This window comes from Algibacter lectus (assembly GCF_004368925.1).
Classification (GTDB): Bacteria; Bacteroidota; Bacteroidia; order Flavobacteriales; family Flavobacteriaceae; genus Algibacter; species Algibacter lectus.
Genome location: NZ_SORL01000010.1, coordinates 221,205 through 278,875 on the forward strand (window position 1 = coordinate 221,205; position 57,671 = coordinate 278,875).

Below are 57,671 nucleotides of genomic sequence, written 5' to 3' on the forward strand. Positions count from 1 at the left end.
TTGCTTTTTTCTCTTCTCTAATTTCTTTTAATCTTTCGATTAAAGCACCTCCAACCCAATAAGGAATTACAAAGGTTACTAAGAAAATCATTAACCAAAATCCTAAAGTTAATATACCTAAAAATGCTAAAAAGCCTAAATATTGATCAAAATCAAACATAATTGTTGGTGTCTTTTATAAATGTGCCACAAATATAATATAAACCATTTTGTTTTCCAATAACAATGTTAAGATTTATCAACAGGTTATTCACTAATCTAAATTAGGTTGCGGCGTCATACGTAAATAAGGCTTCACTTCCTTAAATCCTTTTGGAAAAATTGCAGGAATATCGGCCGTTGCAATTGCTGGTACTACCACACAATCATCTCCATTTTGCCAGTTTGCAGGTGTTGCTACTTTATGGTAAGCTGTTAATTGTAGAGAATCTACAACACGTAATAACTCATCAAAATTTCTACCTGTAGAAGCAGGATAAGTAATCATTAATTTCACCTTCTTATTATTATCAATTACAAAAACAGAACGCACGGTAAGCTTGCTATCTGCATTTGGGTGAATCATATCATAAAGTTCAGAAACCTTTCCATCTTCATCTGCAATAATTGGGAAGTTTACTGTGGTATTCTGTGTTTCGTTAATATCTTTTATCCAACCGTGGTGAGATTCTACACCATCTACACTCAATGCTACAACTTTTACGTTACGTTTTTTAAACTCATCGGTATATCTAGCTACCGTTCCTAACTCTGTAGTACAAACTGGCGTATAATCTGCTGGGTGTGAAAATAGTATTCCCCAACTATCACCTAACCATTCGTGAAAGTTAATTGTTCCTTCAGATGTTTCTGCTGTAAAATTCGGAGCTTCATCTCCTAATCTAATTGTTGCCATTTTTATATTTAGTTTAAAATTAATTATTATTTAAATTCATTATAAAGATAATTCATTTTTAACAGGGCAAATAATTTTTAATCTTATGAATTTGTTAAAAAATTTACGAGAAAAACTACGACATTCCTCATAATAAAACAGACTAAAACGATTAACTTTGTAACTTATAATTAAACCATTAATGCCATGAGTTACAGAATAGAAAAAGATACTATGGGTGAGGTAAAAGTACCTGCCGATAAACTTTGGGGCGCACAAACAGAGCGTTCAAGAAATAACTTTAAAATAGGATCCGTTGCATCTATGCCGTTAGAAATTATCTACGGTTTTGCTTACTTAAAAAAAGCTGCTGCTTACACAAACTGCGAATTAGGTGTTTTAGATATTGAAAAAAGAGATTTAATTGCACAAGTTTGTGATGAAATTTTAGAAGGTAAACACGACGACCAATTTCCGTTAGTAATCTGGCAAACAGGTTCTGGTACGCAAAGTAACATGAACGTTAACGAAGTGGTTGCTAATAGAGCACACCAATTAGCAGGAAAAGTGGTTGGTGAAGGCGAAAAAACAATTCAGCCAAATGATGATGTAAACAAATCGCAATCATCAAACGACACCTTCCCTACCGGAATGCATATTGCAGCGTATAAAAAAATAGTTGAAACCACAATTCCTGGTGTAAAACAACTTAGAGAAACATTAAAGAAAAAATCTGAAGCTTTTAAAAATGTTGTAAAAATTGGACGTACACACTTAATGGATGCTACGCCTTTAACTTTAGGACAAGAAATTTCGGGTTATGTAGCACAATTAGATCATGGCTTAAAAGCTTTAGACAACACTTTGGCTCACTTAAGCGAATTAGCTTTAGGTGGTACAGCTGTTGGAACAGGTTTAAATACACCTAAAGGCTACAGCAAACGTGTTGCAGAATATATCGCAGAATTTACAGGATTACCATTTGTAACTGCTCCTAATAAGTTTGAAGCACTAGCTGCTCACGATGCTTTGGTAGAAACACATGGTGCATTAAAACAACTTGCTGTTTCATTAAATAAAATAGCTAATGATATTAGAATGATGGCCTCTGGACCACGTTCGGGTATTGGAGAAATTATAATTCCAGCAAACGAGCCAGGAAGTTCTATTATGCCAGGCAAAGTTAACCCAACACAGTGTGAGGCTTTAACTATGGTTTGCGCTCAAGTTATGGGTAATGATGTTGCTGTATCCGTTGGAGGTATGCAAGGACATTACGAACTAAACGTATTTAAACCAGTTATGGCTGCCAATGTTTTACAATCGGCTCAACTTATAGGTGATGCATGTGCTAGTTTCGAAGAAAATTGTGCTGTTGGTATTGAACCAAACCAAGAAGTAATTACAAAGCTACTTAACAACTCGTTAATGCTTGTAACAGCTTTAAATACAAAAATTGGTTACTATAAAGCTGCTGAAATTGCAAATACAGCACATGAAAACGGAACAACTTTAAAAGAAGAAGCAGTACGTTTAGGATATGTTACCGCAGAAGATTACGATGCTTGGGTAAAACCAGAAGATATGGTTGGTGCTTTAAAATAGTCAACAACCTTTTATATATTATAAAAGCCGATAACGTTTGTTATCGGCTTTTTTGTTACCGTAAATCTAAGGCTAGTTTAAATTGTACAACTAAGTTCTTTTAGACTCACTTTAAAGCGTTTAATAGCTCTTTCTTATCGCTTAAAACAAGTGTTCTTAACATTGTACTATAACAACATTAGGGATTTTACAACTGAAGTATTATAATGCTTCTACTTTAATAATAATGCATAAAAAAAGCTCCTCATTTCTGAGGAGCTTTTAATTTTATAAATAGATTTCTGTTTTTACAGAAATTGAAAACTCATAATAAATTATGCTTTTCCGTCCATTTTATCTTTAAGCGCTTGTAAAGCATCATTGGCATCACCTAAAGTAGGTTTTGATTCTGCTGCTTGTGATTCAGCTTTTCTTACTGCTTGCTTAACCATTTTAGCTTCTTCTGCTCTAAATACAGCAGTGTGAGATGCTACAACTCTTTTGAATTCTTTATTGAATTCAATGATTTTAAATTCTGCAGCTTCACCTTTCTTAAGCTTAGTTCCATCTTCTTTCTCTAAGTGACGAGATGGTACAAATGCAACGATATCTTCGTTAAACTCAATAGTAGCTCCTTTATCAACAATTTCAGTAATTGCTGCGTTATGAACTGTTTCTAAAGCAAACTCAGTTTCGTATTTATCCCAAGGGTTAACAGTTGTTTGTTTGTGTCCTAAAGATAATTTACGACCTTCAACATCTAACTCTAATACAACCACATCTAATTTATCTCCTACAGCGCAGAATTCAGATGGGTGCTTAATTTTCTTAGTCCAAGATAAATCAGAGATATAAATTAATCCGTCAATTCCTTCTTCTAATTCAACAAAAACACCAAAGTTTGTAAAGTTACGTACAATACCTGTATGCTTAGAAGCTAATGGGTATTTAGACGTAATATCTGTCCATGGATCTGCAGATAATTGCTTGATACCAAGAGACATTTTACGATCTTCTCTATCTAAAGTTAAGATTACTGCTTCAACCTCATCTCCTACAGAAACGAAATCTTGAGCAGAACGTAAATGTGTAGACCAAGACATTTCAGAAACGTGAATTAATCCTTCAACACCATCAGCAACTTCGATAAATGCACCGTAATCAGCGATTACAACAACTTTACCTTTTACTTTATCACCAACTTTCACCTCTTCTGCAAGAGCTTCCCATGGGTGTTTAGATAATTGTTTAAGACCTAATTGGATTCTAGATTTGTTTTCATCAAAGTCAAGAATTACAACATTTAATTTTTGATCTAACTCAACAATCTCATTTGGATGGTTGATTCTAGACCAAGATAAATCTGTAATATGAACTAATCCGTCAACACCACCAAGATCGATGAATACACCGTAAGAAGTAATGTTTTTAACAACACCTTCTAATACTTGACCTTTTTCTAATTGACCAATAATTTCTTTCTTTTGGATTTCAATATCAGCTTCAATAAGAGCTTTATGAGATACCACTACGTTTTTAAACTCATGGTTGATTTTCACAACTTTGAATTCCATAGTTTTGTTTACATACTGATCGTAATCTCTAATTGGTTTAACATCAATTTGAGATCCTGGTAAGAATGCTTCAATTCCGAAAACATCTACAATCATACCACCTTTAGTTCTGCATTTTACAAAACCGTTAACGATTTCTCCAGTTTCGTGTGCTTTATTTACACGATCCCATGCTTGGATTACACGAGCTTTTCTGTGAGATAATACTAATTGACCAGTTGCATCTTCACGCACATCAATTAATACTTCAACTTTATCTCCTACAGATAAACCTGGGTTGTAACGAAATTCGTTTAAAGAAATAACACCTTCAGATTTTGCGTTAATGTCAATAATAGCATCTCTATCAGAAATGTGTACTACTGTACCTTCAACAACCTCATCGTTTAATGTGTCAACGAAATTTTCAGCTACTAGTTTTTCAAATTCTTCTAATTGTTGGCTATCAACTTCATCAATTCCTTCTTCGTAATTGTGCCAGTTAAAATCCGCTAAGAATTTTTCAGGGTTTGCTTTTGCTTCAGATACAACTGGAGCTCCAACATTGTTTGCTTCAGTTGCTTCAACTTCAGCTGGGTTTGCGTTTTCCGCCATTTAATTAAATTTAATAATGTGTTTTAAATACATCGCTTTCGCGGAAATAAAACATCATTATGTTTTTGTATTCTATATGTTTTGGAAGATTTAAGCGAGTAACACACAGAAGTGTTATTTTTATATAAATTTTCATTCCTTTTATCTGTTCCAATAAATCGCTAAAAGGAGTGCAAAAATACATATTTTCAATCAATTAGACTAATTTTAATAAAAAATTTTAAAGCACTGATTACTAGCAAAATAATAAAATTGAGAAAAATCTTCAAAATTGGCATCGGTTTTGCTATATTGAACCTGTTAAACAAAATTAAAATCTACACTTATGACAATGAAAGCAAAGTACCAACCTGTATTAGATCTAGGCGAAGCTTTAAACATCCAAAATGGTGATGTAAAAGAAGAAAACGGACAGTTAAAAGTTACAGGAACAGCTAATACACCTTACGAAAAGAACCTAATTTGGGATAAAATAAAAGAAATCGGTGGTGAAAACCCTTCTGATATTATGGCTGATATTAAAGTAGCCGATGAAACTGTTTTCCATAGACACACCGTAAAAAGCGGAGAAACTCTTGGTAAAATAGCGATTCAGTACTACGGAAAAGCTGCTAAATACCAAGATATTTTTAAAGCTAACTCTGATATTTTAAAGAATCCAGATGTAATTCACCCTGATCAAGAATTAATTATTCCTAATCTATAAGGTGTAAATCATATTTATAAAAAAAACGAACGTCTATTTATTTAGGCGTTCGTTTTTTTTATGTTTTATTCTAAAGTTAAGCACTAAGTCCTGCTTACTGAATATTCATTATTTACTGGATACTATTTTACTGCCAACCGAAAACTTATTCGCAATCTTCAATTGTCATTTTGGCAAGACGTAAAATTTTATCAAATTGTTCATCTAATGTCATGTCTGAATTATCAATTTCGATAGCATCAGCAGCTTTAACTAAAGGTGAATCTTCGCGAGTAGAATCTATATGGTCGCGTTCTTGAACGTTTTTCAAAACATCTTCATACAAAACTTGATCGCCACGTTCAATAAGTTCATCGAAACGACGGACAGCCCTTTTTTCCGCGGAAGCGATCATGTATAATTTAAGTTCAGCATCTTTAAAAACTACGGTCCCAATATCTCTACCGTCCATTACCACACCTTTATCTTGCCCCATTTTTTGCTGTTGCTCAACTAGTTTTTGTCTCACCTCCGAAATGGCAGCCACTTTACTTACAAAGCTAGAAACCTCTAAAGTTCTAATGGCTCTTTCTATATTCTCGTTATTTAAATATACTTCGGCAAAACCTAATTTCTCATTAAATTTAAAAGTAATATTAATATTATCGAGCTGATAAATTAAAGCTTCCACATTAAAATCATCTTTAGAAATTAATCCGTTTTGCATAGCATAATAAGTCACCGCACGATACATGGCGCCAGAATCGACATAAACGTAACCCAAATATTTTGCTAACTGCTTGGCTACGGTACTTTTTCCGGTTGAAGAAAATCCGTCGATGGCTATGGTAATTTTGTTCATGTATTTTTAAAGTTGAAACGTGACTATTATAATGTACTCTGTATGACTTCTATTTTGAATTTTCAAAAATACTTAAAGAAATATAAAGCAAAAAGTAAAACGGTTTAAATTAAATGGAAAGTGAATGGCTATTGCAAATCTATTTGTAAACCAAAAAAGTTAGCATTTGCAGCACTAGTGTATTTGGCGTGGGTATAACTGAAACGCATTTTATTCATTTTAATAGAGATACCTGCCGAAATACCAGAGAAATTACGTTGATCTACAATTCTTAACTCCTCACCTCTTCTAAAATTATATCCTAATCTAATATTGAATCCGCTTTCTGGGAAAAGCTCGGCACCTAGAATGGTATGCCTAATAACCTGACCGACAAATCCTATTTTTTCTGAAGAACTTGCCCCACTTAAATCACTTGTTTCTCTTGCCGGATTAGGTCTGCTAATAGGCCACTCTTGCAAGTTTTCAAAAGTAACATGCCAACGTATAGGCACATGTTCTAACCTTTGAGATAAACCTAAACTAACCTCGAAAGGCAACGACTCTTTTAAACCTGCGTAGGTTGTAATTTGTGTTCCAAAATTACGGACTACCAAAGCAGCATTGAAATCTAAATCTTCATTAATATAAATTAATCCTAAATCTACAGCTGCACCAAAAGAACTGTATTGTTCTAATTTTGAAGTAATTAATTTTAGATTTGCCCCAAAATAAAAATCTGAATATCCAATTTGTGTAGCATAACCTACGGATAATGCGGTTTCGCTTCCGCTGAAAGTTCCTGTGGAATTTCCATCTTCATCATAACCATCAAACTGTCCGTAATTTACATAGGTAATTCCTGCATGTACGGTTTGCGTGCGCCTATCTATGGTATAAGCATAAGACGCCGTTCCGTAACCTATACCGCCTAAATAACTCACATAATTTAAGGCTAATTGATTATCCATTTCTACATTAATAGCAGCCGGATTATAAAGCCCTTGCGTAACATCGTAATCTACATTAGTTAGAACTTTACCTCCCAGTGCAGCTTGGCGAGGTGACGATATTAAATTCAAAAATTGATATGTAGACTCACCTCCTACTTGCGCAGTTGCAAGTAAGCCAAATGAAAAACAAAAAAATGTTGCTATTTTTTTAAACATAGTTCCGGCTGCAAAGAAAATAAATCTATCTTAAAACGAACACATGTATTTTTTATTTTAATTTAAAAAGTATTCCTTGTGCTTTTCATCTTGTTTTATAGATTAAATCGGAAAGCGCAAAAAAAATCCCCGAACATGTCGAGGATTTTTCTATAACTTATATATCAATTATAACACTTTCGCATTTTTAACTTTTTCGTCGGTAATGGCGTATTTAATAACATCGCTCATTTCTGTAACATAATGAAACGTTAACCCTTTTAAATATTCAGGTTTAATATCTTCAATATCACGACGATTTTCTTCACACAATAAAATTTCTTTAATTCTAGCACGTTTTGCTGCTAAAATTTTCTCTTTAATTCCTCCTACAGGTAAAACCTTTCCACGTAATGTAATTTCACCCGTCATTGCTAAACTTTTCTTTACCTTTCTCTGGGTAAATAAAGACACTAAAGAGGTTAACATCGTTACACCAGCACTTGGCCCATCTTTTGGCGTTGCTCCTTCTGGCACGTGAATATGTACATTATACTTATCGAAAACCGTAGGATCTATTCCAAACTCTTCGGCATAAGATTTTATGTATTCCATAGCAATGGTAGACGATTCTTTCATAACCTTACCAAGGTTTCCAGTAATCGTCATAGCGCCTTTTCCTTTAGAAATAATAGACTCTATAAATAGAATATCTCCACCAACACTTGTCCACGCTAAACCAGTTACTACACCAGCAACATTATTGTTTTCGTATTTATCACGTTCCATTTTAGCACCGCCTAATACTTCAATGATATCTTCGTTAGAAACTTTTACATTATACTCCTCTTCCATGGCAATGTTTTTGGCTGCATAACGAACCATTTTTGCCACTTGCTTATCTAAACCACGTACACCCGATTCGCGTGTATAACCTTCAACTATTTTTTCTAACTGAGGCTTTCCAATTTTTAAATTATCAGAAGTTAATCCGTGTTCTTTTAATTGCTTCGGAAGTAAATGTCGCTTACCAATTTCTACCTTTTCTTCAATAGTATAACCTGTAACGTTTATAATTTCCATACGGTCGCGCAAGGCAGGTTGTATAGTGTTTAAACTGTTTGAAGTTGCAATAAACATAACTTTAGAAAGATCGTAACCCATTTCTAAAAAGTTATCGTGAAACTCACTATTTTGTTCAGGATCTAAAACTTCTAGCATAGCTGAAGATGGATCGCCTTGATTGGAATTTGATAACTTATCAATTTCATCTAAAACAAAAACAGGATTCGATGTTCCAGCCTTTTTTAAACTCTGAATAATACGGCCTGGCATAGCACCAATATAGGTTTTACGATGTCCACGAATTTCAGCTTCATCTCTTAAACCTCCAAGCGAAATACGCACATACTCGCGCCCTAAGGCTTCAGCAATAGATTTCCCTAAAGAGGTTTTACCAACTCCCGGAGGTCCGTATAAACATAAAATAGGCGATTTCATATCGTTACGAAGTTTCAAAACGGCTAAATATTCTATAATTCGGCGTTTTACATCTTCTAAACCAAAATGGTCACGATCTAAAATTTTCATGGCACGTTTTAGGTCGAATTTATCTTTACTAAACTCATTCCATGGTAAATCTAAAAACAACTCTAAATAGTTACGCTGTATAGAATACTCGGCTACTTGAGGATTCATACGTTGCATTTTGGCTAATTCTTTATCAAAATGCTTTCCTATTTTTTTATCCCATTTTTTAGTTTTAGCCTTCACTTTCATTTCCTCAATTTCCTCATCATGACTTACGCCACCCAATTCTTCTTGGATCGTTTTCATTTGTTGATGAAGGAAATATTCACGTTGCTGTTGGCTCATATCCATCTGAACTTTAGACTGAATATCATTCTTAAGTTCTAATTTTTGAAACTCAACATTCATGAATTTCAAAGTTGCCAATGCACGAGATTTAAGATCGTCCATTTCTAAAAGCGACTGCTTTTCGGCCACAGAAAGATTCATGTTAGACGATACAAAATTGATTAAAAACGAATTGCTTTCAATATTTTTTATAGCGAAAGACGCCTCACTTGGTATATTTGGGCTTTCTTTTATAATTTCTAGAGCTAACTCTTTTATAGATTCTATAATTGCAGAAAACTCCTTGTTTTTTACTGCAGGTTTAGCCTCTGCCATGTCGCGAATAGTAGCGTTCATGTATGGCTCCTCTGTTAAAACTTCGGCTACTTTAAAACGTTTTTTACCTTGAATAATAACCGTTACGTTACCATCAGGCATTTTTAAAACACGTAAAATACGAGCTACAGTACCTGTTTCGTGAATTTCACTTGCCGATGGATTCTCTACCGACTCGTCTTTTTGAGCCACTACACCAATAACTTTTCCGCCTTTATTAGCATCATTTATCAGTTTTATCGATTTATCTCGCCCTGCAGTAATTGGAATTACTACACCAGGAAACAAAACGGTGTTTCTCAATGACAGAATAGGCAGTGTTTCTGGCAATTCTTCATTATTTATAGCTTCTTCATCTTCAGGCGTCATTAAAGGAATTAATTCTGAGTTCTCATCAAATTCCTGTAATGACAAACTGTCAAGAGTTGTAAATTTTGATTTTTTCATATATAATTTTGAGTCAATCTGTCATAAAAACACATTGAACTTTAAGTTTAACAATTTACACAAAACATTAAGTAACTAAAAATCAAGTGTTTAAAACTAAACCTTTAGACTCAACTCTTCTATAAATTCAATAGCTATGCCAACAATGGTTTTAGCAATTATTAGATTTTACCCATTTTTTTCATCACAAATAATAAAACGATAGGTAATGCCAGTAAAACAACCATTAGTAAATTAGTCTGAAATATAGCAGGAACTAACATTAAAGTAATAACATACCCACCAATAGCACCACCAAAATGGGCGTCGTGACCAATGTTTCCAATTCTATTTTTCATACCATAAATGGAATATAGTAAATAGCCAATACCGAAAAGATAAGCCGGAATTGGAATAGGAATCATAAACATATAAAGGCTCATATCTGGACGAAATAAAATAGCAGAGTAAATAATACCACTTACTGCTCCACTTGCACCAACCGCACTATAATGATATTCATTTTTATGAAAATAAAGCGACAATAAATTACCAAACATAAGACTACCAATATAAACCGCTAAAAATCCTACAACACCTAAAGCACTAGCTACACTACCTGCAAAAAAGTAAAGCGATACCATATTAAATAATAAATGTTGCATATCTACATGCAAAAATCCGGCACTAAAAAATCGAATTTTCTCGCCACGCTGTATACCACCAACATTGAATTTGTACTTTTCAAAAAAAGCATAATCATTAAATCCTTTATAGGAGATAATTACATTGGCAGCAATAATAACTATAGTTATTAAATCTAATTTTCCCATACTCACTTTAATGTTTAAAATTGATTAACATATATTTGCAAATCTAAAATTATTTCATGCAATTAATAGCTTATATTATTCTTTATCCGTTTTTATGGTTAATTTCTATTTTGCCATTTAAATTGCTTTACATGGTTTCCGATGCTGTTTATGTTCTAATTTATTACATTATTGGCTACAGAAAAAAAGTTGTAACTAGTAATTTAAAGCTCGCATTCCCTGAAAAATCTGCAAATGAAATTGCTTTAATTCAAAAGAAATTCTACCATCATTTATGCGATATGATTTTAGAGGCAGTTAAGTCGATAACCATCTCTGAAGCTGAAATAAAAAGGCGCTATATTTTCACTAATGTGGAAGAAGTACATAAACTCGAAAAAGAAAACAAAAGCATTGTACTCTTAATGGGGCATTACGCTAGCTGGGAATGGATTTTTATTCTACAAGCTCATGTAAACCATAAAGGGTATGCTGTTTATAAACAACTTAGCAATAAATATTTTGATGCCCTAGTAAAACGCATCCGAGCAAAATATAATAGCCATTTAATTACCACAAAAGAAACTGTACCAACCCTTTTAAGAGCTAAAGTAAATAAAGAGCTAACTCTTAATGGTTTTGTTTTTGACCAATCGCCAAAAGCACACAAAGCTTTACATTGGCAAAATTTTATGGGTGTAAAAGTACCTGTGCATGTTGGCGCAGAAGTTCTCGCCAAACGTTTAGGTATGGCTACTGTATTTTTAAAAGTAAAAAAAACAAAACGAGGTTATTATGAAGCCACGTTTATGGATATTATTAAAGATACTAGCGGTATTGAAAATTATCAAATTACAGATCTGGCTTTAAAACGTGTTGAAGAACAAATTTACGAAGCACCAGAATATTACTTATGGACTCATAAACGTTGGAAGCATATGGATAAAGTTCCTGATTCATTTTTGTAGATAAAAATGAATTATTTCAAATTATAGTAACAAAAAAACGAGTTAGATATCTAACTCGTTTTTTTTTATAAATAGAAACAGTTTAACTCAAAGCCTATAGTTTTGCAATAGCCCCTATTTCTTCAATAAACTTATCAGCTAAAGTATCGGCCTCGTTTTGCGATTTTGCTTCAGTGTAAATTCTAATTATTGGCTCAGTATTACTTTTACGTAAATGTGCCCAACTTTCTGCAAAGTCGATTTTTACACCATCAATAGTTGTTAATTGCTCGTTTTGGTAACGTGTTTCAATTTCCTTTAAAATACCATCAACATCTAAACCTGGTGTTAATTGAATTTTCTTTTTACTCATAAAATAATCAGGATACGTTGCTCTAAGTGCACTAACAGACATTTGTCTTTCTGCTAATAAACTTAAAAATAACGCGACACCAACAAGTGCATCACGACCGTAGTGAGAATCTGGGTAGATAATACCTCCGTTACCTTCACCACCAATAACTACTTTATTTTTCTTCATTAAGTTAACCACGTTCACCTCGCCTACTGCACTAGCTTCGTAAGTTCCTCCATACTTTTCAGTAACATCACGTAAGGCACGAGTAGAACTCATATTGCTTACTGTGTTTCCTGGAGTTTTACTTAACACATAATCTGCACAAGCTACTAATGTATACTCTTCGCCAAACATATTACCGTTTTCGTCCATAAAAGCTAAACGATCTACATCTGGATCTACAACAATTCCAAAATCGGCATTATGCTTTTTAACCTCTTCAGATAAATCTGTTAAATGCTCTTTTAATGGTTCTGGATTATGTGGAAATTCACCATTTGGCTCACAATAAAGTTTTACAACCTCAACTCCTAAACGTTCTAAAAGCAAAGGAATAGCAATACCACCAGTAGAATTAACACCATCTACAACCACTTTAAATTTACCTTCTTCAATACTATTTACATTTACTAAATCTAAATCTAGTACTTCAATAATATGTAAATCTATGTAAGCTTTATTTTTTGTAATTTTTCCTAAATCGTCTACTTCAGCAAAATTCATGGTATCGCTTTCAGCAATATTCAATATTTTCTCACCTTCAATAGCATCTAAAAACTCACCTTTTTCATTAAGTAATTTTAAGGCGTTCCATTGTTTTGGATTATGGCTTGCTGTTAGAATAATACCTCCATCGGCATGCTCTAAGGTTACAGCAACCTCAACGGTTGGTGTTGTAGAAAGACCTAAATCAACTACATCAATACCTAAACCAATTAGTGTATTCATAACTAAGTTTTGCATCATTTTGCCCGAAATACGAGCATCACGACCAACAACCACTTTATAGTTTTCTTTTTTTCGGTTTTCTTTAAGCCAAACGCCATATGCCGATGCAAATTTAACGGCATCAATAGGTGTTAAATTATCACCTACTTGCCCGCCAATGGTCCCGCGAATTCCTGAAATTGATTTTATTAGTGTCATAGTTTTGTTTAATTTTAAAGGACAAATATAGTATTTCAAATTCGGAATTCGTAAATTTCCCCCATGAACTATTTAGCACATATTTATCTTTCAGGGGATAATGATTTAGTAACTGTCGGAAATTTTATTGCCGATGGTATTAAAGGAAAAAATTATAAAAATTACCCGAGAGACATTCAAATTGGTATTTTATTACACCGAAATATAGATACTTACACAGATGCTCATAAAACAGTTAGATCAAGTACTAAAAGGCTTCACGAAAATTACGGTCATTATTCTGGAGTGATTGTCGATATACTTTACGATCATTTTTTGGCTAAAAACTGGAGCACTTATTCTAGTGTCCCTTTAGCTAAATATGTCGATACTTTTTACGATTCTCTAGAAGATAATTACGGTGCACTCCCTTCCCGAATTCAAAAAATGATGCCTTACATGATTAGCGACAACTGGCTACTAAGCTACGCATCCATTGCAGGTATATCTAAGGTTTTAGATGGCATGAACCGACGTACAAAAAACAGATCGGGAATGGACAAAGCCGTCCACGAACTAGAACTTTTCTATAAAGAATTTGAAAGTGAATTTTCTTCATTTTTTGATGAACTCATTGCTTTTTCAAGCGAAAAATTAAAAGAACTTAACGAAACCGTTTTATGAAACATATTCTATACACTACACTTTTACTTTCATTATTTGTTTCATGCAAAAAAGAAGTTAAAGCACCTGAAACTATAAAAAAGACGGGGTTAATAACTCAAAATGCCATGGTTGTTTCGGCGCGTGTTGAAGCCTCTAAAATAGGAAATGACATTCTTAAAAAAGGAGGAAATGCCTTTGATGCTATGGCTGCCACAGAACTTGCCTTAGCCGTTGCTTATCCATACGCTGGTAATTTAGGCGGTGGCGGATTTATGGTTTACCGCAAAGCAAATGGAGAAACTGGCGCTATAGATTACCGTGAAAAAGCACCAATGGCTGCTACAAAAAACATGTATTTAGATGAAGACGGTAACGTAATCCCAGAAAAAAGTACACTTGGTGCTATGGCTGTTGGTGTACCTGGAACGGTTGCAGGAGTATTTGAAGTGCACAAAAAACTTGGTTCTTTACCTATTGAAGATATTTTGAACCCCGTAATCGCTTTAGCTAAAAAAGGAGTTTTAGTTACCGAAAAACAAGAAAAACGTATTGCACACTACCAACCACTTTTTAAGAAAGCTAATAAAGACTCTATTCTTTTTGATAAAGCTTGGAAAGCAAACGACACCATTAAACACCCAAATTTAGCTGAAACATTAGAACGTATTTTAGAACATGGAAAAGATGGATTTTATAAAGGTGAAACGGCTAAAACGCTAGCAAATTTCGTTCAAGAGAACGGAGGCATCATTACAGAAGAAGATTTAGCAAGCTATGAAGCCCAATGGCGTACACCTATTAGTTTTTCTTATGATGATTTAAAAATTATTTCGATGTCGCCACCTTCTAGTGGAGGCGTTTGTTTGGCACAAATAATGAAAATGATAGAACCTTTTCATATCGATGAATTTGGTCATAATTCTGAAAAAACCATTCAAGTTATTACTGAAGCTGAACGTCGCGCTTATGCCGATAGAAGTTTTTATTTAGGTGATCCTGATTTTGTAGAAATCCCTATTGAAACTTTAATAAATGAAGCTTATTTAGGCGGTAGAATGGACAATTTTTCATTTGAAAAAGCAACATCTTCCAAAGATGTTGCTCATGGAAATATTGCTATCATTGAAAGTGATGAAACTACGCACTACTCTATTGTAGATCAATTTGGAAATGCTATTTCTGCAACAACAACGCTAAATGGCGCTTACGGTTCTAAATTGTATTGCTCGGAGCTTGGCTTTTTCTTAAATAACGAAATGGACGATTTTAGCAGCAAACCAGGAGAACCTAATATGTTCGGACTTATTGGAGCCGAAGCAAATAGCATTGTACCCCAAAAACGTATGTTAAGTTCTATGACACCAACAATTGTTGAGAAAAACGGTGAGTTATTTATGTCTGTTGGCACACCAGGAGGCGCTACCATAATCACATCGGTTTTACAAACTATTCTAAATGTTCATGAATTCAACATGACCATGCAAGAAGCGGTAAACGCGCCACGTTTTCACCACCAATGGCTGCCAGATGAAATTAACATGGAACCGAATTCTTTCGATAAAACCATAATACAAAACCTTGAAAAATTAGGGTATTCCATTAACGAAAAAGATTCTCCTGTAATAGGAAAAGTAGATGGAATTCTTGTTTTAGATGATAAAACGTTGGAAGGAGGCGCTGATTATCGTGGAGATGATACCGCGGTTGGGTTTTAATGAACGACAACATTAGAACACTAACTTTTTCACAAGTAAATCCTCTATAAAAGCACTTTATTAAAAGCCCCATAATTAGCCTTGTGCCTTTATAAAATATAAACTTATTAAAAATAACATGTAATGAAAAACAAATACCTACTACTGCTTTTTTTAGTGTTTTTAACAATATTCAATGATGATATATCTAATGTGTTCGCGTTAAACACAGATAATATACATTCACTAAATAACTCTGAAATTTCTGGTTACACCATGAATCTTACTGCTAAAGGAGAAGAGTGCGCGGGAGACGGAAACATCCAAATAGAAATCAATGCTTCTGAAATAGGCGCTACTTTTGAGTTTTTAGTTTATGACACCTCAGATTTAACAACACCAATAAATAGTGAAACCGTATTTGAAGGACCAATTAGTTCTGCTGACTTTACAACCAATATAACTACTATAAATAGTGGCACCTACATTATAAGAGCTACTGAAACCATTGGAGCTACGGATACAATAATAGAGCAAGTAATTACAGTCGCAAATAACATTGTACCTATTACTTTTGATGCCATCCAAGAAAGTGCTTGTTTAGGAACTATCAATGTATTATTAAACTCTGGTAATGTTTTGGAATATAGAGTTAAACAAGCTGGTGTATTAATTGAAACCATTACTCAGGCTCAAATAGACGCTGGTACTGAAAGTACTTTTACAAATTTAGCCTTTGGAGACTACACCATAGAAGTTGAAGATGTTTGTGGGAACATAGTAGTTCAAGGAATTAATTTAATAGATCTAGCTCCTGTTTATACACTTCCAAGAACATTTAATAATAATATTGATAGCTCAGATTGCTCACAAACAGAACTTTTAATTTATATAATTCAAGAATTAAGCACAGGAAGTACTACAGGTCTTCTTGATGAAAATTTCTTTCCTTTTGATGTAACAATAACTTATGATGATGATGCCGATGGAAATGACTCAGTAATGACTGACATCTGGACTTCCAACAGTCAAAATGGATCATATTATAATCTTCCAACACAAGATACGTCATACCCAGTAACAACACAAGTAACAGATATATGTGGTAACGTTGTTTATTTAAATACTGTAGATTTTTCTGGTCCACCAACACTAGATATTGCCACGGGAACAACTCAAGAATGCGGAGGACAGCGTCTAAGATTTTCTAATTTTAAAAACTTCGCATTTCCAATGACCCTTGAAGTTTTAGCAGCACCAACAGCGTTTGATATAAATAATGACCCTAATTTATACAACCCTATTTTTCCTGTTGGATCTAATATTTCTGATCCAATTCCCAATTCTAACACTTTGTATTTTGGATACTACAACTTAAGCCTTCCAGATGGAAATTACACCTTTGTATTTAAAGACAACTGTGGTCGCGAAGTCAACAAAAATATAAATATTATAACCGATAACTCACCAAGAGAATTAAGTATTAAAACCCGAGAGGGCTGTGATACAACAGGTAATTTAGAAATAAACATAAAAAAGCAAGGAACTTTTGATCCAACTTCCGCAGCTGGCTTTAAAAACGTAACTATCACCTCTGCACCTGCAAACTATACAGGCCCTTCAATAATAGACATAGCAGCATCTACTGTTAATAATTTTTATGGAGATTTCATATACCTTTATGATTTACCTGCTGGTGATTACACTTTTGATGTAGAAACAACATGCGGCTATTCTTTAACCGGCTCCAAAACTATCAATGGAGTTCTTTTTAAAGATGTGGACGCCACGATTACATCATTTTGTGGTAGCTTTAATCTCAATTTAACTGCAACATATAATATAACCGCTCCAATCTTTGTTCTTCAAAAATTTAACACTACAGATGGCGTTTGGGCAAATATTAATAATGCTACTGCCGAGTTAACTAATTATGTTGATAATACTCATTTTTATCGAGATGGTTCCACGTCTATTATATTCACTAATTATCAAAATAACTATGGGCAATTCATAACTGAGAGTGGTTTTGTTAATAATGTTACCGGATCTGGATTATTTAGAATTTATTATTCTTTTTCAAGAACTAGTGAGCAAGAACGTTGCTATAACACGCTTCAAGAATTTACAATTGGTGATAATAACATTACGCTTGTTGATTTTTCGGTAATCGATTGCGGAAATGGCACTAACGATTTATTAATTGATGCATTAGGTGTCAATTTAAATTATGAGTTAATAAGTAGAGACGGTGTTGCACTGAGCCCTACTATTAATAACGGTAAAGACCCTGTCTTTACAGGCTTAACACCTGGTCTTTACGAGGTACAAATAAGTGATGATTGTGGCGCTATAAGTAATTTTGTTATTAATGCTAATAAATCTCAATTATCTGTTATACAGCCCTACAACTTGTGTGTTGGAGAAAATGGTTTTATTACTACTAATGCTTTATCAATTATAGATGTTACATGGACCAAAGATGGAGACCCTAGTTTTTCTGCTACTGGAAATACTTTAAATTTCACACCGTACTCTGCTACGGATACTGGTACATACAATGCAGTTTTAAGCTATAGTGCTAATCCAAATTCTTGTGCTAACCAAACCTTAAGTTATACAGTTACTAGTGCACCGCCTATTGCTGGTAATGGACAAACTGTAGATATCGCATTTATAGATACTACTCTAGAAAATTTATTCGACTACATTAATGGTCCTTATGATAATTTTGGAATCTGGACAGAAACTACTGCAACACCTTCAGGCACTTTAAATGATAATTTATGGGATGCTACTGGATTAGAGGCCGGAACCTACGTTTTTGATTATGTTGTAGATACTGGTTGCAATGGTATAGATAGCACTACAGTAACTATAAACATATTAGAAAGCGATTTAACAGCTATTGATAATTCTGTTTTAGATATCTGCCCATCAACAATTCACGACAACCTTTTAAACGTGTTAGATAATGACACCTACGGTCAACAGCCATTAGTACAAACAGATTTTTTAGTAACTACAGAAACTGCAGATCCAGAAAACGTAATTACCATAGACGCCATGGGAAATATAAATGTGAATAACACCAGTTTACCTGGACAAACTTATACATTAGAATACAAAATTACAGAAACAACAAATACTGATAACTTTGATACAGCATTCTTAACCGTAACTATAAAATCCATTTCTGAATCGGTTGCTCCTACTTTTTCTACAGCCCCAACACAAGTTCAATGTTATGATGACATACCATCGAGCACTATTTTAAGTCAAACTGAATTTGAAACTTTAGGAAATGCCGATGGCTTAATTAACAATAATAATTGTGGCCTAATAGAAATCACAGCTGCAAATAGTCTAGATACTGGTAATTGTAATCAAACCGTAACCCGAACCTATACTGTAATAGAATACTTAGATATCAATAATGATAACATTTATAATACTGGAGACACTTTATTCTATGAAACAATTTCTACTGAAGACTACTTAGTAAACGATACAGTGGCTCCTAGTTTAACCGGTACAATAGCAGAAACAACAATAGCAAAATGCTCTGTTAGCGATGCCGACATAGCAGTAACTACCGTACCTGAGTTAGAACTCATGGGATTAACTATTACAGATTCATGTAGCAATGATAACGATTTAATTGTAACAAGCGATGACACAGTTACCGGTACCAACCCAATTGTAATAACAAGAACTTATACCATTAAAGATCGCTGCGATAACGCTACTAGTACCATACAAATAATAAATATAGAGGATAACGAAAGCCCAACTATTAATTGCGCTATTGACATAACAATAGATACAGATACTGGATTATGCACTGCTAGCAATGTTAATTTAGGGAACATAACAGCTTTAGATAACTGTACTGTTGCTAGTTTAACCAATAACGCTCCTACTGTTTTTCCTACTGGAGATACAACAATAATTTGGACAGCAACAGATGGAGTTGGAAACACCAGTACTTGCGAACAAATTGTTACTGTAGAAGATAACGAAAGTCCGACATTTACTGCTCCAGATGATATTGAAATTTTTTCAGACATTAACTCTAACTATGATATTAGTATTAATATTACTGGAGATGTATTAGATGAAATAGATAATTGCTCTACAGGAATTCAAGCCACTTTTATAGACACTATTGTTGACGGCGAATGTCCTGGTTCTAAAATCATTACTAGAACATGGAGTTTAGAAGATACTAATGGGAATTCAGCTGTAGATCAAATACAAACTATAACAGTCTTAAACGATACTATTCTGGCAAATCAAAATTTAGAAACTTATAATGTTTGCGATGACACCCCTGAAACAGATAACAATACTACGAACAATACCACTGTTTTCGATTTAAGCATCCAAGACAACAATGTTCTGAACGGGTTAGATAATACTATATATTCTGTTAGTTATTATCCGACTTTTGAAGATGCAGAACAAAAATCAAATACTCTACCTAATCTTTACGAAAACACAATTAATCCTCAAACTATATATGCGCGAGTAGACAATAATTCACCGGGAAGCACCTGTCATGCCATTACCGAACTTGGCTTAATGGTAGAAAGTTTACCATATATTCAATTAGAAGAATCATACTTAATATGTGTTGATACCAATGGAATTGCTATTGACGATTCTACGGTAATAAATATTCCTTTAAATAAACCGGAATATAGTTTTTCTTGGTATTACAACGGTATAATTATACCAAACGAAACGGAACCATCACTAACACCAAATCAAAGTGGTGAATACAATCTTATTGTAACCGATATGGTTAGCCCTTTCATGTGCTCCAATAACTATACAATTATAGTTGAGGCAAGTGCACCACCCCAATTAAGCTACGAGTTAACACCTGCATTTGCAAACATGCATGATGTAACAGTAACCGCGACTGCTTCTGAAATTAGTACAATAACAACAAATCATACATTTAGTTTAAACGATGGCTCCCCACAATTAGGTACAATTAATAGTGACGGAACTTCAAGCTACACTTTCACAAATATTAAACCTGGTTACAATGTAGTAACAGCTAATAATATCGACGGATGTGGTGAAAACAGTATTGAGATATTGGTTATAGATTACCCTCTATACTTCACACCAAATAGTGATGGCTATAACGATACCTGGAACATTTATTCTATAGATACTCAACCCGATGCTATAATTTATATTTTCGATCGTTACGGAAGATTATTAAAGCAACTAAACCCTAAAGGTAAAGGATGGGATGGTACTTATAATGGTAATTTAATGCCTACAAACGATTATTGGTTTACTGTAGAATATAGAGAGCCAAAAACAAATGAGAGAAAAATTATGAAGGCACACTTCACGCTTAAAAGATAATTAAAACAAGATATTCAAAAATTAATATAAACGCATGAGCAAAAGTTCATGCGTTTTTTGATTTATTTCTGAAATATAATAAAGCTTTACAACAGAAATTCAAGAAGAACAAACAGATGCTTTGACTGAAAACATATTAAATGAACCTTTTAAAGCAGATAACATAGCCATGCAAGAATCGGTAAACGTGCCACGCTTACTCCATCAATGGTCGCCAGAAGAAATTAACATGAAACGCCATTCTTTTCGATAAAACCATAATACAAAACTTAGAAAAATTAAGGTATTCAATTATCGAAAAAGACTCTCCTATTATAGGGAAAGTAGATAAAATTCTTGCTTTAAATAATAAAACTTTGGAAGGAAGCGCAGATTATCGTAGAGATGATACCGCCGTCGGATTTTAAGTGATTAATACACCTAAAACTTCTAGCTTTGCATTATTAAGATAATAAATTCTCTCAGTTTGAAAATAAAGAAAGTAACAAAAATCGTTTTAGGGATTATTGTATTCCTCACATTGCCAAGCATTTTACTATTTGGTTTTGTTTATTTTAAATATAATGAAGATTTACCAACAGGAGTTCAAGGTGAACAAGCAGATGCTTTGGCAGAGAACATGCTTAAAGCCTTAGATTTCGAAGCTTATAAAAACACAGACTATATTGAATGGACGTTTAAAAATAGACACCATTACCAATGGCACAAAAGCGAAAATACCTGTGATGTTTTTTGGAAAGACTACAGAGTTGCTCTAGACTTAAACAACCACAGTTTAAGCAAAGCTTATGTTCATGGTTTTGTTACAGAAAACGATATTGCCGAAGAACTTAAAGAAAAGGCTCTTAATTATTTTAATAACGATTCCTTTTGGCTTGTGGCACCTTATAAAGTTTTCGATGCAGGTACCGAACGTCGTCTGGTAAAACAAGCAAACAACAAACCTGCACTTTTAATTACTTATAAGTCGGGAGGTTCTACGCCTGGAGATTCTTATTTATGGATTTTAGATGATAATTATAAACCTGTATCTTTTAAAATGTGGACATCCATACTCCCTATCGATGGTTTAGAGGCCACTTGGAGCGATTGGAAAACTACCGAAACAGGGGCTTTATTACCAAACTTCCATAAACTTATGGTTTTAGGATTAGAAATTGATCATCTTAAAACATCAAACTAAAACAGCCTCTTCTAGATTAACAAACCATTAATTTTAAGATTAATACAAGAACTTTTAATTAAAATTATGTAATTTTATTCCACCCAAAACTGGAAGTTCAAGTTTTAATACATTAAGTAACTTCGATAATTATTAACCCACAAATTAATTAAATCGATTTATAATGGCGCATAAATTTGTTGGCTTATCGGAGGATCACAAAAAAATATATTTATACGAGCTTACCCCAAAAACAGGTAAGCTAAAAAAAGAACGACAAGTTTTATGGGGCGATTGGCTTTCTATTAAAGATAACTATGATTTTAGCGACATTGGACCAGGTTGGCTAGCCATAAACTGGTCGCCAAACACACCAAAAGCCAAAACACTTTTTATAAAAGAAGCTGATACTACCGATACTAGACCATTAGAAATTGTTTTTGTAGACGTAGGTCAAGGTGATGGTGCTGTACTAATTACCCCTGAGCGAAACGAAGAGGAGCGCATTATGGTTATTGATGCTGGAGAAGGCGAAAACATGAAAACCTTTCTCGAAGGCAGGTTTGCTCACCGTGGATTTCAATTTGAAGCAGCCATAATTACCCATCCCGATATGGACCATTACTACGGGTTTAAATCTATATTTGAGAATAACACCATTGGATTTAACACTATTTATCAAAACGGTTTGGTAGAGCGTCCAGTAAAAGGAACTTTTGATAAAGTTGGCGGTTATAAAAAAGATGCTAAGACCAAAAAGAAATACATTGAAAATTTAGCCATAAACAAAACTGACATTGAAGCACATTTTAGTGATAATTCAAACTTTGGTAGATATGTATTTCCAAAGGTTATGCATGCCGCTTTAAACAATCCTAAAATTAAGGATTTCAAAATGCTCTCTACAGACTCAAGCCAAAGCACTCATGAAAATGATAGAATTTACATGCCAGACTTTGCGCCTTCCGACGGAAAAAATTACAGCATAGAAGTCCTCGGACCTGTAACGGATAAAGATGAAAATGATAATGTTCGTTTAGAAAAAATAAGCGATTATGGAAAAACAAAAAACGGCCATTCTATAATTTTGAGACTGCATTATGGAAAATTTAAAGTATTATTTGGTGGAGATTTAAATAAGCCTGCCGAAAAATTTCTTCTAAAATATTATACAAAACGAAAATCGTTTCCTAGATACGGTACCGAAGCATCAAAAACCATGATAGAAGAAGCAAAACATTGGTTTAATGCTGAAGTAATGAAGGTTTGTCATCACGGAGCAGCAGATGTTACTAACGAATTTATGTCGGCTGTAAATCCGGCTTGCTTTGTAATTTCTTCTGGAGATCAAGAAGGTCACGTACATCCAAGACCAGATTTATTAGGGCGCTTAGGAAAATACGGCAGAGGCGATTCTCCCGTTTTACTTTCCACAGAACTACAACGCTCTACACGAGAACATGAAGATAAAAACGTAATCTCTACCTTGAAGAAAAACATTGCCAAAATGGTGAAAAATCCCTCGGATAAGCTCAACGCTTTAATCGAAGAAGGCATTAACCATTTAGCAAAAACCAATGTAGACGTTTACGGCGCTATCTATCTTAAAACAGATGGAGATCGCTTGATAACTGCTTTTAAAATTGAAGAAAAATCTAAATTAAAAAAGTGGTTTTATTTTGAATATAAAATTGACAATTCTGGCGAGCTTACCTTAATTAGTTAAACCCATTTTATTTGCTACGTTGGCCAACAAAATTATGCGCCTTCGATTTAAATAAAATATTAAAACTAGTTAAGCTGCCATAAATTCTAGTAATATATTGTTGCAAGTCTATTTTACCTTGTTCATCCAAATCACTGGCGTTAATACGTTGTTCCATAACACGCAAGCGATCGCGAACCATAATTATTTTATGAAAAAACTTATCAATCGGTAACTCATAAGGTTTCATGCTAGCATCGGCCGGTTCTAAAATAAGTTTTCCGCCTTTATACTTATCAGCAATAGGCACAATCTCACTCACATCACTCCATTGCTTTAATATTTTAACCAAGCTACTTTCAACTTCAGAAAAACTTACAGCATCTACATCGCCATCAGCAGCTTCAATAATTTCAAAATCACTATCTAAATCAATAGTTTCTAATCCGGTTTCTATAAACGTTACCCAATAATGCTGAGATGTTACATTAGTAACCACACCTTTTCCATGAGTGGCATGATTAATTCGAGATCCTATACCTAATAATTTCATATGAAGTTGTTTTTATATTTTAAACACAATAATACTAAAACTAAATAATTTTAGATGAAATTTTCACTCATCAAACACTCAAAACATTCTTAATTTCTTGTTAAAGTCGTTCAGAAAAATAATTTGATTCAACCCATAATTTTAGAGGGTACAAATAGAAAAACCGATTACTTCATTTACATAGATATCCAGAATAATACACCACAACTATTTTAGACAATAACAGAAACATAAACCACCCTATTTTTTATAGGGATTACTGCTTTCACGTTAGTTTTGAAGTATTTGTTAATTAATCTTAAAGCCCTTGACCTGAATGTTTTTAAGATATATTTTTAATAAAACCTATAACTAAATACACCTTAAAAATTATGAGAAAATTATTATTTACCGCATGTTTATCTGTTTTCACTATGGCTTTAAGTGCACAAGGCACGCCAGAAATTGGAGATCAACTTATTGTAAATGCGCCAACAGGGCAAAAATACAATCATGTTAAATTCCCTAAATTAAACTTTTTAGTAAAAAAGGGTAAAATTGCCAATTACAAAAGTGTTCAAGGCAGCGAAGTTGTAGTTAGCGATATAAAAACGTGTAACAAAGGCACAAAATATGTGATTTTGGAAAAAAAAGATGGTAGCAAGTTTTTTGGATATTTAAAAACTGTAAAAGCGAATTACGATGCTTCCATCAATTCTGGTGAACTGTCTGTAATATAATGCAGCGTAAACCAAGGCATGCAGAAGAATTACACTATTCTAAGCGTAATTCCTTTTAACAAAATAGACAATTAATCTTCACAAGATTTTAACATCAAAAATCGTAACTTCGCACTTTTGCCAATTTATGAGCCAATTTGATGATTTTATTGAAGTAAAAGGAGCGCGAGTTCACAACTTAAAAAATATAGACGTTTCCATTCCCCGAGAAAAGCTTGTGGTTATTACAGGTTTGTCGGGGAGTGGAAAATCGTCTTTAGCTTTTGATACTATTTATGCCGAAGGGCAACGCCGATATATAGAAACATTTTCGGCTTATGCCCGACAATTTTTAGGTGGATTAGAACGTCCGGATGTTGATAAAATAGACGGCCTCTCCCCTGTTATTGCTATAGAACAAAAAACCACAAGTAAATCGCCACGATCTACGGTTGGTACTATTACAGAAATTTACGATTTTATGCGCTTGCTTTTTGCACGTGCTAGTGATGCTTACAGTTACAATACGGGCGATAAAATGGTGAGCTATAGCGACGACCAAATTAAAGCGCTTATTCTAAAAGATTTTAAAGGAAAACGTATTAATGTTCTAGCGCCTGTAGTGCGCTCTAGAAAAGGGCATTACCGCGAACTTTTTGAGCAAATTGCAAAACAAGGCTTTGTGAAAGTCCGTACAGACGGCGAAATAAAAGACCTTGTAAAAGGTATGAAACTCGACCGTTATAAAAATCACGATATTGAAATTGTAATCGACAGATTAAAAATTGACGATAGCGCAGATAATGATAAACGCCTTACTGAAACCATAAACACAGCCATGTATCATGGTGAAGATGTGCTTTTGGTAATAGACCAAGACACCCAAGAAGCTCGTTACTTTAGTAGAAGTTTAATGTGCCCAACTTCGGGAATTTCTTATCCAAATCCAGAACCAAACAACTTCTCATTTAACTCACCAAAAGGTGCTTGCGATAATTGTAGTGGCATTGGCGAACTATACCAAGTAAACGAAAACAAAATTGTTCCTGACGATAGTTTATCTATTAAAAATGGCGCCTTAGCACCGCATGGTCCAGAAAAAAACTCTTGGATTTTTAAGCAGTTAGAAACTATTGCACAACGGTTTAATTTTAAATTAACCGACGCTTACAAAGATATCCCAAAGGAAGCCAAACAAATTATTATGTATGGTGGCAATGATAAATTTTCGGTTGAAAGTAAAACTTTAGGGGTAACCCGCGATTATAAAATTGATTTTGAAGGTGTTGCTAATTTTATTGATAATCAATATAAAACAGCCGAATCGACTTCTTTAAAACGTTGGGCTAAAGATTACATGGATAAAATTACATGTCCGGTTTGCGAAGGGTCTCGATTAAAAAAAGAATCGCTTTACTTTAAGATAAACGAAAAAAACATAGCCGAATTAGCCAATAGTGATATTGTAGAATTATCCGAATGGTTTAAAAACCTAAACGAACACCTTTCTGAAAAACAACTAAAAATTGCTGAAGAAGTAATAAAAGAAATTAAGTCTAGATTACAGTTTCTACTAGATGTAGGCTTAAATTACTTATCGCTTAACCGAAGCTCAAAATCACTTTCTGGAGGAGAAGCACAGCGTATTCGTTTAGCAACTCAAATTGGATCGCAATTGGTTGGTGTACTCTATATTTTAGATGAACCAAGTATTGGTTTACACCAACGTGATAACGAAAAACTAATAAACTCTTTAGTTGCTTTAAGAGATATCGGAAACTCTGTAATTGTGGTTGAACATGACAAAGACATGATTGAGCGCGCCGATTACGTTATAGATATTGGTCCAAAAGCAGGAAAACACGGTGGTAATATAATTAGCATTGGTACTCCAGAAGAATTAAAAACTCACGATACTTTAACAGCCGATTACTTAAACGGAAAGCAAGAAATTGAAATCCCTAAAAAACGTAGAGAAGGTAATGGTAAATTCTTAGAGCTTAAAGGCTGTACGGGTAATAATTTAAAAAATGTATCGGTTAAATTTCCGTTAGGAAAAATGATTGGCGTTACTGGTGTTTCTGGTAGCGGTAAATCGACTTTAATAAACGAAACCCTCTACCCTATTTTAAATGCCCATTATTTTAATGGCGTTAAAAAACCGATGCCTTATAAAAGCATAAAAGGTTTAAAACATATTGATAAAGTTATTGATATTAACCAGTCGCCTATTGGTAGAACGCCACGAAGTAATCCTGTCACTTATACAGGAACGTTTAGTGAAATTAGAGCCCTATTTGCAAAAATTCCTGAGGCCATGATTCGTGGTTACAAAGCAGGTCGTTTTAGTTTTAATGTAAAAGGCGGACGTTGTGAAACCTGTCAAGGTGGTGGTTTACGCGTTATTGAAATGAATTTCCTTCCTGATGTTTATGTGGAGTGTGAAACCTGCCAAGGGAAACGTTTTAATAGAGAAACCTTAGAAATTCGTTACAAAGGAAAATCGATTAGTGATGTATTGAATATGACGATTGATGAAGCCGTTGATTTCTTTGAACACATTCCTAAAATATACAGAAAAGTAAAAACTATACAAGATGTTGGCTTAGGATATATTACTTTAGGCCAGCAAAGCACAACCCTTTCAGGTGGTGAAGCACAGCGTATAAAACTAGCTACAGAGCTTTCCAAAAGAGACACCGGCAATACCTTTTATATTCTAGATGAACCTACTACAGGTCTGCATTTTGAAGACATTAGGGTGTTAATGATTGTTTTGAACAAATTAGCAGATAAAGGCAATACCGTTTTAATTATAGAGCATAATTTAGACGTTATAAAAACGGTCGATCATGTTATTGATATTGGCTACGAAGGTGGTAAAGGCGGTGGCAAGGTTATTGTAGAAGGTACTCCCGAAGTAGTTGCTAAACACAAAAAGAGCCATACCGCTCGCTTTTTAAAGCTAGAGCTTAAAAACGGAAAGTAAACAAATTAAAAAAACTTTTAAAACAGAATAATACATATGAAAAAAGAACAACACCCAAAAGGTTGGAATGAAAATAAAACAAACGATTCTTGGGCCATTTTTAAAATAATGGGCGAGTTTGTTAATGGTTTCGAAAAAATGAGTAAAATAGGACCTTGTGTTTCTATTTTTGGATCGGCACGTACTAAGCCAGATCACAAATACTATAAATTAGCAGAAAAAGTAGCTGGTAAAATTGTTGAACACGGTTACGGTGTTATCACTGGCGGTGGACCAGGAATAATGGAAGCAGGTAACAAAGGTGCGCATTTAGGCGGTGGAACTTCGGTTGGACTAAATATTGAATTGCCTTTTGAACAACATGACAACCCTTATATTGACAACGATAAAAGTTTAGATTTCGATTACTTTTTTGTTAGAAAAGTAATGTTTGTAAAATACTCTCAAGGTTTTGTTGTTATGCCAGGTGGTTTTGGAACTTTAGATGAATTGTTTGAAGCCATTACATTGATACAAACACATAAAATAGGTAAATTTCCAATAATACTAGTAGGTACAGATTTCTGGAAAGGCTTAATTGACTGGATTAAAACGACACTTTTAGATAGTTTTGAGAATATTAGCGCTAAGGATTTAGACTTAATTCATTTAGTTGATACTGAAGATGAAGTTATAGATATATTAGACGCTTTCTACAAAGAATCTAGATTAACACCTAACTTTTAATACATACACAGGTAAAGCTTCTAAACTAGTTACTATTACTGGTTTTAGAAGCTAGCCCTGCGTTAGGGATTGAGGCATTGTTGAAGCTCTTTTTGTGTGGTTGCACCTATGCAACACAAAAAAGCGACTGCCGAAAGCCCGACCCTTTTCGGGTAACGCCCAAAAACATAGAGTTTCTCTCTAATTCTAAACAATTTTGCTTAAACTGAAAAGTAATATTTTTAAGCCACCTTATTTTATTATATTGCAGAGCCTTAAGCACTATAAACCTTATTAATGTTAAAATAATTTGAAGTTACAATTTTTATTTCTTTTCGTGTTTTCTTCTATTGGTCTTACTGGTTTTAGTCAGAATAAAATTGACTTAAAAGCCAAATTTGATATTGAAAACAAATCGATTGAAATTGTACAAACAATTACTTACCAAAACACTTCCAAAGACACGCTTAGCACAATTTATTTAAGCGATTGGAATAACAGTTACTCTACTAAAAAGACAGCTTTAGCAACCAGAATTGCAGATGAGTATAAAAATGATTTTCATTTAGCTAAAAATGAAGATCGTGGCTTTTCGGTAGTGACTTTAGCCAAACAAAACGATGCCGTTTTAACGTACTCGCCAGTAAAAAACCAAATGGATATTTTACAGGTTAATTTAGTAAAACCAGTTAACCCAAACGAGAGTTATACCATTAAATTAGAATACCGTGTGCAGGTGCCAAACAGTAAATTTACGCGTTATGGCATAACGGATACAGGTGACTTAAACTTACGTTATTGGTATTTTACTCCTGCTATTTACGATGGCGAATGGCAATATTACAGCAATAAAGATTTAGACGATTTGTATATTCCGTTAGCCGATGTGAGCTTAGATCTTGAATATCCAAAGGGTTACCATATTACATCGGAATTGGATGTTATTGAAAGAAAAGAATTAGCAAACGCACAAAGCATAAAACTAGAGGGAAAAGACAGAGTTAACACTAAGCTATTCTTAAGCAAACGCGCTGATTTTAATACAATTAAAGGTGATAATTTTGCCATAGTTTCCAATATTGACGATGGCGGTTTAGAGATTATTGATAAGGTTTTAATTAACGAGAAAATATCGAAATTTTTATTAAAAACCTTTGATAAGTACCCTCACGAAAAACTTTTATTGACACAAATAGATTATGATAAAGACCCCGTTTATGGGCTTAATTTTTTACCTAATTTTATAAAACCGTATCCTGATAATTTTGAGTACGAACTTAAAATATTAAAGATTGCTTTGCACAATTACCTAGAAAACACCTTGCTGCTTAACCCAAGAAAAGAGCAATGGTTGCTAGATGGTATTCAAATTTACTACACCATTAATTATGTTGACGAATATTACCCAAACATGAAGTTTTTAGGTAGTATTAGCGATTATTGGGCCGTACGTCCTTTTCATGCTGCCGACATGAAATTTAACGACAAATACACCTTAGCGTACATGTTAATGGCGCGAACTAATAGAGATCAACCTTTAACAATGGCCAAAGATTCTCTGTTGAAGTTTAACAAAAACATTGCCAATAAATACAAGGCAGGCGTTGGCCTTAAGTACTTAGATGAGTTCGTAAATGGTGATGTAGTTGAAAATACTATAGAATCTTTTTTGAAGACGAATAAGCTAAAACCAACAAGTACAAAAGCATTTGAAAAACTTATAAAATCTAAAACAAATAAAGATATTGATTGGTTTTTTTCTGAATACATAGCGACTCGGAAAAAGATAGATTTTAAAATACAAAACGTTACAAAAACCGAAGATTCTATTACGCTTACCGTTAAAAATAAAAGAAACAACAGCATGCCTGTGTCTCTCTACACTTTAAATAACGATAGCATAATTTCTAAAACTTGGTTAGAAAACATTTCGGGAAGTAAAACTTTTACCTTGCCTAGAAATGGCGCCAACAAATTAGCTTTAAACTATGAAAATAGCATTCCGGAAAACAACTTAAGAGACAACTGGAAATCGCTAAAAGGTTTCTTTTTCAACAATAAACCGTTGCAACTTAGAGTTTTTCAAGATATTGAAGATCCTCATTACAACCAGGTGTTTTTTATGCCTATTGTTGAATTTAATAATATTTATGACGGTCTTACGCTTGGTGTGAGAGCTTACAATAAAACGGTGTTAAGAAAACTTTTTAACTACAGAATAGAACCACAATACGCCATTAAATCTAAAACATTTACGGGTGGAGCAGCTGTTTTTAAAACACATTATTTTGAAAACAGGAATTTGTATTCAGTAAATTACGGTGTCACCGGAAGCTACAAATCTTACGCAGAGGACTTATTTGTGAGTAAAATTCAGCCATCAATTTCTTTTAGTTTTAGAGACGATTCAGACTTTAGATCTAACAAACGAGAATCTTTAAGTTTTAGATATTTAGATATTAACAGAGATCAGGACCAAGACCCAACTAATGTTTTAACTGATACCGAACCTAATTATTCGGTTTTTAATGCGCGCTACACCAACTCGAATAATAACCTTATAAAATATAGCAGTTGGTATTCTGATTTTCAAGTCGCCAAAAATTTTAGTAAACTAGCCTTTAATTACGAATACAGAAGGTTATTTGAAAGTAACAGGCAATTAAATATCCGTTTTTATACGGGTGCTTTTATAAAAAATAGTCTGCCAACGAGCTCAAACTATTTTAGTTTTGCTCTAGATCGTCCATCGGATTACCTATTCGATTATTCCTATTTAGGCAGATCGGAAGCCTCAGGTATATTTAGTCAGCAATATATAGAAGCCGAAGGTGGTTTTAAATCTAAATTAGATACACCTTTTGCAAACCAATGGATGTCTACCTTTAACGCTAGTACAACGCTTTGGAACTACGTTTTACTTTATGGTGATATTGGTTTGGTTAAAAATAAGCATCGCGACCCTCATTTGGTTTACGATTCTGGTATTCGAATTAATTTAGTTACCGATTATTTTGAAATTTATCTTCCACTCTACTCTAACTTAGGATGGGAAATTGGTCAAGAAAATTACGACCAAAAAATCAGATTTAAATTCACTTTAGACCCACAAGCTCTTCTTGGCTTATTTAGGCGCAGATGGTTTTAATTTTTTATTGAATTATCAAAATCACCTAGATAATAATACGAAAAATTCAACAGAAATAAGCCTAAACATTATTTCATCAAATTAATAACAATATTTTAACGCCGCATAACATTGTAAAAATCGTTAATATTAACTACTTTTGCAAAAAGGATACTATACAATATGCAGACAATTCCAGACGTAACAAATGATCTATCTTTCGAAGATTTTAAAACAGAAGTTTTAAACGATTACAAAATTGCTGTAGTCAGTCGGGAGTGTAGTTTGTTAGGACGCCGAGAAGTTTTAACAGGAAAAGCCAAGTTTGGTATTTTTGGCGATGGAAAAGAAGTGCCACAATTAGCTATGGCTAAAGCTTTTCAAAAAGGCGATTGGAGATCGGGTTATTATCGCGATCAAACCTTTATGATGGCTATTGGCGCATTAACCACAGAACAGTTTTTTGCTGGCTTGTACGCTAATACTAATTTAGAATTAGAACCTATGTCGGCCGGACGCCAAATGGGTGGACACTTTGTAACCCATAGTTTAAACGACAATGGAACCTGGAAAAACTTAACAGAACAATATAATTCTAGTGCCGATATTTCGCCTACTGCAGGGCAAATGCCTCGTTTATTAGGGTTGGCTCAGGCTTCTAAAATTTTCCGAAATGTAAAAGACATCAATACTAACAATTTTTCTGTAAAAGGAAATGAAGTGGCTTGGGGAACTATTGGAAACGCTAGTACAAGTGAAGGTCTGTTTTTTGAAACCATCAACGCTGCCGGAGTTTTACAAGTTCCTATGGTTATAAGTGTTTGGGATGATGAGTATGGTATTTCTGTTCATGCTAGACACCAAACAACAAAAGAAAATATTTCTGAAATTCTAAAAGGATTTCAACGTAATAAAAAAGAAAAAGGATTCGAAATCCTGAGAGTAAAAGGTTGGGATTATCCAAATTTAATGGAAACCTACCAAGAAGCGGCTAAAATTGCTAGAGAAGAACATGTACCTGTTTTAATACATGTTGTAGAATTAACGCAACCACAAGGCCACTCTACCTCTGGATCGCACGAACGTTACAAAAATGCAGAACGATTAGAATGGGAAACCGAGCACGATTGTAATACACAAATGCGCCAATGGATTATTGAAAGCGGCATTGCAACCAATGAAGCTTTAGTAGACATTGAGCGTACAGCTAAAAGAAACGTACGTGATGCTAAAAAGAATGCATGGAACACGTTTTTAAGACCTATTAAAAAAGAACAATTAGAGATTGTTAATATTTTAAAGCAAGTAGCGTCAAAAAGTGCTAACCGCGTTTTTATCTCGAAATTGGCTACCGATTTAGAAGCTATTGGAGAACCTACCAGAAAAGATATTTTATCGACCTCTAGAAAAGTACTTCGCCTTACCCTTGGTGAAACTAATGCCGAAACAACAACGCTCGGTAATTGGATAAACAATAATATAGCAAAAACACAACACAGTTTCAGTTCGCATCTATATTCTGAAACACAACGTGCAAACATAAGAATTAAAGAAATTAAACCTACTTATACAGACGATTCTGAATTAGTTGATGGACGTATTATAATACGTGATAATTTCGATATTATTTTTAGTAGTCATCCCGAAGTTTTAGTTTTTGGAGAAGACACCGGAAAGATTGGAGATGTAAATCAAGGTTTAGAAGGTTTACAAGAAAAATTTGGAGAATTACGAGTGGCAGATACTGGTATTCGCGAAGCAACTATTATTGGTCAAGGTATTGGTATGGCATTAAGAGGCTTACGCCCTATTGCTGAAATTCAGTACTTAGATTATATTTTATACGCACTTCAAATTATAAGTGACGATTTAGCCACACTACATTACCGTACAAAAGGTAAGCAAAAAGCACCATTAATTATTAGAACTCGTGGCCATAGACTAGAAGGTATTTGGCATTCTGGGTCGCAAATGGGTGGTATTTTAAACTTAGTTAAAGGTGTACACCTTTTGGTACCAAGAAACATGACTAAAGCTGCTGGATTCTATAACACCCTACTTCAAGGAGACGATCCTGCTATTGTGGTAGAATGTTTAAATGGTTACCGTTTAAAAGAAAAAATGCCAAGCAACCTTAGCGCTATTAAAACACCTATTGGCGTGGTTGAAACCGTAAAAGAAGGAACCGATATTACCTTAGTATCTTACGGATCTACTTTACGCATTGTAGAGCAAACCGCTAAAGATTTGTTAGCCCTTGGTATTGATGCTGAAATTATTGATGTACAATCATTAATTCCTTTCGATCTTAATCATGATATTGTAAAAAGTATCGCAAAAACAAACCGTTTAATGATTATAGATGAAGATGTTCCTGGTGGGGCGTCGGCATATATTTTAGATGAAATATTAAACAAACAAAATGCTTTTCAGTATTTAGATAGTGCTCCAAAAACATTAGCAGCAAAATCACACAGACCAGCTTATGGTAATGATGGTGATTATTTCTCTAAACCATCTGCAGAAGATATTTTTGAAGCTATTTATGCTGTAATGCACGAAACTAACCCTGTGCAATTTCCTAAATTGAGATAGGTAAAAGTTTTGCATATAAACATATCACACAAAAGGCTTTGCTAGGTTTTCCCGAGCAAAGCCTTTCTTTTTACAAACATATTTCCTCACGTTTTTCATAAAATATTATTCGGCTATACTTTCTATATCTAAGCACAGCCAATTCCGTATTATTTTATTAAATTTAAAATCTAATTTATTTATAAATGAAAGCAGTTTCGGCAGTCGCTATAAAAAAAGAATTACAACATCAGTCGCAAAGCGAATTGATAGCGCTTTGCCTTAGGTTATCGCGCTTTAAAAAAGAAAACAAAGAACTCCTTACCTATTTATTGTTTGAATCGGCTCATGAGGATGATTATATTCAATCGGTTAAAACATATATAGATGATGAGTTTGAAACCATAAACAGAGATAGTTTTTTTTATATCAGGAAATCGGTTCGTAAAATTCTAAGAAACGTAAAAAAGTATGTGCGCTACTCTCAGAAAAAAGAAACAGAAGCCGAACTACTTATCTATTTCTGTAAAACCTTAAAAAACTTTTCACCAAGCATTAAACGTAGCACACAATTGGTAAACTTATACGATCGCCAATTACTCATGGCTAAAAAAATAATTTCGGGCCTACATGAGGATTTACAATACGATTACAATGAAATGCTTGAAGAACTATAGAATGAAATAATAATTATAAAGAACAGATTAATATAAGGCAGATAAAGGTAATTGGCTTTATATTGTTATTGTGCAACCATATAAGAAAATGAATCGAATAGACGAAATAGAAGAAAAACTTTCACAAGGAAGCTACTATAAATTTGTATATAGATTAATTGATTTAATCAAAAGAAAATACGGAATATTCCAATATGATATTGCTAAAGAATTTGGAATAAAACCTATTGAAATTAGTCATCTAAAAACTAATTACAGAGAGCGTAAAAATGATGATTTATTTTTAAAAATCATTGATAAATACCCTGTTGATATTGATAAATTAATTTCGCTAGTTAATAGTTCAATTGTTGCTGAAAAAGCAGCAGAAAAGAAGAGAATTGAAAATAGCGAATTTGGTTTAGGGGTATATATTTATGATGAAATTATTGACCAAATAACCTATTATAATTTAAGTGTAAATACTTATCAGAGAACTTCAAAAATTAAAGACAAAGAAACCGATGATATTACAAGTGGAAGATTTCACAATAGAACAATAAACTTCGGTAACTCATTCTTAAGTTCAAACACAATTATACTAAATGGTAAATCTGTTGAGAAATTAATAAAATCAAAAAATATAATTTCAGGGTTTTCTACTGAAATGTATAATTCAGATGACATATACGGAGTTAAACCTTTATTAGTTACGCCTCTTGATTTGAGCAAGGATTTTGAAGATTTAATTAAATTTTATTTTAGAAAAAAAGAACTTCAAATTGGATTTAAAAGTTGCTCACCAACTTCATTTAAAAAAATGATTTTGGACAACAAAAAGCATAATAAGGAATTAAATATAAAAATACCATCCGAACTCGTTACGAGTTATAATCAATTCTTGGAATATTTTTCAGATTACGTTAAACATGCTAAAGGAGAAAAAATTGAATTTAACATTGTAAAATTAAGAGACGGTCTCGACATTTCTTTATTAGTTCCTGATGATAGCGATATTGAGACCATAGGAAATTATCTTAATGAATATTTAAATTTTACTAAACAAAATATAGAGAACTTAAAAGTTAATGTTGAAACCGATATTAGCGAAACAGATTTCAATTTACTTGTGTTAGATTTAAAGCATCAAGTTACTAGCTTAAAACATAGTTTAGAATTAGCTAGTTTAAGAAACAATCTTCTTTCTGGACAAGTTGACCATTTAAAAGAATTGAGTTCTGATTTTGCAAAAAAGGAAAACGTTATACATACACAAATAATAAACGGAGGGGACCAGCAATTTGCAGATAAAATAAAAAATAAAGGATGAAAATAAATAATCAAAATATTTACGGAGGAAATCAACAATTTGCTGATTTAATTATTAATTCAAAGGATAATAAAATTGACGAACTTGATAGAAAATTCTTAAAATTAGTTTATGAAAACACAAATTCAATAGAAAAAAGAGAAGAGTTAATCAGAAGCTTAAGTGATATTAAAGAAAATGATGCTGACGAGGAATCAACTCAAAAATCAAGGAATATTTTATCCAATTTTTTAAAAGTAATTCCTGGAGAAGCTGGAAAACAAATAGTAAAAGAACTAATTGAAAATGGGTCTGAATATTTAACTGGAATAATATAAAATACGGTTGTCAACACTGTATAAAAATAATTGCGGCTTAGTACTTAATCAAAGGTCGTTGCGTGTTTGTTACGTCTGATTTTCCTTCGGAAAATCCTCGCACACAAATCCGCAACTATTTTTAATCATAGATATCACAAACAAGCTTAAAAAACCCCATATACAAAATGAAAATCGAGTTTAAAGAAAATCAGAAATTTACGCAATGGTGGGTTTGGCTTATTTTAATCACAATCGGAATTATACCGATTATAGGAATTTACAAGCAGCTAATTCTCGGAAAACAATTTGGAGATAAACCTATGTCCGATTTAGGTTTAATTATTTTTAGTGTGTCTGTATTTTGCCTTATAGCAATCTTCTGGTTTATGCGACTAAAAACTGAAATTAACGAAAATGAAATCCGAATAAATTTCTTCCCCTTTATCAAGAAGCAAGTGAATTGGACAGAAATAAAAAGCGCTGAAATGGTAAATTATGGCTTTGTTGGAGGTTGGGGGATCCGTCCTTGGACAAAACATGGAACCGTATACAATATGAAAGGAAACAAAGGTTTGGCTATTGAACTTCTAAGTGGAGAAAAGTTTCTAATAGGCACTCAAAAAGAAGTTGAACTGGATAAAATAATTGAAAAGTTAGTTTAATAACCTCTAGTTCTACCCTACTAATAAAAAGAGTTTTTAAAAAATAATAAAACAGAATTTCTAATTACTAAACTTTCGGATACAACGAAAACCATACTATATATTTATTCTTTTTTAATACTACAAATGGAGAAATGGCTATATATCCACTTCAACATATTCGCAAAAAGAGAAGTTAAAAGTGTTGCAAATGTGGTTTGAATATACATTAAAGAACTTTAAATAAATACTACATTTAAACAAAACACCTTAATCGTAAATAACTGATTTCGAATAAACACATGGAAATAAATCAAATTATTGATAATATATACCCGTTAACAAAGGCTTCAAAAAGTTTAATAAAAGAGTCGATAGTTGAAGTCAAGTTTCCAAAAGGACATATTTTATTCAAAGCAAATAAAATTGAAACCAGTATTTATTTCATAAAAAAAGGAATTGCAAGAGCCTATGCTTTTTCAGATGAAAATCAAATTACTTTTTGGTTTGGCCAAGAAGGCGATCCTATTGTTTCTATGCAAAGTTATGTCAATAATCAAAAAGGCTACGAAGATGTAGAATTATTAGAAGATTGTGATCTTTACGAATTAAAAACAGAAAAACTTCATGAACTCTTTTTAGAAGATATTGAAATTGCAAATTGGGGACGCAAATTTTCAGAATTAGAACTTATTAAATCAGAAAAACGCCTTATTGCCTTACAATTCAATACTGCAACCGAAAGATACTTGGCACTTCTAGAAAATTACCCCAGCATTATACAGCGTGTGCAATTATCTTATATTGCCTCCTATTTAGGCATTACCCAAGTTAGCTTAAGCCGAATTAGAGCGAACATAAAATAAATGTCGTTTTTATCATTTGTTAAATGATATCTTCAATATGTTTTAGACTTTTGCCACATAGTATTATTCTTAACTAAAGGTCATCAAATTATTTTATCTTTTAGAAACAGGAATAATCTAAAACCTAATTTTAAAATAAATTTTAGATATGTTAAATACAATAAAAATTAAAACACTTCTTATTCTATCACTGTTTACGCTTCTTCTTATAGGCTGTAATAATAAAAACAACACAGAAAAATCTACTATAAAAACAGAAACTAAAGCATTAAAAAAAATATTATTTGTAGTTACCAGCCATAGCGAAAAAGGAAATACTGGCGAAAAAACAGGTTATTATTTAGGTGAAGTTTCTCATCCATGGGATGTATTGCATACTGCTGGTTACGAGATTGATTTTGTAAGTCCACAAGGAGGAAAAGCACCTGTAGATGCATTTAACATGAATGATTCTATTAATAAGAAATTTTGGGATAACGATGTTTATCGTAACAAAATTGAAAACACTAAAAAACCTAGTGAAGTAAATCCGGAAGACTATCTAGCCATCCATTATGCAGGTGGTCACGGAGCGATGTGGGATTTTGCAGACAATACTGAAATTGCCGAAATAGCAAAACAAATCTATGAAAACAATGGCGTAGTAAGCGCTGTTTGTCATGGTCCTGCTGGCATTGTAAACATTAAATTAAGTAACGGACTCTATCTCGTAGACGGCAAAAAAGTTAACGCTTTTACTAATGAAGAAGAGGTGAAAGTTAAACTAGAAAATGTGGTTCCTTTTTTACTAGAAGATCAATTAATTGCACATGGTGCTATTTTCGAAAAATCGGCTCCTTTTACGGAACACGTTGTTACAGACCAAAGATTAGTAACAGGGCAAAACCCACAATCTGCACATAGCGTTGGTAAAGCAACCTTAAAAGAGCTACAAAAATTAAACAAAAGCACTAAATAAATGAGCGGAGAAAAAAATTTAGAAATGCTTTTAAAATCAATGAAACCTAAACACAATTTAGGCGAATTTGTATTTTGTAAAACAGAACGTTTGGAGCTTATTAAATTGAGCCAAATTATAATGACTTTTAAAGAAGAAGAAAGCACTACCATTATTACTAAAAAAGAAGTGGCAGACCAATTGGGTTTAGAGTATTCTTTTATAGCATCTTGGATTACACTTACAGTACATTCGTCCCTAGAAGCCGTTGGCTTAACAGCCGCATTTTCTAATGCTTTATCTAAAAATGGAATAAGCTGCAATGTTGTTGCAGCTTATTATCACGATCATATTTTTGTCGATGTAAAAGACACAGAAAAAGCAATGAAAATTTTAAATGAATTTTCAAAATAACACATCAATACTAAAACATAAAAATAAATGAATTGGATACTATTAGTAATTGCTGGGCTTTTTGAAGTTGCCTTCGCTACCTCACTTGGTAAAGCCAAAGAAGCAACAGGAATAGAATCTACATACTGGTACATCGCGTTCATTATTTGTTTAGTAATAAGTATGTCACTTCTTTTAAAAGTAACGCAACACCTCCCAATTGGAACAGCTTATGCCGTTTGGACAGGTATTGGAGCTGTAGGTACAGTTTTAGTTGGTATATTTGTTTTTAATGAACCCGCAACAACTTTGCGTATATTTTTTATTTCAACATTAATTATTTCGATTATCGGTTTGAAAGTAGTTTCGCATTAAACAAATAAAAATAATTAAAACCACTCCCCTAACTTTTAAAATGAGTAGAACATTAAAAATAATAACCTCTACAATAACAATCATTTTAGGTTGGTTACTTGCCGGAATTGGCTATACAACCAAAATTGGCCACCCGACAAATACGATATTGATTTTATTGGGAATAGCTTGTTTTATCAGTGGATGTTTATGGCTTATAATCTCAATTAAATCAACTAAAAAATCTTAATTGAAACCATCAGAATTCCTCAAAATAAAGACAAATTATCTCAGCATTGTAATTAATTCAATATTGTTCTTTGGAGTTCTATTATTACTAATTTTTATTGAAACTTTAGTTTTCTTCCTCTTATATGGTTCCGGTGCTAGTTCGAGTAGAATTGCCAAATTATGGTATATGGACTTCATATTAAATTCACTTCCAATAGTTCTTTTAGCCCTTTTTTTAGTTTACAAAACCATGAAAAGGTATAAAGAAAAAGAATACGTAAAATTCAAAACGAGTCTTTTTACACTTTTAATTGTCCTTTTTCTTTTCTCTATAAGAGACCAAATTAACCAACTTATTTTCTAAGAAAAATAAAAACGATGTGGTTACATCATATAGAAATAATTCCGTAATTTAGTGCTTAAATAAAGGTAGTAGCGTATTTGCTACGTCTAATTTTCATCAGGAAATTCCTCGCACGCAAAACCGTACTATTCTTGTACGTAACCGTTAATTAACCATAATATAATTTTTTATTTTACTATGATGGTTTTACTAACTTCTTCTATTATTTGTGTTGTATGAAAAAATTAATTTATATAAGTTTCTTCAGCTTCTTTTGCATGAGTTCTTTAATGGCCCAGAATAATTTAAGCGTCATTGAAATCGATTTAATTAACCGAAGTTTAGAAAAAAGTTATGCCTTAAAAAAATCAATTCATGAACTTTCTATCGACAGCATAGAAAGAAAAATTATCCGTCAGAACTTTATTCCAACTCTAGAAGCCGATGCCAAGTATGGCTACGCATCGAGTAGAATAGATATCGACATCCCAACGCTACAGTTACCAATTACTGGTATTGAATTATTTGAAGGCGACTCGAGATTCAATACGCAAGGCCAAATTTTCAATGCAAACTTAACGGCCAAAGCCCTGCTGTTTTCTGGCTTACAAGTAAAATATGGATCTAAAGCCACCGAAGAAAAAATTAAAGCAAAAAACTTTATGCTTCATGCTGAAAAAGCAGATATTATAAAAGATGTTATTGACACTTTTGATACAATTGAATTACTAAAACAATCTGAAATTGTTATCACCAAAAGTGAAGAACGCTTAGCAAAGGAAAAAGAAAGAGTAAAAACAGCCATAAAAAATGGATTAGCCATTCCCTACGATCGAGATAAAATTACGGCAGCCGAATTAAACTTAGCATCCAAAAAAGTAGAACTTCACGGCAATCTCAGTTTATTATATTTAAAACTTTCTATGCTAACAGATGTAAATATTTCAACTTTAGAAAATTACAGCTTCGAATTAACGCCATGGACGTTAAAAAACATAGGACAAAACTTTAGTGATCGTCCAGAATTAAAAGCCTTAAACGCTTCTGTAAAAGCTTACGATTATAAGTTAAAAATGAACAAAAACGCCTATTTACCAAAGGTTCAAGCGGTGGCTTCCCTATCTTACTCTAATTTATTTAATGCCAGTTTAGAAACCCCTTACGCACTTCCTGGTGGTGAAAATATAAATTTAGAATTAGATAAATTCGAATTAGCTCCTGCTTACTTTTTGGGTGTTGGTATGCAATGGGAATTATTTAGCGGCTTAAAACATACCAACGAAACACACATAGCACGTATTGAGAAAAATATAATTGAAGAAGAAAAAAGTGATATTGAAGAAAAACTAGAACTTTTCGCAAAAAAAGTACAGGTAAATTTTGATGTTAAAAACCAACAATTGGTATTAAAAGCGCAAGAAATGCAGGTTGCCAAAAACAGCTTAAATCTAGCAATTAAAAGTTACCGCGAAGGGTTAATATCAATATCAGATCGCTTGCAAACCGAAACAGAATATCAAAATGCCGTGCTTAACTATTACAATTTTGTAGCACAACAACGTATGGTTGCATTAGATTTATTAATCTCAACAGGGAGTTTACAAATTGAAAATTTGAAAAATTAGAAACTTATTCTATTATGAAAAACAAAAAGCAAATTCTTATATTAATCGTTCCGGTGTTAATTATCGTTATCGGCATATTTTTGTTGCTTCTTTTAAAACCTAACGAAAATGAAAATCGTGTTTTTGTTGGTTTATTTGAAACCACCGAAATCCGTGTGGCTTCCGAAGTTCCTGGTCGCATAGAAACCATTTATGTAAAGCTAGGCGACCAAGTTAAAAAAGGACAACTACTCGCAACTATTGAAAGTGATATTCTGGATGCTAAAATTCAGCAAGCTGAAGGCATGTTTGATGCTGCTAAATCGGTAAGCGATAAAGCAAACTCTGGAGCTAGAAGCCAAGAATTATCGGCCGTAGAAGACAAATATAAAATGGCTAAAAGTCAATATAGCTTTGCAGAAAAATCTTTTAAAAGATTAAAAGCCATGGCTAAAGACAGCTTGATATCTCAACAACAAATGGATGAAATCACCTTTAAGCGCGATGCGGCTTTCGACCAAATGAATGCAGCCAAATATATGTTTGAAATGGCAAAAGAAGGAGCTAGAGTTGAAGACAAAAAAGCCGCCAAAGGCCAAATGAATGCTGCCGGAGGAAAAGTAAGTGAAGCGAAAGCTTATTATAAAGAATTGGAGATTTACGCTCCCGTTTCTGGTGAAATTTCATCAAAATTAGCAGAAGAAAGTGAAGTGATGCCTGCTGGTTACCCCATATTTACTATTCAGAAATTAGAAGAAATATATGCTGTAATTCACGTGAGGGAAGATTTTTTAAAAGATTTTTCTATGGGAACAGAAATCTCAGGAAACTTACCAGCTTTTAATAATGAGTCGCATACATTTAAGGTAACTTATATTGCACCAATGGCCGATTTTGCAGATTGGGTTCCAACTGCCGATAAAGGCCGATTGGATATGAAAACTTTTGAAATTCATTTAACACCTTCAGAAAAAATTAAAGGTCTACGTCCAGGCATGAGTCTTAATATTCAATTTTGAAAACCATACTACAAATAATAATACGGGAGTTTATAAGGCTTAAAAAAAGGCCTACCGCTTGGGTGCTTTTATTTGTAATTCCTATTGGCGTTTTCTTTTATCTAGGCGCTATTTATGAAGAAGGCGCTATAAAAAATGTTTCTATTGCCGTTTTAGATTTAGATCACACCGATTTAAGCAGAAAAGTAATTAGCAATGTGGAAGCTTCTCCGAAGTTAAACATCATTCAGTTTTTGAACTCTAACGATAATATAAACGACATTTTCATAAATCATCCTGAAATTAAAGGGTTTTATGTAATTCCGAAGAATTTTCAGAAAAATATTTTAAACGGAAAACAAGAAAAATTATTGGTTTACACCAATTCTTCAAACATTATATACGGCAACCTTATTTACAAAGAAGCCGCCACTTTTATAAATACCATGTCTTCGGGAATTAATTTGCAAACCTTTAAACTTAACGGAATTCCGCACGAGAAAGCCATTAAAATGGTTATGCCTATTAGGGTAATCACTAAACCACTTTACAATGCTTATTATAATTATTTGTATTATTTAGTTCCGGGATTAACCACGGTTTTATTACAAATGATCGTATTTCTTCTGGCTGCCAGATCTATTAATTCTGAATATTCAAATGAAACCTATAACGCATTATTAAACCTCGCGAATGGTAGTGTTTTTAAAATTATTTTAGGAAAATTGATAGCATACACCCTACTCGGGTTGATAGTTGCTATTTTTATTTTCTCTGTAGTGCATCCGCTATTAGGCATTCCTTCAAGTGAAAGTACCTTGCCATTTCTATGGGTAGTTTTAGCGTTTGTAATTGCAAATGCCATGTTGGGTATTATGATTTCTACAATTTTTAAAAACGAAGCGATTGCCATGGATGTATCTTTTGTTTACAATTCACCAGCATTTGTATTTAGCGGCTTTACATTCCCTATTATGGCCATGCCAGCTTTTAATGCTTGGTATGCCCAACTTATACCCTACACCCATTTTTTAAACGCTTTTATAAAAGGCATGGAGATGAACACACCTTTCTCTTTTTTAATACAACCGACTGTAAATTTGTTGGTTTTCTTTTTGGTAGGCTATGTTATAACCGTGAGCATATTTATGTTTCGTAATAAAAAAGTAGCTGTATGAAAAAATGGTTTTCCATATTTAAAAGTGAATTAGCTCTCATTTTTGACGACAAAAGCATACTACTTACGTGTTTAGTAGCACCCATACTCTATGCTTTTTTTATTGGCTCTATTTACGCTGAAAAAAACGTTACAGAAATCCCTATTGCGGTGGTAGATTTTGATCATTCAAATTTATCTAGAAAGGTTTCTCAATTAGTAAATACTTCTGAAAAAATATCTGTAGAAGGACACTATTCGTCTATAGAAGATGCTATGTTTCATTTTAATAATCTAGAGGTTCAGGGTATTCTTGTTTTACCGAAAAACTTTCAAAGGAAAACCATCAATTTAGATGGTTCACAGGTAGAACTCATTTTAAACAACACTAAATTTTTAACTTCAAACGAAATAAACAAAGCCGTTCAAAGTGTTATTTTAACTGTGGCTGGAGGTGTTAGAATGCAATATTTTGTTTCTAATAACATACCCGTAGAACTTGCTAAACAAAAAGCACAGCCCATACTGCCTGTTTTTAAATCGATTTATAATGCTACTAATAATTATGGCGATTATTTATTGCCTATTTTATTAATTTTAATTATTCAACAAACATTAATAATTGGTTTTGGACAAAGCATTGTGCATGAATTTAAACATGGCCTTTTTAATCATTCAGAAAAATTAAACTTCTTTGAGTTTACTAAAATCCTTTCTGCAAAAAGTTCTTATTACATATTGCTTTACATTATATACTTTTTTGTTTTCTACAAATTAATATTTCCGTTTTTCTCGCTTAGTTTTAATGGTTCTATCTTTTTACATCTGTTATTGAGTTTACTGTTTATCTCTGTTCTAATTATATACACAACCTTATTTGCATCATTTTTTAAAACAGCCATTGGTTGGACAGAAATTATGGCGTTTTCTACCTACCCGCTATTCTTAGTTTCCGGATATTCTTGGCCTATTGATTCCATGCCACAAGGTTTAAAAGTATTTGCAAACTTATTACCATCTACACCTTATTTCAATATATTTAATGCTTTAGCTACTGAAGGTGCTAAGCTAGATAACATTACCAATGGTTTTGCTCATTTATTGGTGTTGTTATTAGTTGGTTATTTGTTACTTTACGTGAGGTTTCAATTTATAAAAGAAAAAATGATAGTTAAAACTGTTGAAAATTAATTACTTCCACCACTTAAACTACTGGTAAAAAAAATACTTACCTATAGTAACTAACAATAATTTAATACAAGTATTGTAACAAAAATTAAAACCCAAATACTAATTACAAAAATCTCATTAAGATGAAAAATACCACCAAGAGAAAAACATTAACTCTAATGTCTATTGGAATGCTCGTTATTTCTACGTCGCAAATATTTTCTCAATTTATGGAATTAACGGATTTAATGAAAGGATCCTTAATGGGTCTTGGAATAGGACTCTTACTTACCTCAATGGTTTTTGGGAATTTTAAAAAAATTTAAATATGCAAACAAAATACGCTCCAATATCCACTAGAATAAAAGCCGTTATAATCGATAGTATTGCCATCATCGTTTTAATGTATGCCGCTGTGGAAGTTTTTAATCTTTTTGAAAGTATTCCAAATTATATAAGAATATCTGTTTTTGTTAGTCTATTTATCCTTTACGAACCTCTTCTAGTTTCCATTTTTGGCGCAACTTTAGGTCATTTTTTCAATGATATTGTAGTAAAACAAGAAGCTAACGAGAATAGAAACATCAACTTCCTCATTGCTATAATTCGTTTTATGACTAAATCACTTTTAGGTTGGGTGTCATTACTAACCGTTAACAGCAATTCAAAAAAGAAAGCCATTCATGATTACGTAGCTCAATCTGTTGTGCTTCCATATAAACCAAATAAAAAAGCATCTACCTCATAAAATTTTTATCTTAAACAATTTCACATTTTCCGTCAACAATTCACAACCCTTTGCTTGAAAGCTAAGCACAAATATTTTATCTTTGCTCGCTTAATACGAAAATGATTTATGAAGATTTCATATAACTGGTTAAAGCAATTTTTAAATACAGATTGGACTCCAGAACAAACTAGCGAATTACTTACCGATTTAGGACTTGAAGTTGAAGGTATAGAAGCCTATCAATCTGTAAAAGGAGGATTAGAAGGTGTTGTAGTTGGCGAGGTTTTAACCTGCGTAAAGCACCCAAATGCCGATAAATTAAATATTACCACCGTAGATATTGGTTTAGATGGCCCTGTACAAATTGTTTGTGGCGCACCAAATGTTGCAGCCGGACAAAAAGTACCTGTAGCAACTATAGGAACCACTTTGTATTCTGAAGAAGGTGAAGCATGGACCATTAAAAAAGGAAAAATTAGAGGCGAAGAAAGTTTCGGGATGATTTGTGCTGAAGATGAACTTGGCTTAGGAAAATCTCACGACGGTATTTTAGTTTTAGATGAAACTTTAAAAGTAGGTACGCCTGCAGCCGATATTTTCGATATTGAAAACGATCAAGTTTTTGAAATTGGATTAACACCAAACCGTGCCGATGCCATGAGCCACTATGGAACTGCTCGTGATTTAAAAGCCGGATTAATTCAAAAAGATGTTAACTTAGAACTTATTACGCCATCAGTTAGTGCTTTTCACGTAGAGAACCGCACGCTTAAAATGGATATTGATGTACAAGATAAAGAATTAGCACCTCGCTATTGTGGTGTTACAATTTCTGGTATAAAAGTACAAGAATCTCCAACTTGGCTGCAACACCGCTTAAAAGCTATTGGTTTAAGCCCAATAAATAATATTGTTGATGCTACTAATTACGTTTTACACGAATTAGGCCAACCACTTCACGCCTTTGATGCCGCTAAAATAGCAGGAAATAAAGTTGAAGTGAAAACCTTACCAGCTGGAACAAAATTCACAACACTTGATGGCGTAGAACGTGAATTACATGAAGATGATTTAATGATTTGTGATGCTGAAAAACCAATGTGTATTGCTGGTGTTTTTGGCGGATTAAATTCAGGAGTTTCAGAACATACTACAAGTATCTTTTTAGAAAGTGCTTATTTTAACCCAGTAAGTGTTCGTAAAACAGCAAAAAGACATGCATTAAACACCGATGCTTCTTTTAGATTCGAACGTGGAATAGACCCTAATATTACAGGTTACGCCTTAAAACGCGCGGCTTTATTAATTCAAGAATTAGCTGGCGGAGAAATTACCAGCGATATTATTGATTTCTACCCAAAGAAAATTCAAGATTTTGAGGTGCGTTTAAGCTTTGAAAATGCCGAAAAATTAATTGGAGAAGAAATTCCGAAGGAAACTATAAAACGCATTCTTACGTCTTTAGATATTAAAGTTAATAATGTTACCGAAACTGGATTAGGTTTAACCGTACCAGCATACCGAAATGATGTGCAACGTGAAGCTGATATTATAGAAGAAATTTTACGTGTTTACGGATATAACAATGTAAAAACAACCGAAAAACTTAACGCTTCTATTTCTGCAACATCTCGTTTTGAGGATTATAAAATTCAAAATGTAGTAGGGAATCAATTAGCATCACAAGGGTTTTTCGAAATACTTTCTAACTCGCTAACCACGCCTAATTATGCTGCTTTAAGCGAGCAATTAAAAGAAGAGCACAACATTACCATGTTAAACCCATTGAGTAATGATTTATCTGTAATGAGACAATCTTTATTGTTTTCAGGTTTAGAAGCTATTTCTTTTAACATTAATAGAAAACGTGGAGATTTAAAACTTTTTGAATTTGGTAAAACATATCATGGTTTTCAAGATAAACGTGAAGAATTTAAGCATCTAGCTGTATTCTCAACAGGAAACCAATCTCAAGACAATTGGATTTCACCTAACCAGAAAAGCGATTTCTTTTTTATGAAAGGAAGCATTGTTTCTATTTTAGAACGTTTAGGTATTTCTAGGTTTAATGAAGCACCAACTAAAAACGATTTAATAAGTGAAGGTATAAGCCTAGGTTTAGGAAAAACCACTTTAGTAGATTTCGGGTTAGTTAAAAAACAAGTTTTAAAACATTTTGACATTAACCAAGATGTTATTTTTGCCGATTTTAACTGGGATGCTATTTTAGACGTAGTTAAGCGCAATAAAATTACTTTTAAAGCCATTACTAAGTATCCTGAAGTAAAGCGTGATTTCGCCTTATTATTGGATGATAACGTAACTTTTGAGTCTATTTATAAATTAGCGAAACAAAGCGAAAAACAATTACTAAAATCTGTAAATCTTTTTGACGTTTACCAAGGAAAAAATCTTCCTAAAGGAAAAAAGAGTTATGCGGTGAGTTTTACACTTCAAGATGAAAATAAAACGCTAACCGATAAGCAAATTGATAAAATAATGAACAAACTGCAATCGAGTTTTGAAAGACAACTTGGTGCAGAATTAAGATAGTTAAACACCTGTTAAATATTAAAAGTCGGCCATGGCCGGCTTTTTTTGTGTTTAAAAATGTTGTATATTTAGTTAGAACATTAAACTAAATAATATTATGACAGATTCAAACTATATAAAAGTATTCAGTGGAGATTTTATTGTTGTAAAACGAATTATTTCCGATTTAGAAAACGAAAACATTACTGCTGTAATTAAAGACGAGACCGAATCTGCTAGATTAGCTGGTTTCGGGGCATCGGTATATGGACATCAAGATATTTACGTGCACAAAGACGAACTAGCAAAAGCGACGTCTATTATTGAAAATACAAACTTAGAAATAGAACCTTAACATAACTGTTGGCGCACACAAATAAACTTAACTGATTTTTAACGCTTTACAACTTTCATTGCATTCTATTATTTACTATATTGTAGGAATAAACTTTTAAAAACAAACTAAAATGAAAAACTACATTAAAGTATTTACAGGAAATCTCAATGATGTACAGCGGGTTTACAATGATTTAGCAGAACTAAACATTTGCGCTGTAATTAGAGCCAAATCTAAGTTTGAACGTATTAATTATCCAGGAGATCTAAACCAAACCATACAGGATATTTTAGTACACCAAGACGAAATTGATCGTGCAACGGAAGTTATTGATAATTTAATGGGTAAAAATGCTTCTGCAATAGCCAGAGGTACCAATACTAAACCAAATCGTAATAAACATTATGCTTAATGCCTAATTAATTATTTTGGTTTTTCATTTTTAGAATTTTTATCTCAACTAAACACAAAAAATTTGGTTTTAAGTACAACAGATTAAAACCACAATGACTTACCACGACCCAAAGGACTTTTATTTTTAAAGGTCCTTTTTTTTATGCCTATAAATGAAAAACAGAAGTAGGCAGCGCTTCATTTTTAAGTAAAAAAAAAGTTTATTGAAACTAGGTTTTCAATAAACTTTAATCACAATTTACATAAAGGTAGCTTAAATATTTAAGCTTTTACCGTGTACATTTTATCACGTAATTCCTTAATTTTCTTGTCTTGCATATATTCATCAAAAGTAGTGTAACGATCTATAACACCATTTGGAGTTAACTCCACTACTCTGTTAGCAACGGTTTGCGCAAACTCGTGATCGTGTGTTGTAAACAACATAGATCCTTTAAAGTTTTTAAGTGAATTATTAAACGCTGTAATACTTTCTAAATCTAAGTGGTTTGTAGGCTCGTCTAGCATTAACACGTTAGCACGTACCATCATCATTCTACTAAGCATACAACGCACTTTTTCTCCTCCAGATAATACGTTTGATTTTTTAAGCGCTTCTTCTCCACTAAAAATCATTTTACCTAGAAAACCACGAATATGTACTTCTTCACGTTCTTCTTCTGTAGTTGCCCATTGGCGTAACCAATCTACTAATGATAAATCGTTTTCAAAAAACTCACTATTATCTAACGGTAAATAAGATTGCGTGGTTGTTACACCCCAAGCAAATTCACCAGCATCAGCTTTTTCATTGTTATTTATAATTTGATAAAATGCTGTTGTTGCTCTAGAATCTCTAGAGAACACAACTACTTTATCGCCTTTAGCTAAGTTTAAGTCAATATCTTTAAAAAGCAATTCTCCTTCTAACGATGCTGTTAAGCCTTCAATATTTAAAATTTGATCTCCAGCTTCTCTTTCGCGCTCAAAAATAATAGCTGGATAACGACGACTTGTACGTCTAATATCTCCAATATTTAATTTTTCAATCATTTTCTTTCTACTGGTTGCTTGTTTACTTTTTGCAACGTTGGCAGAAAAACGACGTATAAACTCTTCTAATTCTTTTTTCTTCTCTTCGGCCTTTTTGTTTTGTTGTGCATGTTGGCGTGCTGCTAATTGAGACGACTCATACCAAAATGTATAGTTACCTGAGTAGTGATTTATTTTTCCGAAGTCAATATCAGAAATATGTGTACAAACTGCATCTAAAAAGTGTCTATCATGCGATACTACAATCACACAATTATCATAATTAGCTAAAAAGTTTTCTAACCAAGAAATAGTTTCGTAATCCAAATCATTGGTAGGCTCATCCATAATAAGCACATCTGGATTTCCAAATAAAGCTTGTGCTAGTAATACACGTACTTTTTGTTTACCATCCAAATCGGCCATTAAAGTATAATGAAATTCTTCTTTAATCCCTAAATTAGAAAGCATAGAGGCAGCATTGCTATCTGCATTCCAACCATCCATTTCTTCAAACTGCACCTGAAGTTCACCAATTTTCTCAGCATTTTCATCTGTATAATCGGCATATAGTGCATCAATTTGAGTTTTAATGTCGAATAGAGGTTTATTCCCCATTAAAATAGTTTCTAACACTGTGCTCTCATCATATAAGTTGTGGTTTTGTTCTAAAACCGACATACGCTTACCTGCCTCTAAAGAAACATGCCCAGAGGTTGGTTCCATTTTACCCGAAATGATCTTTAAAAAAGTAGATTTTCCCGATCCGTTTGCACCAATAATACCATAGCAATTGCCATTATTGAATGTAGTGCTCACTTCATCAAATAGAATACGTTTTCCGAATTGAACAGAAAGATTTGAAACTGATAACATAGAGTTGTTTATTTTTTTGCAAAAGTAGAAAAATTCATTGGTAAGAAGAAACTTCGAAGCCCTATTTTTTAACTCAACATCTTGTTTAATCTATTATAAGTCTAAATAACTTTTAACAACGCATTAACAGCAGATTATAAAAACAAGACATACTTTTGTTGTACAAACACTTTACCTAATTAAGGATTTTTACATGAGAGTATTATTTTCAATATTATCAATTGTACTTCTAATATCAAGCTGCAAAAATAGCGCTCACAACGAGAGCGATGATTTTGCCTATATTGGAGGTGAAATTATAAATCCTACTGAAAACACCATTATTCTAGAGAGTAAAAACAAAACTATTGACACTATTAAGCTCGATGGACGAAATCGTTTCTTTTACAAAATAGATAACTTCTACCCAGGTATTTACACGTTTAGACACGGTAGCGAATATCAAATGATTATGTTAGAACCTAATGATAGTTTACTATTTAGGTTAAATACTTTTGATTTTGATGAATCGCTAGTTTATACAGGTCGTGGCGCAAAGCAAAACAATTTTTTACTTAACGAGTTTTTAGAAAACAAAAAAACAGAACAAGCCGTTCGTAGATTTAGATCACTAAATCCTCAAGCTTTTACTTCTAAACTAGATTCTATAAAACAATCTCAAATTGCACAATTCAAAAAGTTCAAAAAGAAGAACGATGTTAGTGATGCTTTCGAGAATTTAATTTTACAACACATTAATTACTCATATTACGCGAGTAAAGAAACTTACCCATTTAGAAGTAATAGAAATCAAATAGAAGAAATTTTTAAAACACTACCTAAAGATTTTTATGCTTATAGAAATAATATAGATTATAATAATGCTAAACTAAAAGACTTTATTGCTTATAAATGGTTTTTAAAATCGAATGTTAGCAACCTTGCGCTCAACGAGCATATGGACCATTGCAACAAAGACGACTTTAAAAAAGGTCGCTCGCTTTGTTTTAACCTAGATAGACTAAAACAAATAGACAGTTTAATTTCCGATAAAGGTTTAAAAGAAGAATTGCTATACCATTACACGGTTAAATTTTTATCTTTAAGTGATGATACTGACGAAACCAATACCATTCTTAAAAATTATTTAGCTAAAACTGAAAATGTTAAAGGCAAAAAAATGATTATCAATTTTGCCGAAGCTGTTAGCAAGTTAAATGCTGGAAACAGTTTACCTAATCTGGATATTGTAGATTATAAAAACAACTCTAAAGATTTAAGCGATTTGGTTAATGGCACAACGGTAATTACGTTTTGGTCTAATACGTATTACGATCATTTTAAAAGCAGCCATCACAAGTTAAACCGATTAAAATCAAAATATCCAGAAGTAACATTTGTAAGTATCAATATTGACAGCTATAATGTAAACAAGGCAAAACGCGCATTACAATCTAATGGCTTTGTGAGCGGTAATGAATACTTCTTTAAATCGCCAAAACTAGCTACAGAAGCTTTAGCTATTCACCCTATGACAAAAACCTTCATTATCAATAAAAATAAGAAGATTGTTAATGGGAATACTAATATTTTTTATGGTAAGTTTGAAGAGCAACTTGTTGGGTTACTTAACAAATAAGTTTCTATAATTTATAGTGATTCATTAGCATTTTTTCATAAACCTTATCCGGAAGAATACGCTTCAATACAATAGAAAATTTCTGCATAAACACCCCCACTTTGTAATGTATTTTAGGGTTTTTAGTATTGATAATATTAAAAACTGCCTGAGCCATTTCCCCTGGGTCACTTCCACCTTCAACATGAGAGTCCATTAAGCTTAATGTATCGCCATAAGGCTTTTTGTAAGGTGAATTTTCTAATAATGGCGCATGATATCTACCCGCAGCAATATTAGTTGCAAAATCACCAGGAGCAACATTAGTCATTTTAATATTAAAATCCTTTAACTCCATCCTGAAAGCTTCAGTAATTAATTCTAAAGCACCTTTACTCGCACTATAAACGCCACGATAAGGTAAACCCATATAGCCCGCTATAGAGGTTACATTTATAATTAAGCCTGCATTTTGCTTTCTCATCTGTGGTAAAACCGCTTTTATCACATTTATAGGTCCGAAGAAATTAGTGTCAAAATTATTTTTAATTTCTGCATCCGGAATTTCTTCAATAGGTCCTGTAATTCCAGCACCCGCATTATTAACCACAACATCTAGTCTGCCCTCTTTCTCAATAATTGTAGAAACGGTTTCTAAAATAGTTTGGTTGTCTTTTACATCTAAAGCCAAAATAGGGAATTTACTTTCCTTATATTTTTCTGGATTTCTGCTGGTTCCATAAACAATAAATCCTCTTGTTTTTAAAAACTCACCAATAGATTTACCTATTCCCGAAGAACCTCCTGTAATTAATACAACTTTAGACATAATTTTTAGAATGATATTATGAGTACAAAATTAACAATGAATTTTAATATACCGCTTAATTTACAAGATAGTTTTAAAATGAAGAAACGCTTTAAAACTAAAAAATCTCGATAAGCATAAGCTTTCAAGATTTCAGTTTATTATATAAAAAAAGGCAAGCTACCTACATCACACTGCTACAACCATTTACCTTTGCTGCGTTCCCGCCCTGGAGGATTCAACAGGAGCTAGTTGTGTAGGACTTGCCGGGTGCAAATATACAACCTTTTAAAAAATTCACAATATTTTTTTACTCTGATTTTAAATAAATATCTTGCTTAAAATTTAAAGCTCAAAATGAAAACATTCAAACACTTAACAATCATATTTTTAAGCACAATTATTATTGCTTGCGGATCTAATAACGGACTCAAAAAAAATGATTTCAGCGTCATAACAAACGCCAAAAAAGGCAATATTTCAGTAAATGAGACTCTAAAACTAAGTTTAGAAAACAAAAAAAGTCATAAAATCGATTCCGTTTCTTATACATTAGATGGCAAACAAATTGATAACAATTTCGATTTAAGCAATTTTAAACTAGGAAAGCAAACTGTAGAAGCTACTGTTTACTTTAATGGCGAAAAGCAAACGATTACGACATCGGTTACTATTTTGAATAATGAATCTCCAAAAATATTTACTTATAATATTTTAAATGAATATCCACATGACATTACATCTTACACGCAAGGTTTAGAATTTTACAAGGATACACTTTACGAAAGTACAGGTCAACACAAAGAATCTAAACTTAGAAAAGTAGATTACAAAACAGGAAAAGTATTTAAAAACATCAATTTAGCCGATGAGTTTTTTGGTGAAGGTTTAACCGTACTTAACGATAAAGTTTACCAATTAACATGGCAAAAAGGAACAGGTTTTGTTTACGATGCCAATACCTTTGAGAAATTAAACAGCTTTAAATACGCTAACAGTAAAGAAGGTTGGGGATTAACACACAACGACAAATCGATTTATAAAAGTGATGGTACCGAAAAAATATGGTTATTAAACCCTGAAACTTTAGTTGAAGAAGAATATATACAAGTATTTACCAATAAAGGTAAAATTATCGGCATCAACGAAATGGAATGGATTGATGGTAAAATTTTCGCAAACCGTTATCAAAAAGATGGTGTAGCTATTATTAACCCAAAAAACGGTGCTGTAATAGGTGTAATAGACTTTTCTCCATTAAAGAAGCTTGTAACCCAACACGATGGTTTAGATGTTTTAAATGGCATTGCTTACAACCCTAAAACTAAAACCATATTTGTAACAGGTAAACGTTGGGATAAATTATTCGAAATAGAAATTGTAGAGAAATAATAACTTATTACGATTCTACTTTTTCTTCAAATCGAAATAGTGCAAAAGCTACTGGAATAAACAGTAAACCAACCACTATAAAGAGCCCAAAAGCATTTTTTAAGCCAAAAGCATGCGCTAAATAACCAATTAATGGCGGCCCGATAAGCATTCCTGCAATGGCGTAGGTTGTTATTATTGAAATTGCCATGCCTGGTGAATATTTTTTAGAACTTCCCGCTAAAGACATGGTAAGCGGAAAAAATGCAGCCGTACCAAAACCAACTAAAAAGAAACCAAATAAAGCGGTCCAGAACTTAGGTAATAACACTGCCATAGAAATACCTATGACAATTAAAGTACTGCTTAAAAGGTAGGTTTTTAAAACACCTATTCGGGTTACCAACTTATCTGAAAAGAAACGAGATAATGCCATGGTTGTCATAAACATTAAATAACCATAAGTAAAAACATCTTCCTTTAGAACTTCTTTAAAGTAAACACCACTCCAGTCGAACATGCCACCTTCGCAAATGGCTGCAAAGAAGACAATAATACCCAAACACATAATATATGGATCAGGTTTACTCATTATCAATTTATTCCCTGAAGGTGCTTTATCATTTTTTAAAGTGAATTTGTAAGTTGCTAGAGCCACAGTTATTGTAAAAATGGCTATGCTCAATAAGTGAGTTCCAATAGGCACTTCAAACTTCACCATTAAAGTCGAAAATAAAACCCCAAACAGACCTCCTGTGCTCCAAAGCCCGTGAAAAGCTCCTACTACCCGCTTTTCAAATTTCTTCTGTAAAGTGATGGATTGTGTGTTTATAGAAATATTCAAAATCCGTAAGCAAAATGCAAAACTAGAAATAGCCAAAACCAAACCTATTGTTGTGGTTGCAAACCCTATCATTGCCAATGATATTGAAAAAAATACAAAGGCAAATATTAACGGAACACGGCTATCAAATTTAGAAACTAACCAACCTGATATAGGTAAACCAATTAAAGAACTTATTGGCATAGCGATAAGTATGGTTCCAAGTTCGGCTTCGTTTAAATTAAAAAACGTTTTTATGGTAGGAATTCGTGATGCCCAAGAAGCAAAACAAATTCCTGATAAAAAAAAGTAAACACTTAAAGCTATACGCTGTTTAGCTCGTAATTCCATTCTAAAAATATTACATTTTTGAAGCTACAAAAGTAGTGTAACATTTTATGATTTAAACAACGTTTAATGCATTACTTATGCACAGCACTTTGCGTACAAGGGCAATTGCTTATACCTTGTAGAAAATCTAAACCAATAGTAATTACATGCGTTCCTGAGTTATAAGACGACAACCCATTCATGGTTACTTGGTACGAATACCCAAAATAAAATATATTCTTTTTAAAACCAGCCATTGGTCCAATATTCAAAGGTTTCATTAATTGATCGTTAAGAAAACGGTATGAAATACCGGCCCAATAATAGTCTTCATTTCTACTAAACTTACGCATTTTGAAGTTGATATCAGTTGCAGAACGTTTATCACTTGCAAACATTTGATAAAAAATTGAAGGCTCGAATTCGATGCCACTTTTCTTTGGTCCTTCAAAAGTATATCCTGAATATATTTGATAGTTTAAAAGTAAATTTGGTTCTAACGCTCTAAAATCTTCAATTTGTTTAGCAAGTACATTGTTTGCATTGAAACTTAAAAAGAAACCATGATTACGATATAAAGCACCAACATCGAAGTTTTGATTTGATGTTTTTCTATCGTCAGTAACAAACGGATCTATTACCGGGTTTTCAATAGTAGTGTTAAACTTATCGACATCAATTCTGAAATTATTAATATTGAAAGAAATACCAAAAGATAAGTATTGCTTAGAATAATAATCTAAAATAAGATGGTGAGCAAACGAGAATTTAGCTCCCGTTTGGATGGTATACCCATTTCTATCATTGTACAAAGACACACCAACACCAGAACGATCGGCAATTCTAAAATCAGCATAAAGCGATTGATTATCGGGTGCATCTTTAATACCAACCCATTGCGTTAAACCATTAGCTCTTAGTCTTAAGTTATCGCCAATTCCTGCATAGGTTGGCGATATTACAAAATCGTTTTCAGCTAAATGTTGCGTAAAAACTGGTAAGTTAAGTTCCTGACTATAAGCGTTTGCAATAACTGTAAGGAATAGATATATAAATATTTTTTTCATTTGAATTTCTTTTGAGCTAAACATTAATAGACTTGTCTTCATTACCTATACAGTGTAAAATGTCCAACAAACTCACGGTTATTTCTACTATGATTAAGTTTTACTACATACCAGTAATCTCCAGAAGGTAGTTCTTTACCATGATATTCTCCGTTCCATTTTTGTCCAGCTTTTAACTTAGCTACCACACGACCATAGCGATCGAAGATATCGAAAGTTAAATCGTTGTAAATTGATGTACAACCTGGTCCCCACTCATCTAAAACACCATCACCATTTGGCGTAAAGTAATTAGTAATACAAACATCAACAAATTCAAAATACAATGTTGCTGTTGCAATACAACCATTTCTATCGGTTACCGTTACCGTGTAA

The 57,671-nt window shown here is 33.0% G+C and carries 46 protein-coding genes and 1 other RNA gene (2 of these 47 cut by a window edge); 32 read left to right on the forward strand and 15 right to left on the reverse strand.

Annotation, left to right across the window (positions count from 1 at the left end):
• Both DFQ06_RS19450 and DFQ06_RS14820 read right to left on the reverse strand, forming a co-directional pair.
• Positions 1–160, reverse strand: partial view of an ATP synthase subunit B family protein gene (locus tag DFQ06_RS19450; protein WP_162857676.1) — the 5' portion only. It extends 17 nt beyond the left edge of the window; 160 of the gene's 177 nt are visible here — the first part of the coding sequence; its start codon is at positions 158–160; its stop codon lies beyond the left edge, outside the window.
• A 93-nt stretch (positions 161–253) separates the two neighbouring features.
• Entirely contained in the window at positions 254–895 is a 642-nt protein-coding gene (locus tag DFQ06_RS14820) for a peroxiredoxin (protein ID WP_133968539.1), read from the reverse strand.
• A gap of 186 nt (positions 896–1,081) precedes the next feature.
• On the opposite strand from DFQ06_RS14820, the gene fumC reads away from it, so the two are divergent.
• Positions 1,082–2,479, forward strand: a complete 1,398-nt coding sequence (fumC, locus tag DFQ06_RS14825) for a class II fumarate hydratase (RefSeq protein WP_074940356.1) — start codon at positions 1,082–1,084, stop codon at positions 2,477–2,479.
• Between the two features lie 314 nt (positions 2,480–2,793).
• Here fumC and rpsA read toward each other — a convergent pair whose 3' ends face one another.
• Positions 2,794–4,626, reverse strand: coding sequence for a 30S ribosomal protein S1 (gene rpsA, locus DFQ06_RS14830; protein WP_042499619.1), 1,833 nt, complete (start codon positions 4,624–4,626; stop codon positions 2,794–2,796).
• A gap of 325 nt (positions 4,627–4,951) precedes the next feature.
• Here rpsA and DFQ06_RS14835 point away from each other — a divergent pair, with 325 nt between their 5' ends.
• Positions 4,952–5,332, forward strand: a complete 381-nt coding sequence (locus tag DFQ06_RS14835) for a LysM peptidoglycan-binding domain-containing protein (protein ID WP_042499621.1) — start codon at positions 4,952–4,954, stop codon at positions 5,330–5,332.
• Between the two features lie 145 nt (positions 5,333–5,477).
• Here the strand turns inward: DFQ06_RS14835 and cmk are convergent, their stop codons facing one another.
• The 4 genes from cmk to DFQ06_RS14855 form a co-directional block, all read right to left on the reverse strand.
• Positions 5,478–6,173 (reverse strand): (d)CMP kinase, encoded by a 696-nt coding sequence (cmk, locus tag DFQ06_RS14840; RefSeq protein ID WP_042505019.1) that lies wholly within the window; start codon positions 6,171–6,173, stop codon positions 5,478–5,480.
• A 128-nt stretch (positions 6,174–6,301) separates the two neighbouring features.
• Positions 6,302–7,321, reverse strand: a complete 1,020-nt coding sequence (gene porQ, locus DFQ06_RS14845; RefSeq protein WP_133968541.1) for a type IX secretion system protein PorQ — start codon at positions 7,319–7,321, stop codon at positions 6,302–6,304.
• 168 nt (positions 7,322–7,489) lie between these two features.
• Positions 7,490–9,940, reverse strand: coding sequence for an endopeptidase La (lon, locus tag DFQ06_RS14850; protein WP_042499623.1), 2,451 nt, complete (start codon positions 9,938–9,940; stop codon positions 7,490–7,492).
• Positions 9,941–10,101: 161 nt separating this feature from the next.
• Positions 10,102–10,752 carry a rhomboid family intramembrane serine protease gene (locus DFQ06_RS14855; protein WP_133968543.1) on the reverse strand — a complete coding sequence of 217 codons (651 nt, stop codon included), beginning with the start codon at positions 10,750–10,752 and terminating at the stop codon, positions 10,102–10,104.
• Positions 10,753–10,808: 56 nt separating this feature from the next.
• On the opposite strand from DFQ06_RS14855, the gene DFQ06_RS14860 reads away from it, so the two are divergent.
• Positions 10,809–11,699 (forward strand): lysophospholipid acyltransferase family protein, encoded by an 891-nt coding sequence (locus DFQ06_RS14860; protein WP_133968545.1) that lies wholly within the window; start codon positions 10,809–10,811, stop codon positions 11,697–11,699.
• Between the two features lie 94 nt (positions 11,700–11,793).
• On the opposite strand, the gene glmM is transcribed toward DFQ06_RS14860, so the two are convergent.
• The gene (gene glmM / locus DFQ06_RS14865) at positions 11,794–13,182 is read right to left on the reverse strand and encodes a phosphoglucosamine mutase (protein WP_133968547.1); all 1,389 of its coding nucleotides are present in this window, start codon (positions 13,180–13,182) and stop codon (positions 11,794–11,796) included.
• A gap of 63 nt (positions 13,183–13,245) precedes the next feature.
• On the opposite strand from glmM, the gene DFQ06_RS14870 reads away from it, so the two are divergent.
• The 6 genes from DFQ06_RS14870 to DFQ06_RS14890 all read left to right on the forward strand — a co-directional run bounded on the left by DFQ06_RS14870 (position 13,246) and on the right by DFQ06_RS14890 (position 23,797).
• Complete coding sequence (locus tag DFQ06_RS14870; RefSeq protein WP_133968550.1) at positions 13,246–13,845, forward strand: acyl carrier protein phosphodiesterase; 600 nt, start codon at positions 13,246–13,248, stop codon at positions 13,843–13,845.
• The gene (gene ggt / locus DFQ06_RS14875) at positions 13,842–15,542 is read left to right on the forward strand and encodes a gamma-glutamyltransferase (protein ID WP_133968552.1); all 1,701 of its coding nucleotides are present in this window, start codon (positions 13,842–13,844) and stop codon (positions 15,540–15,542) included. The genes DFQ06_RS14870 and ggt overlap by 4 nt, the downstream gene beginning before the upstream one ends.
• Positions 15,543–15,665: 123 nt before the next feature.
• Positions 15,666–20,909 carry a T9SS type B sorting domain-containing protein gene (locus tag DFQ06_RS14880; protein WP_133968554.1) on the forward strand — a complete coding sequence of 1,748 codons (5,244 nt, stop codon included), beginning with the start codon at positions 15,666–15,668 and terminating at the stop codon, positions 20,907–20,909.
• Positions 20,910–21,030: 121 nt separating this feature from the next.
• Complete coding sequence (locus DFQ06_RS19620; protein ID WP_262709895.1) at positions 21,031–21,162, forward strand: hypothetical protein; 132 nt, start codon at positions 21,031–21,033, stop codon at positions 21,160–21,162.
• A gap of 213 nt (positions 21,163–21,375) precedes the next feature.
• Complete coding sequence (locus tag DFQ06_RS14885; protein ID WP_133968556.1) at positions 21,376–22,092, forward strand: hypothetical protein; 717 nt, start codon at positions 21,376–21,378, stop codon at positions 22,090–22,092.
• Between the two features lie 163 nt (positions 22,093–22,255).
• Complete coding sequence (locus tag DFQ06_RS14890; RefSeq protein ID WP_133968558.1) at positions 22,256–23,797, forward strand: ComEC/Rec2 family competence protein; 1,542 nt, start codon at positions 22,256–22,258, stop codon at positions 23,795–23,797.
• Positions 23,798–23,804: 7 nt separating this feature from the next.
• On the opposite strand, the gene DFQ06_RS14895 is transcribed toward DFQ06_RS14890, so the two are convergent.
• Positions 23,805–24,329: a hypothetical protein gene (locus DFQ06_RS14895; RefSeq protein ID WP_042499642.1), complete on the reverse strand. Its 525-nt coding sequence runs from the start codon at positions 24,327–24,329 to the stop codon at positions 23,805–23,807.
• A gap of 371 nt (positions 24,330–24,700) precedes the next feature.
• Here DFQ06_RS14895 and DFQ06_RS14900 point away from each other — a divergent pair, with 371 nt between their 5' ends.
• The 21 genes from DFQ06_RS14900 (at position 24,701) to DFQ06_RS15000 (ending at position 49,411) form a co-directional block, all read left to right on the forward strand.
• Positions 24,701–25,048 (forward strand): hypothetical protein, encoded by a 348-nt coding sequence (locus DFQ06_RS14900; protein WP_042499720.1) that lies wholly within the window; start codon positions 24,701–24,703, stop codon positions 25,046–25,048.
• A 127-nt stretch (positions 25,049–25,175) separates the two neighbouring features.
• Entirely contained in the window at positions 25,176–28,016 is a 2,841-nt protein-coding gene (gene uvrA / locus DFQ06_RS14905; protein ID WP_133968560.1) for an excinuclease ABC subunit UvrA, read from the forward strand.
• A 36-nt stretch (positions 28,017–28,052) separates the two neighbouring features.
• Entirely contained in the window at positions 28,053–28,742 is a 690-nt protein-coding gene (locus DFQ06_RS14910) for an LOG family protein (RefSeq protein ID WP_042499644.1), read from the forward strand.
• Between the two features lie 289 nt (positions 28,743–29,031).
• Positions 29,032–31,869 carry a gluzincin family metallopeptidase gene (locus DFQ06_RS14915; RefSeq protein WP_133968562.1) on the forward strand — a complete coding sequence of 946 codons (2,838 nt, stop codon included), beginning with the start codon at positions 29,032–29,034 and terminating at the stop codon, positions 31,867–31,869.
• A gap of 162 nt (positions 31,870–32,031) precedes the next feature.
• Positions 32,032–34,443, forward strand: a complete 2,412-nt coding sequence (locus DFQ06_RS14920; RefSeq protein ID WP_133968564.1) for an alpha-ketoacid dehydrogenase subunit alpha/beta — start codon at positions 32,032–32,034, stop codon at positions 34,441–34,443.
• 185 nt (positions 34,444–34,628) lie between these two features.
• Positions 34,629–35,099: a hypothetical protein gene (locus DFQ06_RS14925; RefSeq protein ID WP_133968566.1), complete on the forward strand. Its 471-nt coding sequence runs from the start codon at positions 34,629–34,631 to the stop codon at positions 35,097–35,099.
• Positions 35,100–35,187: 88 nt separating this feature from the next.
• Positions 35,188–36,408 (forward strand): hypothetical protein, encoded by a 1,221-nt coding sequence (locus DFQ06_RS14930; RefSeq protein ID WP_133968568.1) that lies wholly within the window; start codon positions 35,188–35,190, stop codon positions 36,406–36,408.
• Entirely contained in the window at positions 36,405–36,725 is a 321-nt protein-coding gene (locus tag DFQ06_RS14935) for a hypothetical protein (RefSeq protein WP_133968570.1), read from the forward strand. The genes DFQ06_RS14930 and DFQ06_RS14935 overlap by 4 nt, the downstream gene beginning before the upstream one ends.
• Positions 36,726–36,892: 167 nt before the next feature.
• Positions 36,893–37,369: a phosphoethanolamine transferase domain-containing protein gene (locus tag DFQ06_RS14940; RefSeq protein WP_042499651.1), complete on the forward strand. Its 477-nt coding sequence runs from the start codon at positions 36,893–36,895 to the stop codon at positions 37,367–37,369.
• A 281-nt stretch (positions 37,370–37,650) separates the two neighbouring features.
• Complete coding sequence (locus DFQ06_RS14945) at positions 37,651–38,214, forward strand: Crp/Fnr family transcriptional regulator (protein WP_042504988.1); 564 nt, start codon at positions 37,651–37,653, stop codon at positions 38,212–38,214.
• 148 nt (positions 38,215–38,362) lie between these two features.
• Positions 38,363–39,172 carry a type 1 glutamine amidotransferase domain-containing protein gene (locus tag DFQ06_RS14950; protein ID WP_133968572.1) on the forward strand — a complete coding sequence of 270 codons (810 nt, stop codon included), beginning with the start codon at positions 38,363–38,365 and terminating at the stop codon, positions 39,170–39,172.
• Positions 39,173–39,565, forward strand: coding sequence for an ACT domain-containing protein (locus DFQ06_RS14955; protein WP_042499655.1), 393 nt, complete (start codon positions 39,173–39,175; stop codon positions 39,563–39,565). It abuts the gene before it with no gap.
• A 27-nt stretch (positions 39,566–39,592) separates the two neighbouring features.
• On the forward strand, positions 39,593–39,919 hold the full coding sequence (locus DFQ06_RS14960; RefSeq protein ID WP_042504983.1) for a DMT family transporter: 327 nt from the start codon (positions 39,593–39,595) through the stop codon (positions 39,917–39,919).
• 831 nt (positions 39,920–40,750) lie between these two features.
• Positions 40,751–42,097 carry a TolC family protein gene (locus tag DFQ06_RS14965; RefSeq protein ID WP_159140088.1) on the forward strand — a complete coding sequence of 449 codons (1,347 nt, stop codon included), beginning with the start codon at positions 40,751–40,753 and terminating at the stop codon, positions 42,095–42,097.
• Positions 42,098–42,111: 14 nt separating this feature from the next.
• Entirely contained in the window at positions 42,112–43,095 is a 984-nt protein-coding gene (locus tag DFQ06_RS14970; RefSeq protein ID WP_133968574.1) for an HlyD family secretion protein, read from the forward strand.
• Positions 43,092–44,252 carry an ABC transporter permease gene (locus DFQ06_RS14975; protein ID WP_159140089.1) on the forward strand — a complete coding sequence of 387 codons (1,161 nt, stop codon included), beginning with the start codon at positions 43,092–43,094 and terminating at the stop codon, positions 44,250–44,252. Before DFQ06_RS14970 ends, DFQ06_RS14975 begins: the two co-directional genes overlap by 4 nt.
• Positions 44,249–45,421, forward strand: a complete 1,173-nt coding sequence (locus DFQ06_RS14980; protein WP_133968578.1) for an ABC transporter permease — start codon at positions 44,249–44,251, stop codon at positions 45,419–45,421. Before DFQ06_RS14975 ends, DFQ06_RS14980 begins: the two co-directional genes overlap by 4 nt.
• Before the next feature lie 307 nt (positions 45,422–45,728).
• Positions 45,729–46,148, forward strand: coding sequence for an RDD family protein (locus tag DFQ06_RS14985; RefSeq protein ID WP_042499670.1), 420 nt, complete (start codon positions 45,729–45,731; stop codon positions 46,146–46,148).
• 108 nt (positions 46,149–46,256) lie between these two features.
• Positions 46,257–48,683: a phenylalanine--tRNA ligase subunit beta gene (gene pheT, locus DFQ06_RS14990; protein WP_042499672.1), complete on the forward strand. Its 2,427-nt coding sequence runs from the start codon at positions 46,257–46,259 to the stop codon at positions 48,681–48,683.
• 97 nt (positions 48,684–48,780) lie between these two features.
• A complete protein-coding gene (locus DFQ06_RS14995; RefSeq protein WP_042504966.1) occupies positions 48,781–49,017 on the forward strand; it encodes a putative signal transducing protein in 237 nt (78 codons plus the stop codon).
• A 112-nt stretch (positions 49,018–49,129) separates the two neighbouring features.
• Positions 49,130–49,411 carry a hypothetical protein gene (locus tag DFQ06_RS15000; protein WP_052415382.1) on the forward strand — a complete coding sequence of 94 codons (282 nt, stop codon included), beginning with the start codon at positions 49,130–49,132 and terminating at the stop codon, positions 49,409–49,411.
• Between the two features lie 263 nt (positions 49,412–49,674).
• On the opposite strand, the gene DFQ06_RS15005 is transcribed toward DFQ06_RS15000, so the two are convergent.
• Entirely contained in the window at positions 49,675–51,300 is a 1,626-nt protein-coding gene (locus tag DFQ06_RS15005) for an ABC-F family ATP-binding cassette domain-containing protein (protein ID WP_074940531.1), read from the reverse strand.
• A 193-nt stretch (positions 51,301–51,493) separates the two neighbouring features.
• Here DFQ06_RS15005 and DFQ06_RS15010 point away from each other — a divergent pair, with 193 nt between their 5' ends.
• Complete coding sequence (locus DFQ06_RS15010) at positions 51,494–52,918, forward strand: TlpA family protein disulfide reductase (RefSeq protein ID WP_052415381.1); 1,425 nt, start codon at positions 51,494–51,496, stop codon at positions 52,916–52,918.
• 4 nt (positions 52,919–52,922) lie between these two features.
• Here DFQ06_RS15010 and DFQ06_RS15015 read toward each other — a convergent pair whose 3' ends face one another.
• Together DFQ06_RS15015 and ffs are read right to left on the reverse strand one after the other, a co-directional pair.
• On the reverse strand, positions 52,923–53,726 hold the full coding sequence (locus DFQ06_RS15015) for an SDR family oxidoreductase (protein ID WP_133968580.1): 804 nt from the start codon (positions 53,724–53,726) through the stop codon (positions 52,923–52,925).
• Positions 53,727–53,875: 149 nt separating this feature from the next.
• Positions 53,876–53,974, reverse strand: an RNA gene (gene ffs, locus DFQ06_RS15020) — signal recognition particle sRNA small type.
• An 88-nt stretch (positions 53,975–54,062) separates the two neighbouring features.
• Between ffs and DFQ06_RS15025 the strand changes: the two genes are divergently transcribed.
• Positions 54,063–55,097, forward strand: a complete 1,035-nt coding sequence (locus tag DFQ06_RS15025) for a glutaminyl-peptide cyclotransferase (protein WP_074940524.1) — start codon at positions 54,063–54,065, stop codon at positions 55,095–55,097.
• A gap of 7 nt (positions 55,098–55,104) precedes the next feature.
• On the opposite strand, the gene DFQ06_RS15030 is transcribed toward DFQ06_RS15025, so the two are convergent.
• The 3 genes from DFQ06_RS15030 to DFQ06_RS15040 form a co-directional block, all read right to left on the reverse strand.
• Positions 55,105–56,250 carry an MFS transporter gene (locus DFQ06_RS15030; RefSeq protein ID WP_133968582.1) on the reverse strand — a complete coding sequence of 382 codons (1,146 nt, stop codon included), beginning with the start codon at positions 56,248–56,250 and terminating at the stop codon, positions 55,105–55,107.
• A 71-nt stretch (positions 56,251–56,321) separates the two neighbouring features.
• A complete protein-coding gene (locus DFQ06_RS15035) occupies positions 56,322–57,296 on the reverse strand; it encodes a PorP/SprF family type IX secretion system membrane protein (RefSeq protein ID WP_074940557.1) in 975 nt (324 codons plus the stop codon).
• A 41-nt stretch (positions 57,297–57,337) separates the two neighbouring features.
• Positions 57,338–57,671: the final stretch of a T9SS type B sorting domain-containing protein gene (locus DFQ06_RS15040; protein ID WP_133968584.1), read on the reverse strand. Its footprint extends 13,496 nt past the window's final position; 334 of the gene's 13,830 nt are visible here — the last part of the coding sequence; its start codon lies beyond the right edge, outside the window; the stop codon is at positions 57,338–57,340.

Bases quoted from the DNA above. Each gene is read 5' to 3' on its own strand.
- DFQ06_RS14820 (WP_133968539.1), bottom strand. From the start codon at position 895: ATGGCAACAATTAGATTAGGAGATGAAGCTCCGAATTTTACAGCAGAA.
- fumC (WP_074940356.1), top strand. From the start codon at position 1,082: ATGAGTTACAGAATAGAAAAAGATACTATGGGTGAGGTAAAAGTACCT.
- rpsA (WP_042499619.1), bottom strand. From the start codon at position 4,626: ATGGCGGAAAACGCAAACCCAGCTGAAGTTGAAGCAACTGAAGCAAAC.
- DFQ06_RS14835 (WP_042499621.1), top strand. From the start codon at position 4,952: ATGACAATGAAAGCAAAGTACCAACCTGTATTAGATCTAGGCGAAGCT.
- cmk (WP_042505019.1), bottom strand. From the start codon at position 6,173: ATGAACAAAATTACCATAGCCATCGACGGATTTTCTTCAACCGGAAAA.
- porQ (WP_133968541.1), bottom strand. From the start codon at position 7,321: ATGTTTAAAAAAATAGCAACATTTTTTTGTTTTTCATTTGGCTTACTT.
- lon (WP_042499623.1), bottom strand. From the start codon at position 9,940: ATGAAAAAATCAAAATTTACAACTCTTGACAGTTTGTCATTACAGGAA.
- DFQ06_RS14855 (WP_133968543.1), bottom strand. From the start codon at position 10,752: ATGGGAAAATTAGATTTAATAACTATAGTTATTATTGCTGCCAATGTA.
- DFQ06_RS14860 (WP_133968545.1), top strand. From the start codon at position 10,809: ATGCAATTAATAGCTTATATTATTCTTTATCCGTTTTTATGGTTAATT.
- glmM (WP_133968547.1), bottom strand. From the start codon at position 13,182: ATGACACTAATAAAATCAATTTCAGGAATTCGCGGGACCATTGGCGGG.
- DFQ06_RS14870 (WP_133968550.1), top strand. From the start codon at position 13,246: ATGAACTATTTAGCACATATTTATCTTTCAGGGGATAATGATTTAGTA.
- ggt (WP_133968552.1), top strand. From the start codon at position 13,842: ATGAAACATATTCTATACACTACACTTTTACTTTCATTATTTGTTTCA.
- DFQ06_RS14880 (WP_133968554.1), top strand. From the start codon at position 15,666: ATGAAAAACAAATACCTACTACTGCTTTTTTTAGTGTTTTTAACAATA.
- DFQ06_RS14890 (WP_133968558.1), top strand. From the start codon at position 22,256: ATGGCGCATAAATTTGTTGGCTTATCGGAGGATCACAAAAAAATATAT.
- DFQ06_RS14895 (WP_042499642.1), bottom strand. From the start codon at position 24,329: ATGAAATTATTAGGTATAGGATCTCGAATTAATCATGCCACTCATGGA.
- DFQ06_RS14900 (WP_042499720.1), top strand. From the start codon at position 24,701: ATGAGAAAATTATTATTTACCGCATGTTTATCTGTTTTCACTATGGCT.
- uvrA (WP_133968560.1), top strand. From the start codon at position 25,176: ATGAGCCAATTTGATGATTTTATTGAAGTAAAAGGAGCGCGAGTTCAC.
- DFQ06_RS14910 (WP_042499644.1), top strand. From the start codon at position 28,053: ATGAAAAAAGAACAACACCCAAAAGGTTGGAATGAAAATAAAACAAAC.
- DFQ06_RS14920 (WP_133968564.1), top strand. From the start codon at position 32,032: ATGCAGACAATTCCAGACGTAACAAATGATCTATCTTTCGAAGATTTT.
- DFQ06_RS14925 (WP_133968566.1), top strand. From the start codon at position 34,629: ATGAAAGCAGTTTCGGCAGTCGCTATAAAAAAAGAATTACAACATCAG.
- DFQ06_RS14930 (WP_133968568.1), top strand. From the start codon at position 35,188: ATGAATCGAATAGACGAAATAGAAGAAAAACTTTCACAAGGAAGCTAC.
- DFQ06_RS14935 (WP_133968570.1), top strand. From the start codon at position 36,405: ATGAAAATAAATAATCAAAATATTTACGGAGGAAATCAACAATTTGCT.
- DFQ06_RS14940 (WP_042499651.1), top strand. From the start codon at position 36,893: ATGAAAATCGAGTTTAAAGAAAATCAGAAATTTACGCAATGGTGGGTT.
- DFQ06_RS14945 (WP_042504988.1), top strand. From the start codon at position 37,651: ATGGAAATAAATCAAATTATTGATAATATATACCCGTTAACAAAGGCT.
- DFQ06_RS14950 (WP_133968572.1), top strand. From the start codon at position 38,363: ATGTTAAATACAATAAAAATTAAAACACTTCTTATTCTATCACTGTTT.
- DFQ06_RS14955 (WP_042499655.1), top strand. From the start codon at position 39,173: ATGAGCGGAGAAAAAAATTTAGAAATGCTTTTAAAATCAATGAAACCT.
- DFQ06_RS14960 (WP_042504983.1), top strand. From the start codon at position 39,593: ATGAATTGGATACTATTAGTAATTGCTGGGCTTTTTGAAGTTGCCTTC.
- DFQ06_RS14965 (WP_159140088.1), top strand. From the start codon at position 40,751: ATGAGTTCTTTAATGGCCCAGAATAATTTAAGCGTCATTGAAATCGAT.
- DFQ06_RS14970 (WP_133968574.1), top strand. From the start codon at position 42,112: ATGAAAAACAAAAAGCAAATTCTTATATTAATCGTTCCGGTGTTAATT.
- DFQ06_RS14980 (WP_133968578.1), top strand. From the start codon at position 44,249: ATGAAAAAATGGTTTTCCATATTTAAAAGTGAATTAGCTCTCATTTTT.
- DFQ06_RS14985 (WP_042499670.1), top strand. From the start codon at position 45,729: ATGCAAACAAAATACGCTCCAATATCCACTAGAATAAAAGCCGTTATA.
- pheT (WP_042499672.1), top strand. From the start codon at position 46,257: ATGAAGATTTCATATAACTGGTTAAAGCAATTTTTAAATACAGATTGG.
- DFQ06_RS14995 (WP_042504966.1), top strand. From the start codon at position 48,781: ATGACAGATTCAAACTATATAAAAGTATTCAGTGGAGATTTTATTGTT.
- DFQ06_RS15000 (WP_052415382.1), top strand. From the start codon at position 49,130: ATGAAAAACTACATTAAAGTATTTACAGGAAATCTCAATGATGTACAG.
- DFQ06_RS15005 (WP_074940531.1), bottom strand. From the start codon at position 51,300: ATGTTATCAGTTTCAAATCTTTCTGTTCAATTCGGAAAACGTATTCTA.
- DFQ06_RS15010 (WP_052415381.1), top strand. From the start codon at position 51,494: ATGAGAGTATTATTTTCAATATTATCAATTGTACTTCTAATATCAAGC.
- DFQ06_RS15015 (WP_133968580.1), bottom strand. From the start codon at position 53,726: ATGTCTAAAGTTGTATTAATTACAGGAGGTTCTTCGGGAATAGGTAAA.
- DFQ06_RS15025 (WP_074940524.1), top strand. From the start codon at position 54,063: ATGAAAACATTCAAACACTTAACAATCATATTTTTAAGCACAATTATT.
- DFQ06_RS15030 (WP_133968582.1), bottom strand. From the start codon at position 56,250: ATGGAATTACGAGCTAAACAGCGTATAGCTTTAAGTGTTTACTTTTTT.
- DFQ06_RS15035 (WP_074940557.1), bottom strand. From the start codon at position 57,296: ATGAAAAAAATATTTATATATCTATTCCTTACAGTTATTGCAAACGCT.